The sequence below is a fragment of the Xylanibacter sp. genome, from assembly GCF_057607445.1.
Genome location: NZ_DBLZAX010000005.1, coordinates 57672 through 115342, shown reverse-complemented (window position 1 = coordinate 115342; position 57671 = coordinate 57672). Strand labels below are relative to the sequence as shown.

The 57671-nt window shown below is 48.9% G+C and carries 26 protein-coding genes (2 of these 26 cut by a window edge); 24 read left to right on the top strand and 2 right to left on the bottom strand.

All coding sequences use genetic code 11. From position 1 onward, the window contains the following. Both ACZMIG_RS05760 and ACZMIG_RS05755 read right to left on the bottom strand, forming a co-directional pair. Positions 1-1074, bottom strand: partial view of an MFS transporter gene (locus tag ACZMIG_RS05760; RefSeq protein ID WP_021853755.1) — the 5' portion only. 348 nt of this gene lie to the left of the window's left edge; the window shows 1074 of its 1422 coding nt (coding positions 1-1074); it begins with the start codon at positions 1072-1074; its stop codon lies off the left edge, out of view. A 46-nt stretch (positions 1075-1120) separates the two neighbouring features. Continuing rightward, positions 1121-2302, bottom strand: a complete 1182-nt coding sequence (locus tag ACZMIG_RS05755) for an SGNH/GDSL hydrolase family protein (protein ID WP_418874552.1) — start codon at positions 2300-2302, stop codon at positions 1121-1123. Between the two features lie 241 nt (positions 2303-2543). On the opposite strand from ACZMIG_RS05755, the gene ACZMIG_RS05750 reads away from it, so the two are divergent. From ACZMIG_RS05750 to ACZMIG_RS05635, 24 genes are all read left to right on the top strand, one after another. Beyond that, positions 2544-5057 (top strand): glycosyl hydrolase 115 family protein, encoded by a 2514-nt coding sequence (locus ACZMIG_RS05750; protein ID WP_418874551.1) that lies wholly within the window; start codon positions 2544-2546, stop codon positions 5055-5057. Positions 5058-5139: 82 nt separating this feature from the next. Beyond that, positions 5140-9051: a two-component regulator propeller domain-containing protein gene (locus tag ACZMIG_RS05745; protein ID WP_487889228.1), complete on the top strand. Its 3912-nt coding sequence runs from the start codon at positions 5140-5142 to the stop codon at positions 9049-9051. Next, positions 9048-10979, top strand: a complete 1932-nt coding sequence (locus tag ACZMIG_RS05740; protein WP_487889227.1) for an alpha-glucuronidase — start codon at positions 9048-9050, stop codon at positions 10977-10979. The genes ACZMIG_RS05745 and ACZMIG_RS05740 overlap by 4 nt, the downstream gene beginning before the upstream one ends. A gap of 57 nt (positions 10980-11036) precedes the next feature. Further along, positions 11037-12761: a GH35 family beta-galactosidase gene (locus ACZMIG_RS05735; RefSeq protein WP_487889272.1), complete on the top strand. Its 1725-nt coding sequence runs from the start codon at positions 11037-11039 to the stop codon at positions 12759-12761. A 1041-nt stretch (positions 12762-13802) separates the two neighbouring features. Further along, on the top strand, positions 13803-16967 hold the full coding sequence (locus ACZMIG_RS05730) for a SusC/RagA family TonB-linked outer membrane protein (RefSeq protein WP_298452116.1): 3165 nt from the start codon (positions 13803-13805) through the stop codon (positions 16965-16967). 55 nt (positions 16968-17022) lie between these two features. Then, positions 17023-18735 carry a RagB/SusD family nutrient uptake outer membrane protein gene (locus ACZMIG_RS05725; RefSeq protein ID WP_053397927.1) on the top strand — a complete coding sequence of 571 codons (1713 nt, stop codon included), beginning with the start codon at positions 17023-17025 and terminating at the stop codon, positions 18733-18735. A 37-nt stretch (positions 18736-18772) separates the two neighbouring features. Then, complete coding sequence (locus ACZMIG_RS05720) at positions 18773-20167, top strand: glycan-binding surface protein (protein ID WP_487889226.1); 1395 nt, start codon at positions 18773-18775, stop codon at positions 20165-20167. A gap of 78 nt (positions 20168-20245) precedes the next feature. Further along, positions 20246-22057, top strand: a complete 1812-nt coding sequence (locus tag ACZMIG_RS05715; RefSeq protein ID WP_021854992.1) for an endo-1,4-beta-xylanase — start codon at positions 20246-20248, stop codon at positions 22055-22057. A gap of 1037 nt (positions 22058-23094) precedes the next feature. Further along, positions 23095-23265, top strand: coding sequence for a hypothetical protein (locus ACZMIG_RS05710; protein ID WP_487889225.1), 171 nt, complete (start codon positions 23095-23097; stop codon positions 23263-23265). 894 nt (positions 23266-24159) lie between these two features. Continuing rightward, a complete protein-coding gene (locus ACZMIG_RS05705) occupies positions 24160-27177 on the top strand; it encodes a SusC/RagA family TonB-linked outer membrane protein (protein ID WP_288950190.1) in 3018 nt (1005 codons plus the stop codon). 13 nt (positions 27178-27190) lie between these two features. After that, positions 27191-29146: a RagB/SusD family nutrient uptake outer membrane protein gene (locus ACZMIG_RS05700; RefSeq protein ID WP_302697506.1), complete on the top strand. Its 1956-nt coding sequence runs from the start codon at positions 27191-27193 to the stop codon at positions 29144-29146. Between the two features lie 405 nt (positions 29147-29551). Continuing rightward, a complete protein-coding gene (locus ACZMIG_RS05695; protein ID WP_287602882.1) occupies positions 29552-30418 on the top strand; it encodes a sugar phosphate isomerase/epimerase family protein in 867 nt (288 codons plus the stop codon). Further along, on the top strand, positions 30415-31080 hold the full coding sequence (locus ACZMIG_RS05690) for a DUF3826 domain-containing protein (RefSeq protein WP_021854996.1): 666 nt from the start codon (positions 30415-30417) through the stop codon (positions 31078-31080). Before ACZMIG_RS05695 ends, ACZMIG_RS05690 begins: the two co-directional genes overlap by 4 nt. 36 nt (positions 31081-31116) lie before the next feature. After that, positions 31117-33198 (top strand): aceric acid hydrolase, encoded by a 2082-nt coding sequence (locus ACZMIG_RS05685; protein WP_418874801.1) that lies wholly within the window; start codon positions 31117-31119, stop codon positions 33196-33198. Beyond that, a complete protein-coding gene (locus ACZMIG_RS05680) occupies positions 33177-34937 on the top strand; it encodes a right-handed parallel beta-helix repeat-containing protein (RefSeq protein ID WP_125104642.1) in 1761 nt (586 codons plus the stop codon). Before ACZMIG_RS05685 ends, ACZMIG_RS05680 begins: the two co-directional genes overlap by 22 nt. A 70-nt stretch (positions 34938-35007) precedes the next feature. Continuing rightward, positions 35008-36384, top strand: coding sequence for an MFS transporter (locus ACZMIG_RS05675; protein ID WP_418874802.1), 1377 nt, complete (start codon positions 35008-35010; stop codon positions 36382-36384). Continuing rightward, positions 36368-38449: an alpha-L-rhamnosidase-related protein gene (locus ACZMIG_RS05670; protein ID WP_418874803.1), complete on the top strand. Its 2082-nt coding sequence runs from the start codon at positions 36368-36370 to the stop codon at positions 38447-38449. Before ACZMIG_RS05675 ends, ACZMIG_RS05670 begins: the two co-directional genes overlap by 17 nt. Further along, positions 38446-41088, top strand: coding sequence for an alpha-d-galacturonidase (locus tag ACZMIG_RS05665; RefSeq protein ID WP_487889224.1), 2643 nt, complete (start codon positions 38446-38448; stop codon positions 41086-41088). The genes ACZMIG_RS05670 and ACZMIG_RS05665 overlap by 4 nt, the downstream gene beginning before the upstream one ends. 18 nt (positions 41089-41106) lie before the next feature. Beyond that, positions 41107-45150: a beta-d-glucuronidase/beta-L-arabinofuranosidase gene (locus ACZMIG_RS05660; protein ID WP_418874804.1), complete on the top strand. Its 4044-nt coding sequence runs from the start codon at positions 41107-41109 to the stop codon at positions 45148-45150. Between the two features lie 323 nt (positions 45151-45473). Beyond that, positions 45474-48572: a glycoside hydrolase family 2 TIM barrel-domain containing protein gene (locus ACZMIG_RS05655; protein ID WP_487889223.1), complete on the top strand. Its 3099-nt coding sequence runs from the start codon at positions 45474-45476 to the stop codon at positions 48570-48572. Positions 48573-48582: 10 nt separating this feature from the next. Next, a complete protein-coding gene (locus tag ACZMIG_RS05650) occupies positions 48583-51393 on the top strand; it encodes a glycoside hydrolase family 2 TIM barrel-domain containing protein (protein ID WP_487889222.1) in 2811 nt (936 codons plus the stop codon). Then, complete coding sequence (locus ACZMIG_RS05645) at positions 51393-54539, top strand: glycosyl hydrolase (protein WP_487889221.1); 3147 nt, start codon at positions 51393-51395, stop codon at positions 54537-54539. Before ACZMIG_RS05650 ends, ACZMIG_RS05645 begins: the two co-directional genes overlap by 1 nt. Before the next feature lie 34 nt (positions 54540-54573). Beyond that, a complete protein-coding gene (locus tag ACZMIG_RS05640; RefSeq protein WP_487889220.1) occupies positions 54574-55983 on the top strand; it encodes a sialate O-acetylesterase in 1410 nt (469 codons plus the stop codon). 918 nt (positions 55984-56901) lie between these two features. Beyond that, positions 56902-57671, top strand: partial view of an ATP-binding protein gene (locus tag ACZMIG_RS05635; protein WP_487889219.1) — the 5' end (the start) only. Its footprint extends 796 nt past the window's final position; 770 of the gene's 1566 nt are visible here — the first part of the coding sequence; it begins with the start codon at positions 56902-56904; its stop codon lies off the right edge, out of view.

The window sequence follows — 57671 nt, the reverse complement described above, 5'->3', positions numbered from 1 at the left end:
GGCAACGATAACTCCGGTAGACTTGATAAACTGTGCAAGATATACCAGCCATATCTGTGAACGGAGCGACGGCACCATTGAGATAATATAAATAAGTATCATACCGAGAATGGCAACAGACAAGAAGATGTTGAACATGCCACGCTTGCCAACCTTGCGCTTGATGGCCGGAACCATAGGCATGAAAATAAATGCCGGTACTGAACCAAGAGCCATGAAGTAAGCCAGCTGGTCGGCTGAAGAGTGTATGTTGTAAATCATGTAATAAGAACCGGCAGAGTTGCCTATTGCCATCATGGCGAAAGCCGTTACAAAGAAGAAGGCAAGAATGCGCAACGGACGGTTGCGGCGGAACTCAACCCAAAGGTCGCTCACCTTAACATCGTCGGTCTCACTCTTATCCATAACCACACGTTCCTTTGTCTGAGTGAAGCAGAACAGCAGCAACACAAGACCGGCCACTGCATAGATGGCCATTGTTACGAACCAGGCATTGGCTGATTCAACGGTATTTATCTTGCCGTCGGGCGATAATGTTGCCACAATCATAGGTATGCCATATGCAACGGCAAGTCCGCCGACGTTGGCAAGAAACATTCTTACAGACGTAAGCACGGTTATCTCTTCCGTATCGCGGGTCAGCGACGCATTAAGCGCACCATAAGGCACATTTATCAGAGTGTAGAGCATAGACATGCCCACATAAGTGATGTATGCATAAAGCAAAGACCCGGAGAAGCCATCCCAGAAACATAATATGGCGAAGCCCGTAAGCGGCACGCCGGCCAGCAAAAGGTAAGACCTGTACTTGCCAAACCTTGGATTATGCTTATCGACATAGGTTCCTACAACAGGGTCCCAGATAACATCCACCACCCTGACAATCAGGAACATAAATGCAGCAGCAGAAGGGTCGAGGCCATATACGTTTGTATAAAACATAAGCAGATACATCGATATGGTCTGATAAATAAGGTTTTGGGCCAAATCACCTGATCCGAAACCTATTCGCTGAAGCCACGACAGCTTGTAAAAGCCTCTCGAGGCTGCGTTTTCCATCGTGTTTGAACTCATCTTTTTTAATTTAAATTTGTTTTGTAACTAAGGTAAACCAATTATGCTATTTTATTATTTTTGCGGCATACTCACCCATAACCTTATATCCTGCGGCATTAGGATGCAGCCAATCGTCCTGCAAATCTGCCTTTAACTTTGAAGGCTCTGAAGGATCGCGCATAAGCTTGTCAAAGTCTATCACGTCATCAAACGTTCCGCTCGTCCTTATCCACTCGTTCACTGCCTGTCGTGCAGCCTCACGGAAGAATGTAAAATAAGAATGTCCGGCAAAAGGAGTTATCGTTGCTCCATATACCTTATATCCACGTTCGCGTGCCTTCTTGGCAAGCTGCTGATAAGCCTCAATAAGCTTGGCTGCCATAGCCTCACTGTTGCCGTTGATAGAACCCAAGTCGTTGACACCCTCAAAAATCACCACAGCCGAAACGCCTCTCTGTGCCAGGATATCCCTGTCATAGCGCTGCATGGCAGGCGTACCGAGTCCGCCGTTCAACACACAGTTACCGCCAATTCCGAGGTTAAGCACAGCCAGGTTCTTTCCGCCGGCCTGCAGGTTTGTTGCCAGGATGTCTGTCCAACGGTTCTGCATATTTGTAGTACTTCCTCTACCGTCTGTTATCGAGTTACCCAACACGGCCACTGCACTATTTTCATTTCCGCAAATATCTATTGCTGAAATATTGTACCAGTGGTCTACCTTTATTCCTTTTGAGAAATCGCTGCCGGGCTTTGACACACCTTTAATAATATATGACGTTGTACGCGAACCGAGATGTGATGTGGCTTCTGAAGGCGTGCTGCCATAATTTATTGTTATGGCAAGGCGCTGCAGCGGTTTAAGGTCAAACTTAACGGCATCAGACATTACAGCCTTGCCGGCTTCAATGGTAACATTGCGTTTCTTGCCAAAAGTAAGATACTTTGCCGAACTCTTGTCGATAACACACGAATCTTCTGCATCTGCGATGTAAACCGACTTGATTTCAACAGGCGTCTTGCTGTATTCGTTTGAAAGTTGAAGCCTCAAGACATCTCCACCAACCGAAACACGCACAATCTGACGCAACGACATGCCCGACAAGTCGGTCTCGGCAGGCATATCCTTTCCGGCAGCAAGCTGAGGTGCCGCTGCCCATGTGCCGGTCCACCGGTTATCCTTAACATCATTACCGGCATTGGCACTCATTGCAATGCTCAACAGAGCAACAATAAAAAACTTTTTCATGTTATTAAATATTAAAGAAACAAGCCGTCGGTGTCACAGCCTTGATGAAAAAGCAGACATCAGTCAGGCTTATACAAAATCAAAATTATTTATCAATTGCAAAAATACTCCATTGTTTTCTAAATGGGGATTATTTTCGTTACCATTGCGTTTCAATTCGTATCATCGGCAACTATTTACAACAAATAAATTAGGTTTTTTATATTTACGTAAGTATTTTTGCATAAAAAACCTTAGTAATATGAAAAATAAAGTAGTTACAGCATTTGTATTCTTTATCTTTTTTGCATCATTAAAAGCTTTTAGTGCAAATAGCTTTATCAGTTTTTCGGCAGGCGACATGCTGCTGAACCAGAACAATGAAGTGACTATATTTGTTGACCAAAACGACTGTAAGGGTGTGATGACGGCTGTACGCAACATGTCAACTGACATCAACAAAGTTTGTGGAGCAGACGTAAAGATCAGCACAAACAGCAACAACGCAAAAATCATTGTAGGCACAATAGGCCACTCTGCTGCCATAGACAAAATAATGAAACAGCGCAAGAACGACATGAAGCAGCTGAAGGGAAAGAGAGAGATGTATGTCATCACCATCGACAACGGCCAGCTGGTGATTGCCGGCAGCGACAGAAGAGGTACGATATACGGGATTTATGAACTGTCAAAACAGATTGGCGTCTCGCCATGGTACTATTGGGCAGACACTCCTATCGAACAGCACAAACATATATATATAAAAAAAGGTGTCTATACGGACGGTGAACCGGCTGTAAGATACCGTGGAATTTTTCTCAACGATGAAGCTCCATGCCTCACAACATGGGTGAAGAACACCTTTGGCACAGAATACGGCAACCACGAGTTCTATGCAAAAGTGTTCGAACTTATACTCCGCCTGAAAGGTAACCTGCTATGGCCGGCCATGTGGGGATGGGCCTTCTACGCTGACGATGAACTTAACAGCAAGACTGCAGACGAGATGGGAGTGATTATAGGCACATCGCACCATGAGCCCATGGCACGCAACCATCAGGAATGGGCACGTAACCGTGACAAATACGGAAAGTGGAACTATAACACAAATCAGGAAGTACTTGACAAATTCTTTAAGGAAGGAATTGAAAGACGACAGGGTACAGAAGACATTGTAACCATCGGCATGAGAGGCGACGGTGACGAGGCAATGAGCGAGGAGTCTGACGTAGCACTGCTCGAAAAGATAATACGCAATCAAAGACAGATAATCAGTGACGTTACGAAGCAGCGGGCAGACAAGACCCCACAGATGTGGGCATTGTATAAAGAGGTTATGGACTATTACGACAAAGGCATGAAGGTGCCGGACGACGTTACCATACTGCTGTGTGACGACAACTGGGGCAACGTAAGACGCGTGCCAAACGCAAAAGAAGCAAAACGTGCCGGAGGCTGGGGTCTGTATTACCACGTTGATTACGTTGGCGCACCGAGAAATTCAAAATGGATAAACGTAACACCCACACAGAATATGTGGGAACAGCTCTCGCTGGCTTCTGAATACGGCATAGACCGCATCTGGATATTAAACGTAGGCGACTTGAAACCTATGGAATATCCTATAAGCCTGTTCCTCGACATGGCATGGAATCCAAAGAGATATAACGAAACCAACATAACCGACCACACCCTCGACTTCTGTAAACAGCAGTTTGGCGACGAACAGGCAGAAGAAGCCGCACGCCTGCTTAACCTCTGCTGCAAGTACAACGGAAGAATCACGGCAGAAATGCTTGACCGCAACACATATAACCTTGAAACCGGCGAATGGGAAAAGGTTGTCAACGACTATATGAAACTGGAAGCAGAAGCACTACGACAGTTTATCACACTGAAAGATGAATATAAGGACACATACCGCGAGATAATCCTGTTCCCCATACAGGCCATGGGCAACCTTTACCAGATGTATTTCGCACAGGCCATGAACCACAAGCTATACAAAAACAACGACCCTGATGCAAATAAATGGGCCGACAAAGTGGAAGAAGCCTTCAGACGCGACTCTGTATTGTGCGCGCAATATAATCATGAGATTGCCGGCGGAAAATGGAACGGCATGATGATCCAGAAGCACATTGGCTACACCAGCTGGAACGACGATTTTGAGAAAGACATGTTGCCCGAAGTGTTCAGAATAGCAAAAAATAACGCCGAAGGCGGCTTCATACACAAGGCAAGCAACGGCTATGCAGCCATAGAGGCAGAACATTTTTACAGCAAGGCTGATGCCAAAGATGCCAAGTGGATGGTAATTCCATTTATGGGCAGGACTCTGAGCGGAATATCATTAAGGCCATACAACAAGGAGGTTGAAGGCGCCGGACTGACATACAAATTCGTTACAGACGGTAAATACACTGGCGATGTTAAGGTATATGTCGTAGTGAAATCAACTCTCGACTTCCTCAATAAAGGCGGACTGACCTATAACATCAGTATTGACGGCAGCGAAGCCAAAACAATAAACTTCAACAAGGATCTGAACGAAAGTCCGGAGAACATCTATACGGTCTACTACCCCACTGTTGCCCGCAGAGTTGTTGAGAGCGTAATAACACTGCCGCTCGGAAAAACAAGCGACAACATGCATGAAATAAAGATAACGCCCAACGATCCGGGCATCGTATTTGAAAAAATCGTTATAGACATGGGCGGATACAAAAATTCATATCTGCACATGAAAGAATCTGAGAAGTTCAGGACGATGTAATCATAATAAAGGCAAATAAAACATAAAACAATTTGGCGGTTAAGATTTTTTCGTTATTTTTGTAGTTATACAACATACGGATATGAAAAACTTTAAACTTGCTATTTACTTTATTATATATTTGTGTGTATCGTTGTTGGCAATAGCCGACAGCGGTTCACACCTTTATACGTCTGAACGTCTAGCCAGTAACAAGACAACATGTATAATTCAGGATAAATATGGATTTATATGGATAGGAACAGAATATGGGCTTAACAAATTCGACGGTTACAGATTTACACATTACCTCACAGACATCAACGACAGTACGTCTATAATCAGCAATGACATAACATCTTTCTTAGTTGATAAAAAAGGGCAATTTTGGATTGGAAGCGAGAAAGGCTTGATGAAATACAACTACAAGACCAACGATTTTAAAAGATATCATTGTCCAGACGGCAACACACCAAGAATAGAAACAATTCTCGAAATGAGCAATGGCGACATTCTCATTGCCACTGCCGGATACGGATTATATAAAATATCCAAAGGCACAGATAAAATCATTAAGGATAATTCTTTTTGGAAAAGTCATAATGACGACTATAAAAGCAGAATATTCGAAGATGACATGGGTAACATATGGCAAAACAGTCATCTGCCAATAATAACAAGAATTATTCTGAACAAAGAAAAAGTTCCTGTACAATTCAAAGATTTTAAACTTAGCCATGGTCCTGCTATTAGCTTTATAAAGAATGGCGCTAAAAGTTTTTATATCGTATGCATGTATGGCATACTTGAATATCGATATAAAGACGGAACCATACATGATGCCGGTTTCGATATGAGTGAACTTAACAGGACTGTCTCTATCCGAAAAGCAATATTAGACAGCAATGGAAATATCCTGATCGGTACATCAGGCAAAGGTATGATGATAATACCCCGAAACAGCCGTAAACTTATTTCGTATAAAGATAAAAATTCGACATTTGACTTGTCTACAGCAAATGTAAACAACATGTATGAAGACAAAGACAAAAACATATGGATAAGCTGCTATAAGAAAGGTATTTACATGATTTCACAAAAGAAAGATGCCTTTAACAGCTGGACTTTCTCACAACACAACTACTTGTTAGGAAGCAGCGTATCGTCCATTGCCCCCGGACACAATGGCGACATCTTTGTAACAATACAGAAAACCGGTGTTTATAAATTTGATAAAAATGGCAACATAACATCTCATCCAACATCGCCGGCAGGAGCAAACACCATATACAAGGACAAGCAAGGAAACTATTGGCTATGCAGCGAAACCACACTTTACTCATATAACCCTTATACCGGAGAATATCATCAGAAAGCAAAATACGACGGATGGGGACTAAACTATATCACAGACGACGGAAAAGGCACCCTCTATATATGCAACTACAGTAAAGGTCTCTGTGTCTATAACACTCAAAACTGTTCGACAATACAATTCAGCATGAGAGATAAAGACAAGGGTAAAGGTGTGCTGTGCAACGACTGGATAAAAACGCTGTATATTGACAGAGATGGACTTCTATGGATTGGAACGACAAATGGAATATCCGTAATGGATACTAAATCGTTTAACTTTAATGTTATAAAAGACAAACGTTTCAAGAATATACAATGCCTGTCTGTCAACGAAACGGCAGACGGTAAAATTTTACTTGGCACAAATACTGGATTATATGTTTACAACAAGAAGAGACATACACTTTACACATTTCCAAACTCGCCAAAACAGCTCCAAAACAATTTTATATACAGCATAGTGTTCGACCATAACAACGACATATGGATGAGCACCGCCATGGGCATTTGGCAGTATAACCATAAACAAAAGACATTTATCAGCCATATACGCGGAAACGGACTTGCCACAAAGGAATACATCGGTGGAGCCGCAGCACATTTCAGCGATGACAGAATTGTATTCGGCATCGACGACGGCATAACCGTATTTTACCCGAAAGACATCAAGAACACAAAGATGGAGCTTGGACAGATTTATCTGACAAACTTTATCCTCGACGGCAAGGAGATGAGCTGTTTTTCTGATAAATTTGTTGTGCCGTATGATGAAAATACATTTTCTTTGGAGTTCTCATTGCTCAATTTCAAATATACTGATGAAATTACATTCCAATATAAGATTAACGACAATGAGAACTGGATTTCCATACCGGAAGGCACAAACGCAATATCATTCAACAAACTAAAACCAGGCAAATACGAGATTGAGGTAAGGGCTACAGCCAACGGTGCTGTATCTAAGAGCACTAAGAAAGTAACCATAAAAGTGCTGTCGCCCTGGTATGCGTCAACGCTGGCATGGATTATATACATAATGGTAATAGCCACAGGCATCTACCTATACGCAAGAAACTACAAGCGCCGCAAGAACGAAGAATTAGAAGAGACCAAGATGCGGTTCCTCATCAATGCGACCCACGACATCAGGTCGCCGCTGACACTTATCCTCGGCCCTCTCAACAAGCTGAAGTCGAGACTGACCGATGCCGAAAGCCTGAACGACATAAAGACCATCGACCGCAACGCACAGCGGCTTCTGCTGCTTGTCAACCAGATTCTTGACATCAGAAAGATTGACAAGAAACAGATGCACCTGCACTGCGAAAAGACGGAAATGGCAACATATATAAATGATGTTTGCGCAAGGTTCAGATATAATGCCGACCAGCACAACATCATATTCAACTTCGAACATGAGGCAGGCTCATGCTATGCGTGGATAGACAAGATAAACTTCGACAAGATTATATCTAACCTGTTGTCGAACGCCTTCAAGTTCACGCCCGACAGCGGAAGCATAACCATACGTCTGAAAGAAGACGAACAGCATGTAACAATAGACGTGCTCGACACAGGCATGGGTTTCAAGAACAAGAACACCGACAAGCTGTTTGAGCGTTTCTATCAGGAACCAAACAGCCGCGGCATCAGCCTTGAAGGCACCGGCATAGGACTCAACCTGAGCCGCACGCTAACCGAAATGCACGGAGGCACGATTAAGGCAGCCAACCGCACAGACAACGTGCAGGGCGCACAGATAACGATAAGTATACCCAAAGGCAACAGCCATCTGAAACCCGAAGAGATAATTTCGCCTGAAGACGACAACTCAAACAGCATGCTGTCTAAAAAGCCCACATACACCAACTGCAGGATGATGGTGGTGGACGACGATGCGGAAATGAGGCAGTACATAAAGAATGAGATGAGCGAATGGTACAAGGTAGACACGTTCCCCAACGGCGTGGAAGCCCTTGACGCCCTGCTGAAAGAACATTACGACATCGTTGTCTCAGACATCATGATGCCGGAGATGGACGGAGTAACGCTGCTGAAGAAGATAAAGACCAACAGCCGCATAAACGACATCCCCGTGATATTGCTAACTTCAAAATCTGACGTTGCCGACAGGCTCGAAAGCTTCAAGAAAGGCGCAGACGCCTTCTTGGCAAAGCCGTTCAACATGTCTGAGCTGCACATACTTACAGACAATCTTATCAGCAACGTAAGAAGGCTGCGCGGAAAATATTCGGGCGCACAGGAACAGAAGGACAAGATTGAACAGATAGAGGTGAAGGGCAACAACGACCAGCTGATGAACCGCATCATGAAGTCGATAAACGAGCATATATCCGACCCCGACTTCAACGTTGAGAGTCTTGCTGAAGACGTTGGCATAAGCCGCGCACAGCTGCACCGCAAGATGAAGGAAATAACCGGAATATCAACCGGCGAGTTTATCCGTAATCTGAGACTGGAACAGGCTGCAAGACTGATAAGGGAGCAGAAGATAAACGTCACTCAGGTGGCCTATGCCGTAGGCTTCAACAACCAGACCCACTTCTCTACCGTGTTCAGGAAACGCTACGGCATGTCGCCTACTGAATACGCTAAAAAAGAGCATAACGAAAATACAGAGCAAAAACAGGAATCATGAAAAAGACATTTTTAACCGCCCTGCTAATGGCGGCAATCACATGCGTTGCATATGCAGAAGACGGCTCACGCCTCTGGCTGAGAAGCCAACGCAACAGCGACCTGTGTGAAATCACGACTAAAGACAAGTCGAACACGGCTAAAATAGCCACAAGAGAACTTGCCACATACTGGCACGGAAAACCGGTAAGCCTGATAAAAGACAAGACGGCAACCGGCGAAGAAGGCTTCGAGATAACAACAGACAAGAGCAACGGCCACATAACAATAAAGGCGAAAAACAGCTGCGGACTGCTCTACGGAGCCTACGAACTGCTGCGCCTGCAGGACAGCGGTATGCCTGTTGACAACATCAACATAAAGGAAAATCCTGCCGTAAAATACCGCATACTCAACCATTGGGACAATCTTGACAGGTCTGTAGAGCGAGGATATGCGGGCCTGAGCATATGGAAGTGGGACGAAATCAACGGCGACAAAGGCACGATGAGCCTTGCCCTGAAAGAACGCCTCACTACCTATTGCCGCGCAAACGCGTCGATAGGCATCAACGGCTCGGTGATAAACAACGTGAACGCTTCGCCCAAGATGCTCAACACCTTATATATAAAAAAGGTAAAGGTGCTGGCAGATATGTTCCGCGACTACGGAATAAAGGTTTATCTCTCGGTGAACTTTGCGTCGCCAATGGCTGAGGGCGGACTGAAGACAGCCGACCCGCTAAACGAAGGCGTGCGCACATGGTGGAAAAACAAGGTAAACGAAATATATAAGGAGATACCCGACTTCGGAGGTTTCCTCGTAAAGGCAAACTCAGAAGGACAGCCCGGCCCCGGCGATTATCACCGCACACATGCCGAGGGAGCCAACATGCTTGCAGAAGCTCTTGCCCCGCACGGCGGACTAGTCATATGGCGCAGCTTCGTTTACGGTAATCATGAGGGCGAAGACCGCGTAATGCAGGCTGTTACAGAGTTTAAAGACCTCGACGGAAAGTTCAGCAGCAACGTTATTCTGCAAACAAAGAACGGTCCGCTCGACTTCCAGCCGCGCGAGCCTTATGCTCCTCTGTTCGACCAGATTAAGCATACACCGATGATGGCAGAGCTGCAGATTACGCAGGAATATCTCGGACAGAGCCGCCACCTTGTGTACCTGGCACCGATGTGGAAAGAGTTTTTCAGCTTTGTAAGCCCCAAACAGCTTATCGGCATTGCAGGAGTGGCCAACACGGGCGATGACGCCAACTGGTGCGGCCACCATTTCTCACAGGCCAACTGGTATGCCTTTGGCCGACTGGCATGGGACCCTACCCTGTCGTCAGAACAGATTGCAGACGAATGGCTCAAACAGACTTTCACACACGACACAGCTTTCATCAACCCGATGAAGGAAGTTATGATGAGCAGCCGCGAAGCCTGTGTAGACTATATGATGCCGCTCGGACTGCACCACATATTCAAGGCCGACCACCACTATGGTCCTGAGCCACAGGGCTTCTATCCAAAATATCCGATAGAATGGTGCCCCGTATACTATCATAAGGCCGACAGCACCGGCATCGGCTTCGACCGCACAATGAACGGCACAAAGGCCGTAAGCCAGTATCGCCATCCGTTCGACAGCATATACAACGACATCAACACCTGTCCCGAGGAATATCTGCTGTGGTTCCACCACGTAAGCTGGAATCACAAGATGAAAGACGGCACGACGCTATGGCAGAGCCTCTGCGCCCACTACAACCGCGGCGTGGCCGAGGCAAAGAGATTTGCCGAGACTTGGAGCAAGATGGAGCCGTATGTAGACAGACAGCGCTTTATGGAAGTAAGCAAAAAAATGGCCGAACAGGTAGAGAACGCCGAAGAATGGCGCGACACGTGCCTTAAATATTTTCAGACATTCTCAAAACAGGAAATAACAAAATAGCAAGCACATACAATGAACAAAATAACTTATCTGGCAGGCACCGCAGCCCTGTCGGCCATGATGGTCATGTTCTGCGGCAGCGAAGCCCATGCACAGGCAAAGCTGCAGAAACAGGGCACTGCCACACAAATAACAGTAGGCGGAAAGCCCATGCTCCTGCTGTGCGGAGAGCTGAGCAACTCGGCCGCTACATGCGAGGCAGACATAATAAGCGTGATGCGCACATGCAAGGAACGCGGACTCAACACGGTGCTTGTGCCGGCACAATGGGACCTCATCGAACCGGAGGAAGGCAAGTTTGACTTCTCGCTGCCGAAAACTGTCATAGAACAGGCACGCAAAAACGACCTGAAAGTAATATTCCTTTGGTTTGGAGCATGGAAAAACTCCATGAGCTGCTATGCACCGCTATGGTTCAAGGAAAACACCAGGAAATATCCGCGCGCAATGACACGCCGCGGAAAGCCTCTTGAAATTGCCAGCGCATTCTCAGACAACATACTGCAGGCAGACAAAAACGCCTTCAGCAAATTGATGAAATTCATATCTGAGGCCGACAGCAGCCGAAACACGGTGATAATGATGCAGATTGAAAACGAAATCGGCATGCTCGAGGACGCACGCGACTACTCGGACAAGGCACAAAAGGCTTTCAGCTCTGCCGTGCCCGAAGACCTTATAAAATATATAAGGAGCAACGGGAAAAAGCTGCACCCTCACCTGCTGAAAATGCTCACAGGCTCAGAGAAATGGACAAAAGACAGCCACAACGCTATAAACAACAGGCTGAAGAAGGGCGCCACATGGGCACAGGTGTTTGGCACAGACATATATGCCGACGAAGTGTTCATGGCCTACTATCATGCAAAATATGTTGAACAGCTGGCTCTCGAGGGCCGCCGCATCTGCGACATGCCCCTCTATGTAAACGCTGCGCTCAACAGCCGCGGACGCAAGCCGGGCGAATATCCGTCGGCTGGGCCGCTTGCACACCTTGTAGACCTGTGGCACTGCGCCGCACCCAGCATAGACATCCTTGCTCCTGACATCTACGACACAGGCTTCAAGAGCTGGGCCGACCAGTACAAGCAGCCTGAAAATCCGCTGTTTATACCAGAGTCGCGCTTCTGCCGCAACAGTGGTGTGCGTGCGCTGTACGCCTTTGGCGAGCACGACGCCATAGGCTTCTCACCGTTCGACATAGACCACGGCTCTGCCGACGACCATAAGAGCATAAAGGAGAGCTACGCCATGCTGGAAGAGCTGTCGCCGCTGCTGCTGAAATATCAGGGCAAGGGCCAGACACACGGACTGCTCTTTGACGGCAACGACCGCGAACGCGTCATCGTAGACGGCGACATCACGCTGACATGCCGCCACAACTTCACACTGCCATGGGACCCTCGCGCCACCGACGGCTCTGAATGGCCCGAAGGCGGAGGCATTATAATAAAGCTGGCAGACATGGACTACATCATAGCCGGCAACGGCATCGTTGTAGAATTTGCGACCAACAGCGAGAAGGAACAAGAAGAAAAAAAGATACTTGGCGAAGACGGATTTGCCCAGAATGGCCAAAACACGGGCACGCAGAACGAAGCGCAGCCTAAATTTAAAGGAATGCGTGCAGGCATAGGCTACGTGGATGAGGTGGCAATAAACAAAGACGGAACGCTGAAATATCTGAGAAGAGAAAACGGAGACCAAAGCCATCAGGGACGCCACGCCCGCATATCTGTAGGCGAATATAAGATTCTGCACGTCAAGCTGTATAAGTATTGACAAGGGGAACAGCCAAGCAAATTTAAAAAAGGCTGCAGAGTCTGCCGTCAGACAAAGATGGTTAAGGCTTCACAATAAAAATAAGGCCTGCAAGCGGCCGACAGAAAAATACTCTATATACGCCATAAGGACATCCTGAAGGGCGAATATAGAGTATTTTTTATGCCCTATCGGTCATGCCCCGTCAGACGATTGCCCCGTACACCTTATTATATTATACCCCTTACTTTCAACTCTAACCTGACTGATGCAGCAATTCAATTCTGTTGCGTAATCACTGCACAGGCGGATAAAAGGCTTTTTCGGGCGGCACCTAAAAACAGGCGTAAAAATTATAACCATTTACACCTATTTCTGTTACATTTTAAATATCCAGCGTTATTCTGCAAGAAAATTATTAACCAAACAACAGCTGTTATATTTCGAACTGTTAGTGGCCGGTTTACGTGTCGTAAACGGGCCACTTTTGATGCAAAAGTGACCGCTTTTTTACGCAAAAGCCATAGAGTTTTGTCATTCAAAATAAAGAGTGGTCATTATTGCATGCAGGAATAAGCATGAACAAAACGTAAAAATACAACCACGCAGGCACGGACATGAGCCTGACAACGGCAGGCGTAAAAGCATAAAAGGCATGCGGTTTTTACTCAAAAAAAGGCAACTGAAAAACGTGCGTCCCTACATATTTCATGTTGCAAAGCACAGCATAGACAGAACACACGATAACCGGAAACGGCAAAAAAGCATGGCTGCCGCAAAGAATATTTTTAACATATAGAAACAATCAGCATGCGTAAACAACGGTCAAAATCATATAACTATAAAATATGACCAGCCTACATGAAAAATAGATAAAAAATCATATTATTAACAAGAAAACACAAAAAAGAGAGTAAAAAGCCGCTAAAACGACACAAATCAGCACGTCTGCAACATTAAGAAACGTTGCTGAAACATTAATTAATACACTTTTAAACATAAATTCATACTTTTGTGGCGTTGAAAACTTTACCAAATTCAAACAATTTTAAACAATTAATCATGAAACGCGCAAAAGAAGCATGTAAGACTCTGGGCTTACTGATTCTGATGAGCATTTTCCCTATTTGGGCATTTGCACAGAACACAGTAACCATCACGGGTCTTGTTACCGATGACGACGGCCCTATCATCGGAGCAACAGTAAAGGTTAAGGGGTCGACCACAGGTGCAATAACTGACCTTGACGGAAAATACACATTAAAGGTAAGTCCCGGATCAGTTGTAACGTTCACCTACCTCGGATATTCCGACAAGGAGGTAAAGGTTACAAATCAGAAAGAAGTAAACGTAAAGCTCGAACCAGACTCAAAGATGCTTGACGAGGTTGTGGCCATCGGTTACGGAACGATGAAGAGATCAGACGTAACAGGTTCAATGGTGTCAATCAACGACAAGGCCATAGAGCAGACCGTGTCTACAAGTATCGACCAGGTGCTGCAGGGACGTGCTGCAGGTGTGCAGATTCAGGCAAACTCAGGTACTCCTGGTGCCAATACAAGTATCCGCATACGTGGTGTCAACTCTCTTAATGCAACCAACCAGCCTATATTCGTCATCGACGGTGTTGTGGTTGACGCACAGGGAGCAGACAGCAACGACCCCTTGTCAAGTAACAACCCGCTTGCCAGCATCAACCCGAGCGACATCGTGTCAATGGATGTGCTCAAGGATGCCTCTGCAACAGCCATCTATGGTGCAAGAGCGTCTAACGGTGTCATCATGATTACCACAAAGAGAGGTAAGTCTGGCGAAGCCACTATAACCTACGACGGCTACATCGGCTGGCAGGAAATGGCAAAGAAGCTCGACATGATGAACCTGCGTGAGTATGCCATACACCACAACGCACGCGCCGAAGAGGGCATCGTTGAATATAACGACGCATTCGTAAATCCCGACGCTCTTGGCGAAGGAACCGACTGGCAGGACGCCCTGTTCCGCAACGCTCTGATGACAAGCCACAACATATCTGTTACGGGCGGAACACAGAATGCGACATACGCAATAAGCGGAGGATACATGAACCAGGACGGTATAGCCATAGGTTCAGGCTTCAAGCGTCTTACTCTGCGCGGCAACACTGACGCACAGGTGAAGAAATGGCTCAAAGCCAGCCTGAGCTTCTCACTGACTGACTCAAAGCAGGAAGTAGGTGCCGACAACAACGTCATCATGAATGCCCTGCTCCAGCAGCCTTCAGTAGCTGTTACCAGCCCTGACGGAAGCTTCGACGGTCCGGACGACGTTTACATGCCTGTAAATGCCGTGGCCATAGCATCTATCAGAGAGAACTACAACAAGAAGATGAATTTCCGTATAAACGGAAGCCTCGAGGCAACCCTGATGAAGGGCCTCACCTTCAAGACAGAGCTTTCAACAGACTATAATCTCAACAAGTTCTATTATTATGAGCCCGACTATGAGTTCGGTGCCCTGACAAACTCTACACGTACCGGTAAATGGACAAAGACAGACACCAAATACTGGTCATGGAGAAACATCCTTACCTATCAGAACACTTTCAACAAGGTTCACAGCATCAACGTTATGCTCGGTCAGGAAATGAGCAACTCTCACTGGGAGACACAGGTGAGCACGGCTACAGGCTTCCTGACAAACAGCGCCCACGACCCGTCGGCAGGTGACATAACAGCCTCAACAGGTACAGGTACACAGAACGACAACTCTCTGTTCTCTTACTTCGGACGTGCATTCTATTCATACGACGACCGCTACCTCATCACAGCGACACTGCGTCGCGACGGTAGTTCTCACTTCGCAAAGAACAACCGCTGGGGATGGTTCCCGTCAGCAGCACTTGCATGGCGAGTTTCTAACGAGAAGTTCATGGCCGGCACAAGCGACGTTATCAACAACCTCAAACTCCGCCTCGGATGGGGTTCTACAGGTAACCAGAACGTATCAGACTGGGCTTACATGGCTCTGCTGTCTTCAAAGACCACGCCATGGGGAACTGGTGTGCTTACAGCCAACACAGCTAACCCAGACCTGAAATGGGAGACTACAACATCATACAACGTAGGACTCGACCTCAACCTCTTTGACAACCGCATCGAGTTTATCTTCGACTGGTACTACAAGAAGACCAAGGACCTGCTGCTGCAGATTCCTCTGCCTGAGTACCTCGGATCATACGGACAGGGCGCAGCTTCTAACCCATGGAAGAACGTAGGTTCTCTGCGCAACACCGGTATCGAAATGACATTGAACACTGTAAACATTGACAAAGGCGGATTCCAGTGGCGCAGCAACTTCGTGTTCTCACTCAACCGCAACAAGGTGCTCAAGCTCGACACAGAAAGTGCAACCATCGACAAGACCTTCATGACAGGAAGCGAGAACAACACTGTTACAAGAACTGTTGAAGGCAAGCCTGTAGGACAGTTCTGGGGCTACAAGGTTATCGGACGCTTCGAGAAGGCAGAAGACTTCTACTATAAAGACAAGGACGGCAACGTCAAGCCGGTGGCACTGCCCGAAGGAAGCTCTATCGGAGAAGACAAGACATGGATTGGCGACTATATATTTGAAGACATCAACGGCGACGGCGTGATAAACAACAGCGACTGTACGTTCATCGGCGACCCGCAGCCTGACTTCACTTACGGTATCGGCAACACATTCTCTTACAAAGGCTTCGACCTCACCATATTCTTCAGCGGCAGCTACGGCAACGACATTCTGAACTATACACGCCGCGACATCGAGGACGTAAGAGTAAACAGCAACCTGCTGAAGAGCGCAGCCGACTACGCACAGATTGGCGTCATCGACCCCAACCTGCCCGACGACGACTTCCGCAACCTCTACGTCACCAACCCAAGCTCACGCCTGCCGCGTCTGAGCGCATCAACAACAAATGCCAACAACCGTGTAAGCGACCTCTATGTTGAGGACGGCTCTTACATTCGTCTGCAGAACATTTCGCTGGGCTACACGCTTCCGAAGTCATTCGTAAGAAAGCTCAAGCTCGAAAATGTCAAGGTATACATGAACCTGCAGAATGTTTACACATGGACCAACTACAGCGGCTACGACCCTGAAGTAGGATCAATGTACGGCGATGCACTTCTGACCGGCCTCGACTACGGCCGCTATCCTTCACCGCGCATCTACACCTTCGGTCTGAACATCTCATTCTGATAATCACAAATGTATTTGCGAAAGAAAGTAACAATTTTAACAAGAAAGAAAGAAAATGAAAACAAAAATATTCTTAGTAGGCTCGCTCCTGACAGCCGGAATAGCACTGACATCATGCAGCGACGACTTCCTTGACCAGAAAAATACAACGAGCCCTAACCAGGAAACATTCTTCGACAGCGACGAAGCTATCGACAAGGCCATGTATCCGCTTTACAACTATGTATGGCAGAGCTTCAACGACAAGGCCTACTACGGCATGGGCGACGGACGTGCCAACAACCTTACGGCTCAGTATTCAGACTATATCTACCCGTACACCAACTTCAACGAGACATCGTTAAGCCCGGGATTGTCTGACGCATGGGGCTCTCTTTACTCTGTAGTTGCACAGTCAAACAACACAATAAACAACATCCTCACCTACTCTACCTCTGCTGTAAGCGAGGAAGCCAAGACAAGAGGCGTGGCTGAGGCAAGATTCATGAGAGGCGTGGCCTATTGGTATATCGCATCTCTTTGGGGAAATGCCATAATATACACCAGGACAAGCGACCTCGTAAACAACTATGTTGTACCGGCAAACCCGAGAGCTGACGTTATGGAGTTTGCAATACGCGACCTCGAATATGCAGCTGCCTACCTGCCCGCAACATCTCCTGAGAGCGGACGTATCAACAAATACAGCGCATACGGCATGCTGTCAAGAGTATATCTGTCAATGGCCGGTCTGACCACAGAAGGACAGTATGACGGCAACAACGTGGCTACCGACTTCAACCGCGGAACACGCAACACCTATTATCTTGAACTTGCGCGCAAGGCCGCAATGAAGGTTATCAACGAGTCTGACTTCAAGCTGATGACAAACTACGGCGACTTGTTCAAGATCGAGAACAACAACTGCCAGGAAGACATGTTCCAGCTGCAGTGGAACCAAGGCTCAACCGACGCTATCGGATGGGGATGCAACCAGACAATCACCGCTTACTTCGGATGGTCAACAATGGTTACAGACGGAACCAACTGGGGAGGTGCCACATACGCTTCTTACGACCTCTTCACCGAATATGAGAACAACGACCTGCGCAAGCATGAGAGCGTTGCATGGTACGGCGAATATTATCCCGACATGTACACAAAGGGCGGCGGCTACACCTACGGAGTAACAGAGAATGCCGGTTCTCAGGGTGCAAACATCAAGAAGTATGTTGTAGGCACACACGACGACAACGGCGTAAGCTACAAGCAGAGCTCAGGCATCAACACCCACATGCTGCGCCTGGCTGAGGTATACCTCAACCTTGCCGAAGCTATTCTGGGCAACAACGCATCTACAACAGACGCAACAGCGCTCTATTACTTCAACGAAGTGCGCAAGCGTGCCGGACTCAACGCCAAGACTTCGCTCACATATGAAGACCTGCGCCACGAGCGCCGCATGGAGCTGGCCTTTGAAGGACAGTACTGGTACGACCTCGTAAGACGTGCATACTACAAGCAGCAGGAGGTTGTAAACTACGTGAACAACCAGAACCGCAACGCATCTTATTACGACAGTTCTACTCATGAATACAAACTCAGCGAAGACTATGTAGCTCCGGGCAAGGGTGTTGCAACAGCAACAGAGAAGAACCTGCTGCTGCCCTACTCTGACACCGACCAGAACCGCAACCCGTATCTCAAGAGCGACGCCAACGGCAACATACAGACCGTTCCTTATGAGTTCGGAGAGCGTGAGGTTTCAGAAGAAAGCCTGTTCAACTAAAATTATCAGCAAAACAAAATAAAAACGGAATTTCATTATGAAAATGTTTAAAAATATATGGCTTTTATGCCTCGCATTCGTTACAGCCGGACTGGTATCATGCAACGATGACGACGATGCGATAGACAGCGCACCTATAAGCGTGCTGCAAGTATATCTTGAAGATGCCGAAGCCACGGTAAAAGACCGCCCCGTAGAATTTGCCCGCCTTGGCCAGACCATACGCATATCAGGTTCTGGATTCAGAGGCATGCAGAAGGTATACATCAACGGCTTTGACACTTACTTCAACAATGCCTACGTTACAGACAACAACCTGATACTGAGCATCGACACGGACACTCCCGTATCAGACGCTCCAGACAGCGTGCGCAACACGATACGCTTCGTGAAGAGAGGCACTGAATATGTCTACACCTTCACAATACGTGCCGCATCTCCCTCGATAACCAGCATCGACAACACGCTGCCTATGCCGGGCGAGACGGTTACAGTGTACGGAGCCAACCTTCAGGAGACTTCAAAGGTTACACTGCCCGACGGAACAGAGATAACAGGAAACGCAATAACCAATGCTCCTGAAGATGAAGACGGCGAATGGTTCTCGTTCGTAATGCCTCACAGCATTCAGGGATACGGCGCCATAACAATAGAGTGTGCCAACGGAACAGCCAAGTCGGCAGAATACTTCAACAACGACAAGTGTATGGTGCTCAACTTCGACGGCGAAGGCAGTCAGGGCTTCTGGAGCTGGAGCGAGACAGGCAGCATGCTCGGAAGCGAAGACGTGGTTGACGACCCGCTCAACAGCGGCCGCGGCAAGGTGATCGACTTTGTGCCCTCACGTCTGCTGAGCAACGGCATCGCAGCCGGCAAGAGCCGCGCAACAGAATGCTGGACAGCCGGCAACGACGACCCGAGGGACGACTGGAGCCGCATGTACTCTGTAATACCCGACACAACACTGCTCACCGACGTAGCCTTCCAGTTTGACATCTACGTTCCTGAAGCATGGGTAGGCACAGGCCACATACAGCTCTGCCTCATGAACAACTTCAACTTCGGCGGTATAGGTTCTGACGATGATGCCGACGGCAAGCAGACTGCCTTCTACTGCCCCTGGATACAGGACGGCAAGGCCATTCCGTTCAAGACAGCCGGATGGCAGACTGTTACAATACCGTTCAGCGAGTTCAAGAAATATGCAAGCGAGATTGAAGAAGGCAAGTCGCCCACATTCAGAGAAGTTGTTGAAGACCGCAATGCAGCCACATACCGCAACTTCGGAATGGGCTTCATCAACACCGACTTCGTGTTCGACGGTCTTAGCGTAACAGCCACAATCTTCAAGCAGCACATCTACATCGACAACTGGCGTGTAGTGCCCTGCAAGAGCGAAGTAATATCAGACTTCCCCGACGAAGAAGAATAAACAATACACCGCCTGCTCCGGTGCGAACAAACACACCGGAGCAGAATAAAAAAAACAAAACAACAAAAAAGTAATATCATGAAACTGAATAAAATAATCATACCGGTGCTGGCAGCCCCGTTACTCCTCACAGGATGCTACGACGAGAAGATGGACTGGCACACGCCGGACGGACATTATCCGGTTGTATCAGACGAGATTCCACTCTCACTCCAGGAGAAGATTGCCAACTACGACAACATCAAGGCCTACATGGCACAGTATATGCCTAACGTAAAGCTCGGTCTGGGACTCGGAGCAGACAAATATATCTCTGACGACACAGCCTATGTGAACAGATGTAACGACAACTTCCAGCAGTTTGTTACAGGCAACGCCATGAAGCACGGCTCAGTTGTTCAGAACGATGGTAGCCTGAAGTTCACCACGATTGACGCATTCCTGGCAAAGGTGCCTTCAGACATTGACATATACGGCCACAACTTTATATGGCACACTCAGCAGAACCAGACATATCTGAAATCGCTCATCGCACCTACGGTGGAGGTTACTCCGGGAAGCGACATCGCCAACGTCATTCAGAACGGCGACTTCGAGAGCGGCACAAAAGACCACTGGAGCAGCTGGGGCAACAGCTCTACAACAGAGGTGCAGGAAGGTGCTGGATATGACGGAAGCTACGGACTCGTAATGGTTAACCCAAGCGATGCCGACGACTATTCGGCACAGCTGGCTTACGACCTGACCGACCCGCTCGTAGCAGGAAAGAAATACATCATAAGATTTAAGGCTAAGGCCAGCACACCTGCCGGCACACTGCAGTTTGCCACACAGAACAGCAGCGACTACTCTGGCGAGGGATACCACTCATTCAGCGTAGGCACAGAATGGACAACATGTGAGTATGACTATACCTGCACAAAGGACAACCTGAACCGAGTGCTCATCAACTTCGGCAAGGTGGCAGGAACCTACTACATCGACGACGTTGAGTTCGGCGAGGAAATAGGCGGATCGGCATCAGCTAAGCGCGGCCCTGCAAAGGCTTCGTCTGTAACCTACAAGTTCAAGACACCTGAAGAGAAGAAGGCAGCCCTGCTCGGAGCTATGGAGAGCTGGATTAAGGGCATGGCAGAACATCTGGGCAACAGAATAAGCGGATGGGACGTGATAAACGAACCTATAACCGACGGCACACCTAAATGGCGCGGCATAGATGGCAACTTCAGCGAAGGCGACAGCGAGCCTGTTGAAGATCCTGAAAGCGGCTTCAACCTCAACTGGGAGTCAGGCCACTTCTACTGGGGCTACTACATCGGCAAGGAATATGCTACAAAGGCATTCGAACTTGCACGCAAATACGCTCCAAACGCCAAACTCTATGTAAACGACTATAACCTGGAGACAAGTCCGGCAAAACTGGCAGAGCTCATCAACTTCGTAAAATACATCGACGAGAACGGAAGCGTAAAGGTTGACGGTATCGGCACACAGATGCACGTAGACGGCAAGTCGATAACCAAGGAGCAGATTGACGCAATGTTCCAGACGCTTGCTGCTACAGGCAAACTGATAAGGATAAGCGAGCTCGACGTAAGAATCGGCACGACATCGCCTACAGCCGACGACCTGCAGACACAGTCGGACGTATATCAGATGATCATCGAATCATACAAGGCAAACATACCTGAGGCACAGCAGGGCGGAATAACACTGTGGACTCTCTCTGATGCTGCCGACGAGCACACTTACTGGTATCCTGACGACGCGCCAAACATCTTTGACAAGAACTATGCCCGCAAGACAGCCTACAAGGGTGTATGCGACGGTATAGCAGGCAAGGACATAAGCGAGGACTTTACAGGAGACATGTGGATGAACGGAAAATAATAATTCTGATACAGCGATTTATCTTATCAATAAGGTGCATAGGCTATCGGCCGTGCACCTTATTATTTTTATATACACTGCCGCCAACCGTGCAAAGATATACTGCCTTAGGCTTTCTGCAAGCCGGCATCATGACCGTATGACCATTTGCCATAGACAAGAGAAAGGGCTAAATCAGGCTCTCAACAGGAGCACTACGCCCTATCTGCCACCAGTCTTCATTCTGCCGGCCATGTAGCCACATCATGACACGGCACAGTCTTTTTGCCTTGCGCCAGCATCACGCCACCTGGCATTCTTAACAATGCCCGCCTTCCCCCATCCGTTCATCATGATTCACTGGTAAGAAGCCTGCAACAATCAAAGCAACACAAGGCAAAACATGGATAGATCATGACGTCAGGACAAGAATAAAAACCAGCGTTGAAGGCGGTAAAAAATCAGGACATTATATTTTTTCATTACAGAAAGCCAACATATAATATAAGTTAAACGGGAACAATAAAATCCACCAGTCTATTAACTATTGTTCACAATATGCACACATAAAACATGCAAAAACAATGGTTTTGCCACGCTAAAAGCACCGGTTTTGAAGCAAAAAAGCATCACTTTCAAGTAGAAAACATGCCACTTTTGACCCGTAAACGGCATAGTAATATTATTTAACACATACATTGTAAAGTCCAAATAGCACTAAAGCACATAATATCAACCACTTACACAAAACGCCAAATTTTGCGCCATCTATGGTCAAAAATCCGGTTTCATGATGAGCACCGCCATTCTGAAAGCGTTAACCGTTCGGATTTTGCGAAAAATCCTTACAACGTGTCTGTATGTCATCCATTATTTTCAAGACCAAAATATATGCAGCCAGACAATACAGCAAACAGCAAAGCAAGAATAAGCATACACGCCCTTAATAAGCCACAGCCGCAAGGCATTAAATATAAAATGCATGACAACGCTTCTATCTGCCGTCAGGATTCATCAAAAGATTGTCTTATACTGAGCTGACTACCATTTGCCTTCTCATGAAATTAGCTGACTTGTCAAAAAAAGCAGGCAGCAAGACGGCAACAGAAAGACAATATGACGGCAGAAAAATTAAGTCTACTTTAAGATTAAAAACATACGCAGCAGCATCACCTATTGGTGATAAATACAACATGAAAACATGTACAAGGCAAACCGGCAAAGACTGACCGATATACCGTATGCCCATAACCCAACTGATGTAAATAAAAATCTGTTTTCACTAAAAACATTCCGACAGCAAAAGCATGCCGCAAAAACATGAAAGAAGTATGCCGTTGAGAAAACGGCAACGGCAAAAATCAGAAATAGAGCGCTCAAATATTTTAAAAAAATATGTTACAATTTCAGAAAAAACATGACAGACTTAGAACAAAATATAAAACTAAGGATAAAAACTCATTAAATATTTTTCACTAAAAACTTAATTCGCACGAAAATCAGGCAGAAACATCAAAACATACACACCGAAAAACCTTGCATGCATCAAAAACCTTTGTACTATGATTTTTGATACAAAAAACCATAAAATATAAATATTCAGACCATTTTAACAGAAGAAACGTGCCTTAAACCATGTAAAACGTCTAAATATAAGCTCTTTTTGCTTATATGAGACGTAGAAAAACGCGGATGAAACATTAAGAAATACATTTATAAATATTAATTTATATTTTTGCGACGTAGAAAACTTTATAAAAAATACTATAAAAAAACTTACATCACCACGTAACAAAAATACCATAAAAAACAAAGCAAAAATACTTGAAACAAATATTAATGAGACACAAATGTCATGGCACAAGGCATACAGCCGGCCATAAAGACAAAGAAAAGAAAGCCAATATATAATAATGTAGAATAAGCATAATTCTGAAAACTTAAAAAAAAATAATACTTTAAATTAATGTTTAACTTTGATAACTCAAAAGACTATGGATTACTTTAAATCTAGACAAAATCTAAGAGGAATCGTGCTGGCACTCGGAATAGCCTGCACAGCTTCCAATGCTTTTGCGGTATCACTTGCAACACCTCCAGAGAATGCCGGGGCTAACACAGCCATGGCCGTACAACAGAAAATTACTGTAACAGGTAACGTAAGCGATGCTACAGGTCCGTTGGTTGGAGCAACCATCAAGATTAAGGGCACGTCAACAGGTGTTGTAGCCGACATTGACGGTAACTTCAAGATTTCTGCCGGTCCAAACGACGTTCTTGAAGTGTCATACATCGGATATATCACACAGGACGTAAAAATCAACAACAAGTCGAAACTGACCATCGTACTCGAAGAAGAGAAACACTCGCTCAACGAGGTTGTGGTTATCGGTTACGGTACACAGAGACGTGAGGCCGTAACAGGTTCTGTTGCCAACGTAAGCGGCGACGAGCTCAACCAGATTGCAGCCACCAACGCCGCACAGGCCCTGCAGGGACGTGTTGCCGGTGTGCTCATGACACAGACATCTTCAAAGCCTGGTGCTGAAATGCAGATCCGTATCCGCGGTCAGCGCTCGCTCAACGCCAGCAACGACCCGCTGATTGTGCTCGACGGTATTCCGTTCATGGGTCAGCTATCTGATATCAACCCTGGCGACATCAAGTCGATGGATATTCTGAAGGACGCTTCGGCAACAGCCATCTATGGTAGCCGCGGTGCCAACGGTGTTATCCTCATCACAACCGTAAAGGGTATGCAGGGCTCACCTGCCAAGGTAAGCTACAACGCATACATCGGTTTCAAGACCGTGTTCCACAAATATCCTATGATGAACGGAAAGAAATATGCCGAGATGCGTAAGTATGCCGGCCTGTATACAAACTCTCTCGACGAGAGCGACGACACGGACACCGACTGGCAGGATCTGTTCTACCGCACAGGTATCACCCACAGCCACGACGTAAGCATACAGGGCGGAACTCAGGGCGGAAGCTACAGCTTCGGCGCAGGCTACTATCACGACGAGGCTGTCATCCCGACACAGGGCTACGACCGTATATCTATCAGAGGTAACTTCGACCAGAGCGTGGGCAAGTATTTCCGCTTCGGTCTTTCTACCAACACCAGCTACCGCGAGACAAAGGGCAGCAACATCAGCATCTACAACGTGCTGTCTATGAGCCCTCTTGCATCTCCTTATGATGAGAACGGCAACCTGAAGCGCACGGTGCGCATGCCTCTCGACGAGACATTCGTGCTGACAAAGAGCGTAGCTGAAGACCTTAAGGACGTATGGCTCAACGAGGACAAGGGTCTTGGTTCATACAACACCATGTTCGCTGAAGTTAAATGTCCGTGGATCGAGGGCCTGAGCTATCGTGTAAACGTAGGTTTGAACTACCGTACAGCAAAGAACGGTGTGTTCACAGGCACAGGTGTAAACAACACCAACCCCGACGCCATCAACAGTGCTTCTGTACAGCAGGACGTAACAAGAAACTGGGTTGTAGAAAACCTCTTGACTTACGACCGCACATTTGCTGAGAAGCACCACGTTAACTTCACAGGCCTCTACTCTGCCGAGCAGACTACATTCGAGCGTACATACATGTCAGGCCGCGGCATCCCGGCTGAATACTTCCAGTATTACAATATCGGTTCTGCAACAGACGAGGTTTCTGTCAATCCCAACAACCAGAACTACTGGCAGAGCGGACTTATGTCATGGATGGGCCGTATCATGTATACATACGACAACAAGTATATGATTTCTGCCGCAGTACGTGCCGACGCTTCTTCACGTCTGGCCAAAGGTCATCAGTGGCACACATATCCTGCCGTATCAGTAGGTTGGAACATCTCACGCGAGAAGTTCATGCAGAAGTTCGACTGGCTCGACAACCTGAAGCTGCGCGTTGGTTATGGTGAAACATCTAACCAGAGTATCGACCCGTATTCTACACTCGGCGCACTCAGCACACGTCCTTACAACTTCGGTCCTGCAAGCACAGGATTCCTCCGCGGATACTATGTTTCTACACTGCCTAACGAGGAACTCGGATGGGAGTATTCATCTACATGGAACTTCGGTCTTGACTTCTCACTCTTCGGCGGCCGACTCAGCGGTACGATGGAGTACTACGTACAGAACACCAACGACCTTCTGCTGAGCGTATCTCTGCCGGCTACATCAGGTGTGGGCAGCTATATGGCCAACATCGGTAAGACACGCAACAAGGGATTCGAAATGAGCTTGAACGGTGTCATCATCGACAACAAGAACGGATGGACATGGGATGCAGGCGTAAACTTCTACGTAAACCACAACGAACTTGTTGAACTTGCTTCAGGTGCAACTGAAGATGTAGGCAACCGCTGGTTCGTAGGTCATCCTATCGACGTTATCTACGACTACAAGAAAATTGGCTTGTGGCAGGAAGGCGACCCGTATCTCAACATTCTTGAACCGGGCGGAAACGTAGGTATGATCAAGGTTGAATATACAGGCGACTACAACGAGGACGGAACTCCTACACGTCAGATCAACCAGGAAGACATGCAGGTTATCGACATGGAACCTGACCTCATCGGTGGTTTCAACACAACAGTAGGCTACAAGGGCTTCGACTTCACTGTAATCGGCGCATTCCAGATTGGCGGTACACTCATCAGTACACTCCACTCTTCTAACGGTTACCTCAACATGTTGTCAGGACGTCGCGGACAGATCGACGTTGACTACTGGACAGAGGACAACACTGACGCAAAATACCCGAAACCGGGCGGCATAATGTCAAGCGACAATCCTAAGTACGGAAGCACACTCGGATACTTCGATGCAGGCTATCTGAAAGTACGTGCCATCACTCTCGGCTACGACTTCGCCAAACTGAAGGCTGTCAAGAACTTCGGCATCAGCAAGCTGCGTGCTTACTTCACAGTGCAGAATCCGTTCGTACTGTTCTCTCCGTTCACAAACGAGTGCGGTCTTGACCCGGAGACGAATACCATGAGTAACGATAACAGCACTATGGCTGTAACAATGGAAGGCTACACAGGCTCACACAAACTTCCGGTTGTCGGCTATAACACTCCTGCCACACGTAATTTCTTATTTGGTATAAATCTGACTTTCTAAAAAACAAATAACCATGAATACGCTTTTAATAAAAATAAGGAACCTCGGAATAGCATCGTTAGGATTACTGATGCTCGGTTCATGCTCTGATATCCTTGACGAGCAGCCTCGTACTAAGTACGATCCAAGTTTCTTCGGAACAGAAGAAGGAATAGAAGGCGGTCTGACCGCACTCTATTCACATCTGAGAGACACATACGGATACGCTTACTACTACAACATCTGCGAAACAGGTACCGACGAATACACCTACGGCCACGACGCTGACGGCAACTTCAAGGATGCCGACCTCTCAGGAGTGGGCTCACTGACATCACAGTCATGCCGCGCAGACGCTTTGTGGAACAACGTGTTCACATACATCAACTCTGCCAGCGGCATCATCGAGAACGGTATGGCTTCAGGCATGGACGAAAGCCTTATCAGCGAGGCAAGATTCTTCCGTGCATTCGACTACTTCCGCCTCGTTCAGACATTCGGCGGTGTGCCACTCGACCTCGGAGCAGGCGAACTTAAGTTCAACACATCTCCTTCTCGCGTTTCAAAGCGCAACACTGTGCCTGAGGTTTACACAAAGGCCATATTCCCCGACCTCATCACTGCAGTAACCAATCTGCCGGAAACAGGACGCGTAACTGGCGGACTTACAAAGACTGCTGCACGTCTGGTGCTGGCTCAGGCTTATCTTACATACGGATGGTGGCTTGAGAATCCTAACAACATCCCGACATACCCAGTATGCGACCGCGTTGACCCGGACGGCCACGACGCACAGTGGTATTTCCAGAAGGCTTACGACATTGCACTCGAGGGAATACAGAACCCTGGCCCGTTTGCACTGCAGCCTACATTCTATGACGTAAACGTAGGTTCAAACGACCGCAACAACGAAATGGTGCTCTATGCTGACCACACTGAAAACAGCGAAGAGTTCAACGGCGGTTCGCTCAGCTACGGAAGCGGAAGCGCTCCTGACAACTTTGCAGGCTGGATGGTTACATGGAACTATCCTAACATGACAGCCACAAGAGCTGACAATGATGCCAAGTTCACTCCGGTGCTCCGTGCTGCAACTCAGAATCTCGGACGTCCTTGGACACGTATGGCTCCTCCGCAGGAAGTATTCTATAATACATTTGCCGACAAGACTCACGACTCTCGCTACGACGGTACATTTACAACCGTATTGCGCGCTAACTGGAATCTCGACCAGGCAAACTACGGAACACTGACACATGCAAAGAACGCCAACGGTATGCTTATCGGCGTAGGCGATGCCGTACTCTCATTCCTCGACAGCGATGTTGCAGATCAATCTAAGATTAAATATGTAACAGACAACTCTGTTGGCGGAGGCGTTATGGAAGGACGCGCTGACTATGTGGTTGAACCTAAAGCCATAAGCCGTCTGAAATATCCTATTCTGTGGAAACTTGGTCCGTATCGTACAGACAACAACGGAACAGTTGGTCAGCCTAATGCAGCCAGCACACGTCCGTTCCCGATTCTGAAGTTCTCTGAGCTCTACTTCGCAGCAGCAGAGGCAGCAGTTAAGGGTGCAGCAACACAGCCGGGCTATTCAGCACGCGACCTGATAAACGTTATCCGTGCACGTGCAGGTAAATGGAGCTTCAGCAATGCAAAGAACGACTATTATGTAGCCGACTTCAGCAAAGAGATGACAGATGCCACTCCGCAGGAAATCACAATCGACTACATTCTCGATGAGCTGAGCCGCGAATACTTCGGCGAAGGTCACCGCTGGTTCGACCTCGTTCGTACACAGACATGGGCTGAGCGCGCTGGCACTTATACAATCGCCGGCATGAACGCTACAGACGTTACACCACAGACATATACAAGAACCATCAATAAGGAGCACTATCTTCGTCCTATTCCACAGAGCCAGCTCGACGCTATGGAAATGACAGAAGAAGAGAAGGCTGAATTCCAGAATCCTGGATATTGATGAGTCTTTATCCCCAAATCTGCATGTAAGCACTACATAACAGGTAAAGTGTTTCTACAGGTTTTTATTTATGGTAAAGTTAGGAAGGAGATATGCCGTGTTGGCATATCTCCTTTTATTTTTTCATTTCATCAGCAATATGCCGGCGCCCACGTTTACTGAAAGCTACAGATTAACCTATGGTAGGAAAAGCTGCCTGCAACAAACAAAACACAACAATCCATTCCGCCACAATGTAAACACAAAAGCTTTATTCCACACCCAATATATAATGGAACCTTCAATGGCACTTTGCCTTGTTTATCAAAAAATGAAGTAGAAAAACATTATTAACGGCTAACACAATCACAAATAGGTCTCAAATAAATAGTACAAAACAGGCCATGGCACGTCTGTAAAATAATTATGAAACGTTTATTTATTACATTATTAATATTAACGGCAGGAATTATTGTTCCTGAATCGGTTTTAGCGCAACAGCGCTATCAAATCGGAGTGTGTGACTGGATGGTGCTGAAGCGCCAGAAACTGGGCGAGTTTAAGCTGGCCAAAGAACTGGGATGCGACGGCATAGAAATGGACATGGGAGGCCTGGGCGTGCGCAACTCGTTCGACAACAAGATGCGCGACCCCAAGATGGTGAAGCTCTTTAACCACACGGCAGACAGTTTCGGCATAAAGGTTGGAGCCGTGGCCATGTCTGGCTTCTACGGACAAAGTTTTGCAAAGAAAGAGAGCTGGCGCTGGCTGATACAAGACTGTCTCAACACGATGGACGCCATGGGAGCCAACGTGGCATTTCTGCCCCTTGGAGGATGCGGCAACAACTGGACCGACTCACTGCCGCTGCGCCAGCAGATAGTGTGGCGTCTGCACGAAATAGGCGAGATGGCCAAAGCTCGCGGCAAAGTGATCGGAATAGACACCCCGCTCGATGCAGAAGGCAACATAAAGCTGCTTGATGAGATAAATTCAGAAGGAATTAAGATATTCTACAAATTCCAAACAGCTATAGAAAACAAAAGAAACATAGCAAAAGAAATAGAAAAACTCGGCAAGGACCGCATCTGTGCCATACACGCAAGCAACACGGACGGTGTGTGGCTCAGAAACGACAAGGCTGTGAACATGAAAAAGATAAAAAAGGCCCTCGACAAGGCAGGATGGTCTGGCTGGCTCTTTGTTGAGCGCAGCCGCGACGTAAATCAGGTTCGCAACGTAAAGAAAAACTATGGCGAAAATGTTAAATACTTAAAAGAGATAATGCAATGAAAAAAATTTTAACTATTTTTGTATCGCTTATAACATTCGGAACAAATTACGCTCAAACAATCCAGTTAAACTCTAACGGCCGCGACCAGAACTATGTTAACACCATTCTGGGAAGAGCGCAGAAAGTAACTGACGCACTGAACATAACCGGAACAGACAAGGGCGAACAAGTCAGAAACATTGTTGCAAACAGATATTTTATTCTTAATGACATTTACGAAGAAAGAGACAGCCTGAAGAAAGTTGCTTCTTCACTTGCCGGCGACGACAAGAAACTCGCACAGAACTTCGCAGAAAGTCAGAAAGACCAGAAACTTTACCGTTCACATGCAGGATTTATTGCCGACTTGTCTTTGTTCCTTGACGATGCTCAGATCGAGACAGTTAAGGACGTGATGACCTACAACGTCGTAAAGGTTACATACGACGCTCAGTGTGACATGATTCCTACTCTGAAAGATGAAGAGAAGAAGCAGATTCTGGCATGGCTTAAAGAGGCACGCGAATATGCCATCGATGCAGAAAGCTCTAAGAAGAAGCACGAAACCTTCGGAAAATACAAAGGAAGAATCAACAACTACCTAAGCAAGCGCGGATATAATCTGCAGAAAGAGCGTGAGGAATGGGCTAAACGCGTTAAGGCACGCGGAGGCACACTGTAACGCATCTAAAAAACATTTATACCTCGAAGATATATAATGAAAAAATCTATTCTGATAAATATTCTGATTTCTGCAGCCGCAGCCACACCGGTCATGGCACAGCAGAATGGCATAACAGACACACGCAACAGCAAGTATGCCATAATAAACTCCACCCCTATAAGCGCCGTAAAATGGACAGGCGGTTTCTGGGGTGAGCGCTTTGGCGTGTTCAGCAGCACTTCGCTGCAGAGCATGTGGGAGACATGGAAGTCAGACAAAGGCCACAGTTACAACAACTTCATGATTGCAGCCGGCGAGAAGAAAGGCAAGCGTCATGGACCTCCGTTCCACGACGGCGACATGTATAAGTGGCTCGAGGCCGTAGCTGCAGTATATGCAGTCAACAAAGACCCTGAACTTGAAAAGATAATGGACCGCGTGATAGAGCTTATAGCAAAAGCCCAGCGTCCAGACGGCTATCTGCACACACCGGTGGTAATAGCTGAAATCAACAAGAAGGCACTTCAGGACGAAGAGAAAGAGAACGAGACCATTGGCACAAAAGTAGGCACAAGCAAGGACGGCCGCTTCGGCAATCCGCTCAACTTTGAGGCCTACAATCTGGGACATCTCATCACTGCCGGAATTATCCACCACCGCGCAACAGGCAAGACCACTCTGCTCGACTGCGCGATAAAGGCTGCCGACTGCCTGTATGACTTCTACATGAATCCGTCAGCCGACGCACTCGAGAAAGGAGTAATCTGCCCCTCACACTATATGGCCATAACCGAAATTTACCGTGAGACAGGCAATCCGAAATATCTCGAGCTGTCGAAACAGCTGATAAACATACGCGACAGCGTAAAGAACGGCACAGACGACAACCAGGACCGCATACCGTTCCGCCAGCAGTACAACGCCATGGGACATTCGGTCAGAGCCAACTATCTGTATGCCGGCGTTGCCGACCTTTATGTTGAGGACGGCGAGGCACAGCTGAAGAAAAACCTCGACTCAATATGGAACGACATCGTCTACCGCAAGATGTATATCAACGGAGCCTGCGGCGCACTGTATGACGGCACTTCGCCCGACGGTACTGAATATAAACCAGACCTTATACAAAAAGTACACCAGAGCTACGGCCGCCCATATCAGCTGCCCCACTCTACCGCACACAACGAAACCTGCGCCAACATTGGCAACATGCTGCTCAACTGGCGTCTGTTCCAGAACACAGCAGACGCAAAATACACCGACCTGGTGGAAAACTGCCTGTTCAACAGCATTTTGTGCGGCATAAGTCTCGACGGCAAGAAATATTTCTACACCAACCCGCTGAGAATGTCAGACGAGCTGCCGTATAAGCTGCGCTGGCCCAAAGAGCGTACAGAATACATCAGTTGCTTCTGCTGTCCGCCGAACACGCTGCGCACACTCTGCGAGGCTCAGGACTATGCTTACAGCGTAGGCAAAAAAGAGATTTACGTTAATCTATATGGCGCAAACACTCTCACGACAAAGCTTGACGGAATAGGCGAAATAACTCTAACACAGGAAACCGACTATCCGTGGAACGGAAGCATCGCCCTCAACGTGACAAAGCTGAAAAGCAAAAAAGATTTCACGCTGAAGCTGAGAATTCCGGCATGGTGCTCTGACGCCAAGATAACAGTAAACGGCGAGCCTGTCAACACTGACATCAAGAGCGAATCGTATGCAGCTGTTACACGCACATGGAAAAAGGGCGACGTTGTAAGACTCGAAATGCCTATGGAGACAAAACTCGTTGAGGCAAATCCGCTGGTTGAAGAATGCCGCGGCCAGGTGGCTGTACAGCGCGGACCTATTATATACTGTCTCGAGAGCAACGACCTCAACGGCGTTGACATTGATAACATAGCCATACCGGTAGACGCAAAGTTTGTGCCCGTAGAGACAAACATAGAAGGAAGCCGCATCATGGCGCTTGAGACAGAAGCCGTAAACCGCAGCGAGAAGTCATGGAACAACACTCTTTACAGAGAAGTGAGCAAAGACAAGAATAAAGTGAAAATACGCCTTATACCCTATTATGCATGGGGCAACAGAGGCAAGAGCGAAATGACAGTATGGATACCCGCAGAATATTAATAACACTAATATCCGCAGCTTTTGCCGGAATAAACATCTATGCGACCGACTTGATTGTCAAGCCGGGCGCATATGCTATAGAGAAAGCCTTGCAGCAGGCCAGAGAAGAAAGACGCCTGAACAACGCAAAGGACATAACCATACGCCTGGCGGAAGGCACATACAGCCTTAATCAGCCCATCGTTGTAAGACCCGAAGACAACGGCACACGCATTGTTGCCGACGGCAATGTGACGATAAGCGGTGGCGTAAGGATAACCAACTGGCACAAGCAAGGCAAGATGTACGTGGCCGACGTGCCCGACTTCAACGGCCGTCCGCTTGAGTTCAGGCAGATGTGGGTAAACGGCAAGAAAGCCATACGCGCACGTGATGTTGAAGACTTCAGCGACATGTTCAGAATAAGAAGTCTCGACAAGGCAAAAGAAACAATATACGTACCGGCAAAGGCCGTGAAGAAAATAGTGAACGCCAAGTATGCAGAAATGGTGCTTCATGAGATGTGGTGTGTTGCCAACTTGCGCATAAAGTCGGTTAAGATAGCCGGCGACAGCGCTGCAGTGACATTCCATCAGCCCGAAAGTCACATCCACTTCATGCACCCTTGGCCGTCGCCAATGGTTACATCAGACGGACACAACTCAGCCTTCTATCTCACTAATGCAAAAGAGTTGCTCGACAGCGAAGGCGAATGGTATCTCGATGCTAAAGCATCTAAACTGTATTACATTCCCCGCAAAGGCGAAAACATGAACACGGCCGAGGTGATTGTGCCTGCAGTGGAAACTCTGCTGAAAGTGGAAGGCACGCCCGACAATCCCGTAAAAGACGTAACTTTTGAAGGCATAACATTTAGCTATGCAACATGGATGCGCCCGTCTATAAGCGGACACGCCCCACTTCAGGCCGGTATGTACATGACTGAGGCCTACAAGCTCAGACCGAAGATGATACGTCCCAACGGCGACCACAAGCTCGACAACCAGGGATGGGTGGGACGTCCGGCAGCGGCAGTAAGCCTCAACTGTGCCGAAAACGTGTCATTCACAAAGTGCAGCTTTGAGCACAATGCATCAACAGGTCTCGACTATCATACATATATAAAAGGTGGAACCGTTGACCGCTGCAAGTTCAGCGACATGGGAGGCAACGGCATTTTGGCAGGAAGCTTCGGTCCGGAAGCTCACGAGGCCCATCTTCCTTATGATCCGTCAGACCGCAGGATTATATGCACAGACCTGAACATAACCAATAACCTCATAACAGACGTGTCGAACGAAGACTGGGGATGCGTGGGCATAGGTGCTGGTTTTGTGAAAGACATAAAGATATGCCACAACGAAATCAGCGAAGTGTCATACACAGGCATCAGCATGGGATGGGGCTGGAATCAGCAAGTATGCTCTATGTCCAACAACCTGATTAAAGGCAACCTCATCCATCATTATGCCAAGCACATGTATGATACAGCCGGAATCTACACTCTCGGCTCTCAACCCCACTCGTTTATCGAAGAAAATGTAGTGAGAGACATCTACTCGCCGAGCTATGCACACGACCCGAACCACTGGTTCTATCTGTATACTGACGAAGGCTCTTCTTACATAACCGTAAGAAACAACTGGACTCCGAGCGAAAAATATCTGAAAAACGCCAACGGACCCGGCAACACATGGGAGAACAACGGCCCGAACGTGGCCGACAGCATAAAGGCAAATGCAGGTATTATGGCTGAATAACAGGCCATAATACCTTTAAACGAATTAATCAGTAAAACAAATAAACGAATCTATTTACAAATCTAATAATATGGGAAAAAGTAAAGGAAGCTTAAAAAGCACCATAGCCGTGTCGCTGACAAACTATCTCGACGCGGGAGCAATAGTGGCCGGAGCCAGCGGCCTGACGCTTTGGCAGAATTATCTCGACCTCAGCGAAGCTCATTTAGGATGGCTCAATGCCATAAGCGCCAACTGCCTCGGTGCAGCAATAGGAGCAATTATTGGAGGATTTCTCGCAGACAAATACGGACGCAAAGCCATCTACACATATAACATGCTAGTGTATATGCTCGGCGTGGCAATAATCATGTTGGCCGTCAACTTCCCCATTCTGCTTTTAGGCTTTCTCATAACAGGTATATCTGTCGGCGTAGGCGTACCGGCATCATGGACTTATATTTCAGAAAGTTCTGAGACGGCAAACCGCGGACGCAACATCTGCATATCACAGATGGCATGGGGCATCGGCCCTCTTATCATTCTTATCATCGGAACATTGCTGGCACCGGCAACAGGAGGAGCAGGCGACACCGGAGGAGTGCTGTTTCCTTTTGTTGAATACGTGGCCAACCTCATAACAGGCGGCGAGGCACAGGGCGCAGCACTAAACGTGTTCAGTTCACGCATCGTGTTCGCATCTCTCTTCATCGTTGCCTTCATAGCATGGCAGCTGCAACGCCGCCTCGACGAAAGTGCAGAATGGAAAGCTGCAAAGGCTGCTGAAGCAAAGGACGACACAAAGAAACACGGAGTGTTCTCTTCATTTGGCGAACTCTTCTCAAACAAGGTTTGCGTGCGTTCTATGCTGTTCTTGGCAGGAATGTATCTCACATGGAACCTTGTATGTTCTGTCATGGGTTTCTTCCAGCCGCACATATATGAGACAGCAGGCGGCCTCAGCAACGAGATGGCAAACATGTTTGCTGCCGGACAGTGGGTGGTCATCATCATCATGACATTTGTCTGCTCGCTGATTATCGACCGTGTCAACCAGCGCATGCTCTTTGCCATAGGCGTAAGCATGGGTGTTTTGGCTTGGTTGATTATTGTAACTATAGGCATCACCAGCATGACAGGTCTCGTTGTGTTCACACTTTTGTGGGCAATCCAGGCCGGAATATCCGTACAGACATTCTATGCTCTATGGGCATCAGAGCTGTTCCCTGCCAAATACAGGGCAGCAGCACAGGGCATCATGTTCTTCATCGTAAGAGGCGTATCAGCCGTATGGGGACTCTACTTTGTTCACATCTACGGCAAAAACGGCGAAGGCTTCACCATCGCAGGATATATAATGATGGCATTCTTCATAATATCCCTCATCATAGGCACTGTATGGGCACCTAAGACACAGGGCAAAACACTTGAACAAATAACAAAAGAAAGATATGGCGACAACATATAAAGCAACATGGATATGGTATCCGGGCGACTATGAGATATGGCTCGGCAACAAGATGAACAACCGCCGCACAGACCGCGGTGCGTATTTTCCGCCGTTCTGGAAACAGGACAGCCACTATGTAACCGTAGAGTTCAGCAAGGCCGTTGACCTTACAGAAGACGAAGAACTGAAGATCGAGGCCGAAGGCTCTTACAACATAAAGATTGACGGAAAGATGCTTTTCGGCATGCCCAAGAAAATTACTTTGGCTGCAGGAAAGCACCGCATAAACATCAAAGTGCACAACCAATGCACCCCGCCGGCACTTTATGTTGACGGAAAGACGGTGAAGACAGACGGCACATGGAACGTAACATTTGAGGACAAAGAGTGGATTGACGAGAGCGGCAAGGCCAGCGACACGTCATCTACAGTATATATGCCGGCAGGATTCTATAACTTTGACAACATAGAACAGCGCCCGTCACAGTTTAAACTTGAACGCGAACGCCATGAAGCCGTGGCTGCCGAAGGCAACGTATACGACTTCGGAAAAGAGACTTTCGGCTATGCCATACTGAAAGGCATAAGAGGCAACGGCACGATAAATATCTACTACGGCGAGAGCAAGGAAGAAGCCACGGACAAAGACCACTGCGAAACACTCGACAAACTTGAAGTATGCAATGGCATAGTAACTGATTTGGCTACAAACCAGACAACAGAACTCGCTGACGAATACGTGCTCGGTAACAGCAAGGCATTCAGGTTTATCTGCGTTGAGACAGAAGGATGCTCTCTAAGCGGCGTAAGCATGGACTATGAATTTATGCCCGAAGAAGAGAAAGGAACGTTCAGATGCAACGATGAAGAACTTAACAGAATATGGGAAATCGGCGCATACACAATGCAGCTAACCACACGCGAGTTTTTCATTGACGGCATAAAGCGCGACAGATGGGTGTGGAGCGGCGACGCAACACAGAGCTATCTGATGAACTACTATCTGTTCAACGACAACGACATGGTGAAACGAACCACATGGCTGCTTGCAGGCAAGGCTCCTATAACTAGCCACATAAACACCATAATGGACTACACCTTCTTCTGGTTTAACTCTGTATACGACTATTATCTGTACAGTGGCGACCGCCATTTCCTAACGCAGATATATCCTACGATGAAGACCTACATGGACTACGTGCTCGGCAGAACAGACGAAGACGGTATGGTTGAGGGCATGGACGGCGACTGGGTGTTCGTCGATTGGGCAGACAAACCCATGGACAAGCACGGACAACTCGCCTTTGAGCAGATTCTTTTCAGAAAGTCTCTTGAGGCTATTGCTGCCGTGGCCAAACTTACCGGCAACGACGAGGAAGGAAACGCATATCAGGAAAAAGCCGACGAACTTGGCAACAAACTGATGCAGTTCTTCTGGAACGACGATAAACAGGCACTCGTACACAACCGTCTTAACGGAAAGCAGAGCGAAGACGTGTTCCGCTACCCCAACATGTTCGCCATAATATTCGGCTATCTTGACGAGGAAAGACAGCAGACCGTGAAGAATTCTGTAATCCTCAACGAGGACGTTCTCAGAATAACAACACCCTACATGCGCTTCTACGAACTTGAAGCCCTGTGCATGCTGAACGAGCAGGACAAGGTTATGAAAGAGATAAAAGACTATTGGGGAGGCATGCTCAAGGAAGGTGCAACATCATTCTGGGAGAAATACAACCCTGACGAACACGGAACCGAGAAACTGGCAATGTATGGCCGTCCATACGGCAAGAGTCTCTGCCACGCATGGGGAGCAAGCCCGATATATCTGCTCGGCAAATATTATCTCGGCGTGAAGCCCACAAAGCCCGGCTATGAGGAATATACCGTCGAACCGGCTCTCGGCGGACTCGAATGGATGGAAGGCACCGTGCCGGCTCCGTTCGGCTCCATCTACGTGAAAATGGACGGCAATTCGGTTACCGTAAAGAGTGACGGCGGCCATGGAACGCTTATATTGGAAAACGGAAAAAGAAACATAGAAATACCATCAGGAAAAGAAATTACAATTAAATTATGAGAAACATTCGAAGCATAATTGCATCAGGACTGGTGATAGCATTATCGAGTTGTGGAACCTCTGTAACGAAAGTAGAACATAACCCGGCAGTGCCGCAGACAGAGTATGCGGCATCTCTGATCAACAGTTATGTGCCTTCAATGCAAAAGGGATACAAGATTAAAATCGGTGTGGCCGAAAATCCGGCCGACCTGCCGCAGGAAGGATTCACAATAAAGAGAAAAGGTAAGACAATAAACATCATCGGCAACGACGCGTCGGGTGCCATATATGGCGCTAACCGACTGCTCGAGTATTATAAGCTCAACGGCAACCTGGAAATACCCACAATCATTGTTGACGCACCCGAAATGAAAATACGCGGAGCATGCGTGGGCCTTCAGAAGACAGTATACCTGCCAGGGCACAAAGTTTACGAATATCCTTACACACCAGAGAACTTCCCTTGGTTCTACGACAAGGAGCTGTGGATAAAATATCTCGACATGCTCGCAGCAGACAACATGAACGCCGTGTTCCTGTGGAACGGCCATCCGTTTGCTTCACTTGTAAAACTTGAAGACTATCCTTTTGCCGCCGAAGTTGACGATGCCACAATGGCTAAGAACCAGGAGATGTTCTCCTTCCTTACAACAGAGGCTGCAAAGCGCGGTATACGTGTAATACAGATGTTCTACAACATCATCCTGTCGAAACCATTTGCCGACCATTACGGCATCGCCACACAAGACCGCAACCGCCCCATCACTCCGCTTATCAGCGATTACACACGCAAGAGCATTTCGGCATTTATCCAGAAATACCCAAATGTAGGCTTCCTTGTATGCCTCGGCGAAGCTATGGCTACGATAGAAGACGACGTTGAATGGATGAAAAATACCATCATACCGGGCATTAAGGACGGTCTGAAAGCGTCTGGCAGAACAGATGAGCCGCCTATCATCCTGCGTTCACACGATACAGACGGTCCACGCGTGCTGCGTGAGTCGCTTCCGCTCTACAAGAACATTTACACAATGACAAAATATACGGGCGAATCGCTCACCACATATGAGCCGGGAGGTCCATGGGGCGAGACTCAGAGACAGCTCAGCAGCGTGGCTCCGATACACATAAGCAACGTGCATATTCTTGCCAACCTCGAGCCGTGGAGATGGAGCTCGCCAGCCTTTGTAGACAAGGCGGTGAAAGCCATGCACAGAGTTCATGGCGCAAACGGTCTGCACCTTTATCCTCAGGCTAACTACTGGGACTGGCCTTACACAGCCGACAAGCTCCCCAACGGTGAGCGTCAGCTGCAGATAGACCGCGACTGGATGTGGTATTCGGCATGGGGACGCTACGCATGGAAGAGCCAGAGAGACAATGACAACGTGTATTGGCAGAAGGTTCTGGCAGACCATTACGGCACAGACACACTCACAGCAAGACATATTCTCAAGGCTTATGACGAAAGCGGCGAGATTGCACCTAAACTCATACGCCGCTTCGGCATCACAGAGGGCAACCGCCAGTGTCTGTTGCTCGGCATGAAAGCCAGCCAGCTCGTAAATCCTTATAAGTATACGGTTTATGAGGAGTTCTACCAGAGCTGTGGCCCTGCCGGCGAGAAGCTCATTGAATATGTTGAGAAAGAATGGAAGCACGAAAAGCACGTGGGTGAACTTCCGCTCGACATAGTAGACCAGTGTGTTGAACACGGCGACAAAGCTGTTGCAGCAATAAGCAATCTCAGCGACAAGATTACAAAGAACAAGGACGAGTTTGAGCGTCTTGTGAACGACATGGAGTGCTACAAAGAGTTTGCATATTCGTTTAAATACAAGGTTCTCGGCGCACAACAGGTGCTCAACTACAAGTGGAGCAAGGATGTAGAATACCTGAAAAAGGCCGTTCCACTGCTCGAGAAGAGTAACGAATACTACAAGAAGCTGGCCGAGAGGACAAAGGACACATATCTCTATGCCAACAGCATGCAGACCTCACAGCGCCGTATACCTGTAGGCGGTGACGGAGGCAAGTTCAAGACATGGGAAGAGATGATTCCTGTTTATGAGGACGAACTTAACAGCCTGAAGAGCAACATCGTGAAGCTTACTTCTCCGGATGATGCTAACAGCAAGAACGAGAAATACCCCAAGGCCGTAAACGCTGATGTAAAACTGATAAGCAACTACAAGACCGTTACGCTGACCAAGGGCGCCAAGCTGTTTGAAAACCGCGACGAGGCTATCGATTCGCTTGCTCCTGAACTTGAAGGACTCAAGGCTCTTGTGCTCAACCGCGACACAACGCGCATCGTGGGAGGCAAGGTTGAGTTTGAGACCAGCAAACCCGTCAAGATGCTTGTAGGCTTCTTCATCGACGACCAGAACAAGTTTGCCAGTCCTCCAAAACTCGAGACCGACGCTACCGGCAACGAGTTTGGACAGGCTGAGGCGCTGATAACCAACGCCATAAGCATGTCTAACATGCCTATAGTAAACATTCATGCATATCATCTTAACCCCGGACGCCACGTGATAAACCTGCCCAAGGGCATTATAATGGTTGCCGGATTTACAGCCACAGACCTCAAGATAAGAGACGCCAAACTCAACGGCGGCAGCAACGAGGTAGACTGGCTATTCATGAAATAACACTGCTGAAGAATAATAATGGTAAAGAACATCCTGTTAGTTTTGATGCTGCTGATATGCACCGACGCAAGCGCACAGAGCCGCAGCAGACGACGCGCAAAGGCAAAGCCCGTTGTGCAGACTGTCGTGAGCCAGAAAGAGATGCAGAAGGTGTATGAGGCCGCACGAACTCCGTATAAATATGGTCTGGTCGTTGCTCCCGAAAGCAACGACCGGAAAATAGACTGCCCCACCGTGTTCAGGGAAGGCAACAGCTGGTATATGACCTATGTGTGCTACAACGGCTCTAACGGCACAAACGGAAGAGGCTACGAGACGTGGCTTGCCAAGAGCGACGACCTGCTCCACTGGACCACTCTCGGACGCATACTGGCATTCGGCAGCGAGGGCTGGGACATGAACCAGCGCGGCGGTTTTCCGGCACTTATCGACTATGAATGGGGCGGCAGCTACAACATTGAGAAATTCAAGGACCGCTATTGGATGACTTACATCGGCGGACAGGGCACCGGCTACGAGGCCGTGAACGCTCCGCTGAGCATCGGTCTGGCCTCAACTAAAGAGGACATCACCAAGGCGCACCTGTGGGAAACCTACAAGAAGCCCATACTGTCGTATGACGACAAGAATGCCCAATGGTGGGAGCAGCTGACTCAATACAAGAGTACGGTGTACAGAGTAGACAAAAAGAAGTTTGGCTACCAGTTCATGATGTTCTACAATGCCGGCGGAAAAGACGCCACTCATCCAAAAGGCGAACGCATAGGCATTGCCTTCTCGAACGACATGAGAAAGTGGCACAGATACAAGGACAACCCCATATTCGCACACGACAGCGACGGAACAATAACCGGCGACGCGCAGATAGTGAAGATGGGCAACCTGTATGTAATGTTCTACTTCTCGGCCTTCAACCCTACACGCGAATATAATGCGTTCAATACCTTTGCCGCCAGCTACGACATGATTCACTGGACCGACTGGAAGGGTGAAGATCTCATTGTGCCGTCGAAGTCTTACGACGAGATGTTCGCTCACAAGAGCTCCGTGATCTACCATAACGGCGTGGTATATCACTTCTATTGTGCCGTAAACAACTCTGAACAGCGAGGCATCGCCCTGGCAACAAGCAAGCCCATGGGACAGAGCGAAGTCAGCTTCCCCAAGCCCAACGCAACGGGCAAGCGCTTTATAACGTCGCTCAACGACAACTGGGAAGTTAGCTACGGCCGCAACAAGTTCAGAACCGACATACCCTACAATCTTGACGACTATTACGGCGCGCTGCAGAAAGAACACGGCAACCTGCACGGCAGAGCCGACTTCAAGAAGTTTTTCCTTGCGCCCAACATGGAGGGCAAAGAATACTTCCTGCGCTTTGAGGGCGTAGGAACATACGCCGAAGTGACGCTCAACGGCAAGAAAATAGGTACCTACGACATTGGCCGCACGACCAAGACCATTGATATAACAAAATATGTACGCAAGGGCGACGAAAACCAGCTTGAAGTAAGGGTGAACCATCCGAAGGGCATAACCGACATGCCGTGGGTGTGCGGCGGATGCAGCTCTGAATGGGGCTTCAGCGAAGGTTCACAGCCGTTCGGCATTTACCGCCCCGTGGTACTTGAGATAACAGACAAGGTGAGGATAGAACCCTTCGGCGTGCACGTATGGAACAATGCCACGGCCGACAGCATATTCGTAGACACAGAAGTGCGCAACTACGGCACTGACACCGCTTCTGTAAGCCTGACTAGCAAGATATGCGAGCAGAACGGCAAGCAGGTGATACGCCTCACAGAGAACATAACGCTGAAACCGGGCGAGACCAAGATCATAAGACAGTCGGCTCCGATAAGCAATCCTAATCTTTGGAGCATAGAGAAGCCTTATCTCTACAAGCTCAGCAGCATTATAAAGCGCAACAACAAGGCCACCGACGACCTCGTAACTCCGTTCGGTGTAAGGACGGCAAGCTGGCCGCTGACACGCAACGACGGCGATCAGCGCTTCTATCTGAATGGCAAGCCCGTGTTTATCAACGGCGTATGCGAATACGAACACATGTTCGGACAGAGCCACGCTTTCTCCGACAGGCAGATAGACGCACGCATAAAGGAGGTGAAGAGCGCCGGATTCAACGCCTTCAGAGACGCCCACCAGCCGCACAACCTCAGATATCAGGAGCTTATCGACAAGGAGGGACTGCTGTGGTGGCCGCAGTTCTCAGCCCATATATGGTATGACACGCCACAGTTCAGGGAGAGCTTCAAGCGCCATCTTATCCAGTGGGTGAAGGAGCGCCGCAACTCGCCGTCGATAATACTGTGGGGACTGCAGAACGAAAGCACCCTGCCGGCCGACTTTGCCAAGGAATGTTCTGACATAATACGCAAGCTCGACCCGACATGCGGCACCATGCGCCTGATAACGACATGCAACGGAGGCGAAGGTACAGACTGGAACGTGGTGCAGAACTGGAGCGGAACCTACGGAGGAAAGATTGAAAACTACGGCAACGAGCTGAAACAGCCCGACCAGCTGCTCAACGGCGAATATGGCGCATGGCGCACCGTGGGCAACCATACGGGCGAAAGATACACCGAGGAGAAATTCTGCGACATACTGGAGCGCAAGGCACAGCTGGCCGAGAGCGTAAAAGACAGCGTATGCGGACAGTTCCTCTGGGTGCTGCAGAGCCACGACAACCCCGGCCGCCGCCAGCCCGACGAGGGCCTGCGACGCATCGACAAGGTTGGTCCGTTTAACCACAAAGGACTCTTCACCACATGGGAGCAGCCTACAGACGCCTTCTATATGTATAAGTCGCGCTATGTCAAGGCCGACGACGAACAGACAGTGTATATCGTGCCTAACATCTCTGAAGACAGCGTGCGCGTCTACAGCAACTGCGACTCTGTAAGACTGAGCTGCGGCAAGTGGGCCGAAACTAGGGTGAAGGCCGACACGACGTCGCTCTTCAGATGGACAGGCATAAGCCTCGACGGCGACATCATCAAGGCTACGGCATATCACAACGGCAAGGCCGTGGCCGAAGACTCGATAGCCCTGCCGTCATACAAGGGCTGGGACGAAAGCATGCTGAAACCCCTGAAAGGCTACAACTATCTTTACAACATCAACTGCGGCGGCGACTCTTACACCGACAAGTTCGGCACGGTGTGGATGCAGGACAACACAAAATGGTCTAAATCATGGGGCAGCAAGTTCCCCAAGGAAGCCAGTCCGTATCAAGCCAGCCAGACATGCAACAACGGCCTTGCCGTGTCGCCTCTGTTCCGCACGTCGCGCTTCGGCCGCCACGAGCTGTCATACAGCTTCCCCGCCAAGCCGGGCAACTACCGCATAGAGCTCTATTTCATTGAGCCGTGGTATGGAGCAGGCGCAAGCGAGACAACCGACTGCGAAGGTCTGCGCCTGTTTGACGTGGGCATCAACGACAGCACGTATATCAGGAACCTCGATCTCTGGGCACAGGCAAGATATGCCAAGCCATACAAGCGCGTGGTGAACATACACAACTCTGACTACCGCATAAACATCAACTTCCCCAAGGTGAACGCCGGACAGGCCATAATATCGGCCATAGCCATAGCCACAACAGACTCTACTGCGGCTGCCGACTATCCCGAGGAGAACGAGCCGGAGATGTGGAAAAACTTTGACAGCGACATACTTACCAACACGCCCGACAGCCTGCTGCCACCGCGCAGCAACAGCTCGATAAGCGTGGAGGGAATGATAAACAACGGAGTGATGACATGGAACTACAACGTAGGTGTGGCAAAGGTTTATGCCCTGCGCTTCCGCTACTACAACCCCGAGGCAGAGCGCACGCTGCACGTGAAGATAACCGACCTCAACGGCGTGGTGTATAAGGAAGACGACATAACGTTCGTAAAGACGCCTGAAAAGAAAACCAAGAGGCGCAACACCAGCATCACCACCGGCTCGCAGACCAACGCCGGCAGCTACATAGTGACACTGAGCGGCGAAGGCATTGAGAAAATGTTGTTTGACAAACTGACTATCGAATAAAGACCGGCTCTGCCGGCTGCCAACTCAAGCCGCCACGGCATACGGCCCTACTGCTGTTGAAGGGCTGTTTTGCCGTTGCGGCAGCAACGTTTTTAATCGGATGCACAACGCGCTGATTTTCAACACGTTGCAAAAGGCCGTCTTTTAGACTGCAAAAGATGCCCTTTTAGACGGTAAAAGCATACCTTTTAGGATGCAAAAGGACGCCTTTTACAAAACGGCTGACATGTATCGCAAAACTTAAAAGAAAAGATACATGACAAGGACGCATGACAACGATGCACCGAAACTCGGAAAAATAACATAAAAGAAGATACAGACAAATGAGAAACATCCTGATGACAGCCACACTTGCCTTATGCTCGTGCATGGCAATGGCACAAGGCCACGACTGGGAAAACCAGTATGTGCTCTCTATAAACCGCGAACCGGCAAGGGCGGCGTTTACGCCATATCTTACTGCTCCGGGCGACATGACCATGACGCTCGACGGACAGTGGAAGTTCAACTGGACCAAGACACCCGACATGCAGCCGGAGAATTTTTATCAGACCGACTTCAACGACAGCGGCTGGACAACGTTTCCCGTGCCGGGCGACTGGGAGATGAACGGCTACGGCACGCCGATTTATTGCAGCTCCGGCTACGTGTTCAAGATTAATCCGCCCTACGTTATGGGCGAACCCAAACAGAAATACACTTCGTTCATAGAGCGCAACCCCACAGGCTGCTACCGCCGCACGTTCACCGTTCCGGCATCATGGAGCGGCAAGGAAGTGTATGTCCACTTCGGCTCAGTGTCGAGCGCGTTCTACATTTATGTCAACGGCAAGCAGGTGGGCTACTCGCAGGGCAGCATGGAGCCGGCAGAATTCAGGCTCACGCCCTACCTCAACAGCGGCACTAACCTCATAGCGCTTAAGGTTCTGAAATATTCAGACGGCAGCTATCTCGAAGATCAGGACATGTGGCGCATCGGAGGCATACACCGCAGCGTGTATCTATATGCCACGCCGCAGATACGCATACGCGACTTTGGCGTGCGCACCATTCTCGACGACACATACACCGACGCCACACTCGTGGTTCATCCCGAACTTGAAGTCGTTGGCAGCCAGCGCGGCGAGGGCTATCACATCGAGGCGCAGCTGTATGACGCCGAGGGCAAGGCAGTGCTCGACAGCACTCTGAAAGAAGATGCCGCCACGATGCTCAACCTCGACAACAAGGCAAAGATAATGAATGCACGCAACCCGCAGCGCGGATATGCCGCCTACGGATGGCTCAAGGCAGAGGTGAAGAATCCGCATAAGTGGTCGGCAGAGACGCCTTATCTGTACACGCTCAAGCTGGCTTTGGTAGACAAGGCAGGCAACACCATAGAGCGTGCAGAGACAAAAGTGGGCTTCCGCAAGCTCGAAATTAAGGACGGCCGCTTCCTCGTCAACGGCAAGCAGGTGCGCCTGCGCGGCGTAAACCGCCACGAGATGGACCCCATAACGGGCAAGGTGATGACAGAAGAGCGCATGCTGCAGGATATAATGCTGCTGAAGCAGTGCAACATTAATGCCGTGCGCACATGCCATTATCCCAACGACACGCGCTGGTATGAACTGTGCGACAAATACGGAATATACGTCATGGACGAGGCCGACATAGAGGAACACGGACTGCGCGGCAAGCTGGCAAGCGAGCCTTCGTGGGCAGCGGCCTTCATAGACCGCACACAGCGCCTCGTAATCCGCGACCGCAACTACCCCTGCGTGGTGTTCTGGTCGCTCGGCAACGAGTCGGGCTGGGGCCCCAACTTCGCGGCTACCGGCGCATGGATAAAGGAATACGACCCCACACGCTTCATTCATTACGAAGGAGCGCAGGGCCCCGACAGCAACGACCCGGCAACGGTAGACGTGATAAGCCGCTTCTATCCGCGCGTGCAGGAGGAATATCTTAACCCCGGTGTGAAGGACAACAACATGGAGCGCCCTGAGAACGCGCGCTGGGAACGCCTGCTGAGCATTGCCGAGAAGAAAGGCGACAACCGCCCCGTAGTGACGAGCGAATACGCCCACGCTATGGGTAACGCCCTCGGAAACTTCAAGGAATACTGGGACGAGATATACAGCAATCCGCGCATGCTCGGCGGTTTTATATGGGAATGGGCCGACGAAGGCATATTCAAGAAGCGCGATGACGGCAAGACTATGGTGGCATACGGCGGCGACTTCGGCGACGCGCCTAACCTCGGTGCATTCTGCGTGAAGGGCATCGTGTCGTCCGACAGACAGACAACGCCTAAATATTATGAGGTAAAGCAGGTTTATGCGCCTCTTAAACTGACGCTCGACGGCAACCGCATTAACGTTATAAAGCGCGACGAACACGTTGATATAAACAATTACCGCTTTACATGGAATATCACAGAGAACGGCAAGATAAAGAAGAAAGGCGAGCTGAAAGACTTCACGTTGCCTCAACTTAAATATTCTGACGATGCCGACGTGCGCCTCAACATAAGCGTAACGCTGAAGAACGACGCAAGCTGGGCAAAGGCAGGACATGAGATCATGCACAGCCAGTTTGTGCTCAACGACAAGCTCGCGACAGCCTTCAAGGCCGCTGAACTCAAGAAGAACAAGGATGCCGACATAGAGGCTGCAAAGCAGTGGATAGAGAACGTAAAGCCAAGATTCTTCCGTGCGCCGACCGACAACGACAAAGGCTTCGGCAACTGGATTGCAAAAGACTGGAAAAGAAACCGTCTCGACTCAGCCGAAATTGTTGAGAACGAGCCGGTGAAGGCAACGAGAAATACAGACGGAACTGTGAGCGTCAAGGCTTCTTACACCTGCAAGTACATCAAAGGTTCTATACGTACCGACTACAGCTATACCGTAGACGCAAACGGTTCGGTAGACTTTAAGGCAACATACACACCGAGCGGAGAACTGCCGCCGCTGCCGTGCGTGGGCAACACATTCGTGATGCCGGCGTCATACACTAACATCAGCTGGTATGGCATGGGCATGCTGGACACTTACCCCGACCGTCTTGAGGCAGCATGCATCGGTCGCTGGAACTCAACTGTCGACAAACAGTATGTCCACTATCCGCGTCCGCAGGACAGCGGCAACCACGAACAGGTGGCAGAACTTACGCTGACAGACAGCAAGGGCAACGGATGGAAGGTTACGACAGAGAGCGGCAAGCCATTCTCTTTCTCTGCCCTGCCCTACTCTGACATGCAACTCTACAACACGGCGCACGACTGCGACCTGAAGGTTGAAGACCATGTTTACCTCAACATCAACGCCGCCGTGATGGGACTTGGCAACAGCAGTTGCGGTCCCGGCGTGCTCACGAAGTATGCCATCAAGCAGCAGCCCTACTCGCTGCACCTCCGTTTCACCAAGATTAAATAAAAATACAGATATGAAAAAAATTTTAATTTCAGCACTCTCGCTCTTTGCGGCCATGACATCAATGGCCCAAAGCAGCGTCTACACGCAACGCCAGTATCTGAGCGGACGCGGAAGCGACGACATGGTGCAGTGGGACTTCTTCTGCACCGGTGGTAACAACTCGGGCAAGTGGACCAAGATTGGTGTCCCCTCTTGCTGGGAGCTTCAGGGCTTCGGCAACTATCAGTATGGCATGAAGTTCTATGGAAAGGCTTTTCCCGACGGCATTGCCGATGAGAAAGGCATGTATAAGTATGAGTTCACCTTGCCCGAAGAATGGGCAAACCATCACATCGAGCTCGTGTTCGAAGCCTCGATGACTGACACAGAGGTGAAGATAAACAAGCGTAAGGCCGGCTCTATGCACCAGGGAGCATTCTATCGCATCACCTACGACGTGAGCGACCGCGTGTTCTTCGGCAAAAAGAAGAACCTGCTTGAAGTTACCGTGAGCAAGGAGAGCACCAACGCCGGTGTGAATCTTGCCGAGCGCCGTGCCGACTACTGGAACTTCGGCGGCATCTTCCGCCCTGTGTTCATCGTCTGCAAGCCTGCCATCAACATCGAGCGCACAGCCATTGACGCCAAGGCCGACGGCACATTCAACGCCTATGTGCTGCTTAACCACACGCTCGAAGGCGCAAAGGTGAAGACCACTATCAGCGACATGAGCGGCAAGAAGGTGGCAGAAAACACCACAGACGTGAGGACAGGCGGCAACGAAGCCAACGTTTCGTTCAGCGTGAAGAGTCCTAAACTGTGGACAGCAGAAACGCCTAACCGCTATAAAGTGAGCTTCGCACTCATCGACAAGAACGGAAAGACGCTGCACATTGAGCAGGACAAATTCGGCTTCCGCACAATAGAAACGAGAGCAGGCGACGGACTTTACATCAACGGAAAGAAGGTGAACATACGCGGCGTGAACCGTCACAGCTTCTGGCCGGAAACAGGACGCACGCTAACTCCGCAGAGAAACATCGACGACGTGAAACTGATGAAGGCCATGAACATGAACGCCGTGCGCCTTTCTCACTATCCTGCCGACCCGGAGTTTTATGATGCCTGCGACAGCCTCGGCCTCTATGTGATGGACGAACTAAGCGGATGGCATGGTCATCACGAAACTATCAACGGACAAAAACTTATCCGTGAGATGGTTACACGCGACGTTAATCATCCTTCTATAATATGGTGGAGCAACGGTAACGAGAAGGGATGGAACACCGAACTTGACGGCGAGTTCCACAAATGGGACATTCAGAAGCGCCCGGTGCTGCATCCGCAGGGCAACTTCAGCGGCTATGAGACAATGCACTACCGCTCTTACGGCGAGAGCGAGGAGTATATGCGCAAGCCTGAAATATTCATGCCTACAGAGTTTCTGCATGCTCTTTATGACGGCGGAGCAGGTGCCGGACTGTATGACTATTGGGAGCTGATGCGCTCATGGCCGAGATGTGCCGGAGGATTTATCTGGGCATTGGTCGATGAAGGCGTTGTAAGAACCGACATGAACGGCATGATTGACAACGTGGGCAACTACGGAGCAGACGGCATCGTTGGTCCTCACCGCGAGAAGGAAGGCAGCTACTACACCGTAAAACAGATATGGAGCCCTGTGCAGATATCAATGCCGGACAACTTCAACGGCACACTCAACGTTGAAAACAGATATAACTTCCTGTCGCTCAAGGGCTGCAAGTTTGACTATTCTTACGTAAAATACGACGGAGCAGAAACCAAGACAGTAAAGCAGGGCACTGTAAACGGTGCCGACATAGCTGCCGACAGCAAGGGAGAAATAAAGATTCCTGCTGCCCCCGACAATGCTGACGCACTCAGCATAAAGGCGACAGACCAGTATGGTGAAGAGCTTTACACATGGGTGTTCAAGCTGAAAGACGCAGACAAACTGCAGGTTAAGGCTGCAAAGGCCGGCAAACCTGTTATGAACGGCAACACTGTGAAGGCAGGAAACGTTACCTACACATTCTCAGAGACAGACGGAACACTGAGCAGCGTAACCACCGGCAAGGGCGAATATAAGTTCAACGGCGGCCCGAAATTCTTTGCTTATCGCCGCGCCGACCGCTCATTCGACCAGTTCTATAACCACGACGACCCTGAAGCAGAGAAGAAGAAGACCACCTACACTGCCTATGAAGACCAGGGAACATTTGCCGGACTGAGCTGCAAAGACGGACAGAACGACACTCTTATAGTAACAGCCGACTACAAGCTCGGCTCACTTCAGAAGGCAGAATGGCGCATCGCACCCGACGGAGGAGCACGTCTTGTCTATACATACAACTTCAACGGCGTTGTCGACCTCATGGGCGTAATGTTCAATTTGCCTGAGTCTGACGTACTGAGCAAGCAATGGCTCGGCCACGGTCCTTACCGTGTATGGAAGAACAGACTGCATGGTCCGCAGCTTGGAGTATGGAGCAACGAATACAACGACCCCGTTCCGGGCGAAAGCTTCACTTATCCTGAGTTCAAGGGTTACTTTGCCGGCGTGCAGTGGATGAAGCTGAAGACCAAGAACGGCACAATAACCCTGCAGCCTGGCACCGACAAGGAATATGTAGGAGTTTATCAGCCGCGCGACGGACGCGACCAACTGCTCTACACACTGCCTGAAACAGGCATAAGCATGATGCAGGTGATACCGGCAGTAAGAAACAAGGTGAACACCACAGACCTCAACGGTCCTTCGGCACAGCCTGTATGGGCACGCGGAAGCTACACCGGAGAAGTAACCTTACACTTTGAATAATGATGAAAAAACTCTTTTCGATAATACTTGCGTTCGCCACTTGCGCAAACGCATTCTCACATAAAGCCATTCAGGAGTCCGCTCCTGAATGGTATAAACGTTTCATGGCCCCTGCCCCAGAGACTTATCCCTGGACCTTCTGGTACTGGATGTACGGATGCGTTACCGACGAAGGCATCAAGTTAGACCTTGAGGCTATGCACGACGCAGGCATAGCCGGCTTCTACCTTATGCCGATAAAGGACACGACGGACGGCAAGGGATATAACGGCACAGCACGCCAGCTCTCGCCCGAATGGTGGAAGCGCATGGACACTGTATTCCGCATGGCAGACAGTCTGAAACTGCAGATGGGCATACACTTCTCTGACGGTTTCGCCCTCGGCGGCGGCCCTTGGATTACTCCGGCAGAGTCGATGCAGCGCATTGTATGGTCAGACACCATTGTGTCGGGCGGCAAGCAGAGCCTCACTTTGTCGCAGCCTAAGGCATACAAAGACTATTATGAAGACATTGCCGTTTACGCATATCCGGCCGAATACGCCGACGACCGCAAGCCAAAGGCTTCAGTAACATTCCCGTTCCGCTCGTCAGAGCCGTGTGACATCATCATGTCTTACGACAAGCCCTACACCCTGCGCAGCGTTGAAATAGTTACCGGAGGCAACAACTATCAGGCTCACCGCTTCAAGGTGTATGCCTCTGACAACGGAAAAGACTATAAATTCGTAAGAGAAATAAGTCCGGCAAGACAAGGATGGCAGAACACCGACGCCTATGCCACTTATGCAATACCTGCCACAACGGCACGTTTCTTTAAGTTTCACTGGACTCCCGAAGGCAGCGACCCTGGTTCGGAAGACATGGATGCGGCAAAATGGAAGCCCAACCTTAAGATTGCAGGCATCGTTCTTGGCTCAGAACCCGTAGTTGACGGATATGAAGGCAAGTCGGGCAAGGTGTGGCGCGTGTCAAAGAAGTTCCCCGTTGCCGACAACGAGTGCGTGTCTTTAAGCGAAATGATAAACCTTTCTGACAAGTTTATCTCATCTAATCAAACAGGCAAAGATGTAACCGTAAACCTTCCGAAAGGCAAGTGGCACATACTCAGAATAGGCCATACATCGACAGGACACACCAACGCCACCGGCGGCGGAGGACGCGGACTGGAGTGCGACAAGTTCTCGCGCGAAGCCATAAACAAGCAGTTTGACAACTGGTTTGGCGCCATATACAACCATGCTCCCAAAGATGTAGTAAAACGTGTGTTGACACGTCTGCACGTTGACAGTTGGGAGTGCGGCAGCCAAAACTGGAGCAGCAACTTCGCTGATGAATTTAAGCGCCGCCGCGGCTACGACCTAATGCCATGGCTTCCGCTCTATGCCGGAGTGCCTATGGAGTCTTCTGAGAAGTCAGACGCTGTACTGCGCGACATACGCCTTACCATCGCCGAACTTATCAACGACGTGTTCTTTGACGAAGTGGAGAAGCTCGGAAAGAAATACGGATGCACCCTTTCAGCCGAATGTGTTTCGCCTACAATGGTGAGCGACGGCCTGCTGCACTATCAGCACACCGACTATCCAATGGGCGAGTTCTGGCTCAACAGTCCTACTCACGACAAGCCCAACGACATGCTTGACGCCGTAAGCGGAGCGCATATATACGGAAAGAACATCATACAGGCCGAAGGTTTCACAGAAGTAAGGGGCACATGGGACGAGGATTTCGCCCTGCTGAAACCGCTGCTCGACCGCAACTACTGTCTCGGAATAAACAGCATTGTGTTCCATGTGAACACTCATAATCCATGGACCGACCGCGCACCGGGCATGACGCTCGACGGCATAGGCACATTCTTTCAGCGCGACAACACATGGTGGCGCGAGATGCCTGCCTTCACCGACTACATAAAGCGCTGTCAGGCGTTGCTGCAATATGGCAGCAATGTGGCCGATCTCGCAGTATACACAGGCAACGAGACACCAAGAAGAGCATTGCTGCCCGAACGCCTTGTAAGTTCGCTGCCCGGACTATTCAGCGAAAAGGACATTCTGCGCGAAAAAGCCAGACTGGCAAACATTGGTCAGCCGCTAGAAGTTAGTCCCGTAGGAGTTACACATACAGCCAACATGACCAAGGCTGACGCATGGACTAATCCGCTGAGAGGCTACCGTTATGACTCGTTCAACCACGACGTGCTGACAAAAGCCCGCGTTGAGAACGGCATGATTGTAACAGAAGGCGGCACAAAATACGGCGCACTCGTTATTCCGCAGGCACGCCCGATGAACCCCGACCGCATCGTTACATGCTGGAACGTGATAGACTCGCTCGAGGCTAAAGGCGCACGCGTGATACGCAAGCCATGGACACAGAGCGACCTTTCGTCAATAGGCATAAAGCGCGACATCACGCTGCCTGAAGGTATCGACTATGTTCATCGCCATGCCGACGATGCCGACATCTACTTCATGAGCAACCAGACCGACAATACAATCAGTTTTGTACCTGAGTTCAGAGCCGTAAGGGCCAACAAATATATTGCTGACCCGATGACAGGCAAAGTGTATAATGCACAAAACCAGCTTACGCTGACTGCCGGAGCATCGCTCTTTGTTGTGCTGACCGACCAAAATATTGATGCCGAAGACATGCCCGACATGAGCAAATATGACACGGCTATCAGCCTTGACGGCAACAAATGGACTGTGAAGTTTGAGAAAACCGGCAAACAGGCAACAACGAAAAAGCTCTTCGACTGGAGCAAGGCCGACGACCAAAGCGTAAAATTCTACTCGGGACACGCCACATACGAAACAACGTTCAAGTATAAGGGCAAGCCTGAGGGCCGCGTATTCATCGACCTTGGCGAAGTAGCCGACATTGCCACAGTGTATGTAAACGGCAAGATGTGCGGCACGGCATGGATGCCGCCGTACAACGTTGACATAACACAGGCTGTGAAGAAGGGCAAGAACGAGCTGAAAATAGTTGTAGTGAACACATGGGCAAACGCCCTGCAAGGCAACGACCAGGGCACTCCGCCGTTTGAAGGCATTTGGACTAACGGCAAATACCGCCGCGCAAGCAAGGAACTGCTGCCGGCAGGACTGCTGGGACCGGTGGTGATTAAAAATTGAGAATTAAAAAGTAAAAATTAAACATATATACTACATGAAAAGACTTGCATTAATCCTTGGCGCCGTGTTTGCCGCTACTGGCATCAGCGCGAAGGTTACGCTACCAAAGATGTTCGCAGACGGAATGGTGATGCAGCGCGAGACTAACGCCAACCTGTGGGGAAAGGCAAAGGCATCAGCCACTGTGAAAATCACTACATCGTGGAACAAGAAGACATATTCAGTGAAAGCCGACAGCAACGGAAAATGGAAGGCATCGGTAAGCACGCCCGAGGCAGGCGGCCCCTACTCTATCACACTGAGCGACGGCGAGAAGACCGTTCTAAACAACATTCTTATAGGAGAAGTATGGATATGCTCGGGACAGAGCAACATGGAGATGCCGATGAAAGGCTTTAAGAACCAGCCCGTTGAAAACGCCGTTGAGGACATACTGCACAGCAGCGACAGCAACCTGCGCCTGTTTACAGTGAAGCGCAACAGCAAATTCAGTCCTGTAGACACCGTAAGCGGTTCATGGAAAGAGGCTTGTCCGGCATCAGTACGTGAGTTCAGCGCAACGGCCTACTACTTCGGACGCGAACTGCGCCAGGCTCTCAACGTACCCGTAGGACTTATCGTTGCTGCATGGGGCGGCTCGGCTTGCGAGGCATGGATGACAGCCGACTGGCTGAAGGCTTTTCCAGACGCCAAGATTCCGGCATCGCCTGAAGACATAAAGTCGAAAAACCGCACACCGACAGTGCTCTACAACGGCATGCTTCATCCGCTCATCGGCTACACAATGCGCGGAGTGATATGGTATCAGGGCGAAGACAACGTTACGCGCTATCAGACTTATGCCGACATGATGACGACAATGATTAAAGGCTGGCGCTCACAATGGGGACAGGGCGACTTCCCGTTCTACTACTGCCAGATTGCTCCTTACGACTATAAGCTGATCAACTATACGATAAACAGCGCCCTGCTGCGCGAACAGCAGGCAAAGGCCGAACTGATGAACACCAACTGCGGCATGGCTGTGCTTATGGATGCAGGACTTGAATACGGCATACATCCACGCAAGAAGAACCTTGCCGGCATGCGCCTTGCACTGCTCGCACTGAGCAAGACCTACGGTGTTGAGGGTCTGACAGCCGAAAGTGCATACTATAAGGACGTAACGTTCAAGAACGACACGGCCGTGGTTACGTTCAACCGCGCCAACATGTGGATATACGGACGCAACGGACTGAAGAGCGACCTATTTGAAGTGGCAGGCGAAGACCGCGTGTTCCACCCCGCCAAGGCATGGATAGAGCGCAGCAAGATGTACGTAAAGAGCGACTCGGTGAAGAAGCCTGTGGCCGTAAGATATGCCTTCAAAGACTGGGCCGACGGCGACCTGTTCTGCGACGGCCTGCCCGTAAGCTCGTTCCGCACAGACAACTGGGACGAATAATCCTGCCGTAACAACGTTACAGACATCATTCATTATAAGCAAAATCGTTACACTTATGACTGCCGGATGTAAGGCAACTCATAAATGTAACGATTTTGCTTTTCTGTCAACCATGTTTTCTGAGTATGATTTTTTCATGCAGACAATATTGATATGCCCCGAAATTACGATATCATATTTAGGTAAAAAGTCATGACAAAAATATTTTTCAATCTAGAAAGCGGATATTAAATTTATGTTAATGCAGCAACATTACAGAAGGCACATCATTAACATTTATTTGGATATCAGACAAAATAATAGGCCAAAAGCATGGATTTTTTGATGCAAAAGCATGACTAACGAGTGAAAAACAGGCATGTAATGCAGCGTAAAAAGCCCACTTTTGCACCGTAAACGGCAGAGTAATATTTTTTAACGGTCAAAGTTTTAAGTCTAAAATCACATAAGAAGCTGTAAGTCAACAACTTAACAAAAACACACGATTTTGAGCCTTTTTCGCATAAAATCACACTGATGCGCAGAGCATCGCTATTCTGGAAGCGTCAAACGTATCTCAAATGATAATTTTTTATTACATTATCAAGCCTCATAACATGTAAAATTCAACGTCATTTTTCTGCCATCTTAGCCAATTTTTTCATCTTGACGCCTGTCCTCATTGCTATTCTTTCACTGACGCTTATAACTCAGTTCACACACAGCCATTATTTTTTGTTTTTCGCATGCCCTATAATGTCTGTATTCAAACAAAATTGCGTATATTTGCATTAAAATATATAGGATGCGGCTCGGCAATGCTAATACCAGAAACGCATTTTTGTTTTTGCGTTGCTCTCGCCTTTCACTATATTGGCATATCAGACGAGCCACAAGCCGTTCATTCAGAGAACTATCATATAAAGGAGAAACGCAAAGATGAAATACCCAATAGGAATACAGAGCTTCGATCAAATAATAGAAGACGGATACGTTTATGTAGACAAGACGGACATGATTTATGACCTCACGCATGAAGGAAAAATCTACTTTCTGAGCCGTCCGCGCCGCTTCGGAAAGAGCCTGCTTGTGTCTACGCTGAAGAACTACTACCTTGGCCGCAAGGACCTTTTCAAGGGTCTTGCCATCGACGGCATGGAGAAAGAGTGGAACGTTTATCCTGTGTTCCATGTTGACTTCAACGGCTCCGACTTCACGCAGGCCGGAGTTCTGGAGAAACGTATAAACGGTTATGTTTCCGACTGGGAGAAAGAATACGGCGTGGTGTCTGACGGCGACACGCTCGACCTTGGCGGAAGGTTCATAAAGATTCTGGAGGCTGCGCATGCCAAGACAGGCCGCCGTGCTGTGGTATTGATAGACGAGTATGACAAGCCGATACTCGACGTGCTCGACATGAGCCGCGAGCTTGAAGACCGCCACCGCAACGTTCTCAAGGCCTTCTACTCCGTGTTCAAGGGAGCCGATGCCCATCTGCAGTTTGTCCTGCTAACGGGCGTAACCAAGTTCTCGCAGGTCAGCGTGTTCAGCGGCTTCAACCAGCCCAAGGACATCAGCATGGATGCACGCTACGAGACGCTCTGCGGCATAACGCAGGATGAACTTGAGCATTATTTCAGCAGTCCTATATCCGACCTTGCCGTTGAATACCAATGCACTCCGCATGAGATGCGCCAGCGGCTCAGACG

What these genes read in the sequence shown, in the direction of transcription:
- ACZMIG_RS05755 (WP_418874552.1), bottom strand. Translation starts at nt 2,302, where the DNA reads ATGAAAAAGTTTTTTATTGTTGCTCTGTTGAGCATTGCAATGAGTGCC.
- ACZMIG_RS05750 (WP_418874551.1), top strand. Translation starts at nt 2,544, where the DNA reads ATGAAAAATAAAGTAGTTACAGCATTTGTATTCTTTATCTTTTTTGCA.
- ACZMIG_RS05745 (WP_487889228.1), top strand. Translation starts at nt 5,140, where the DNA reads ATGAAAAACTTTAAACTTGCTATTTACTTTATTATATATTTGTGTGTA.
- ACZMIG_RS05740 (WP_487889227.1), top strand. Translation starts at nt 9,048, where the DNA reads ATGAAAAAGACATTTTTAACCGCCCTGCTAATGGCGGCAATCACATGC.
- ACZMIG_RS05735 (WP_487889272.1), top strand. Translation starts at nt 11,037, where the DNA reads ATGATGGTCATGTTCTGCGGCAGCGAAGCCCATGCACAGGCAAAGCTG.
- ACZMIG_RS05730 (WP_298452116.1), top strand. Translation starts at nt 13,803, where the DNA reads ATGAAACGCGCAAAAGAAGCATGTAAGACTCTGGGCTTACTGATTCTG.
- ACZMIG_RS05725 (WP_053397927.1), top strand. Translation starts at nt 17,023, where the DNA reads ATGAAAACAAAAATATTCTTAGTAGGCTCGCTCCTGACAGCCGGAATA.
- ACZMIG_RS05720 (WP_487889226.1), top strand. Translation starts at nt 18,773, where the DNA reads ATGAAAATGTTTAAAAATATATGGCTTTTATGCCTCGCATTCGTTACA.
- ACZMIG_RS05715 (WP_021854992.1), top strand. Translation starts at nt 20,246, where the DNA reads ATGAAACTGAATAAAATAATCATACCGGTGCTGGCAGCCCCGTTACTC.
- ACZMIG_RS05710 (WP_487889225.1), top strand. Translation starts at nt 23,095, where the DNA reads ATGAAATTAGCTGACTTGTCAAAAAAAGCAGGCAGCAAGACGGCAACA.
- ACZMIG_RS05705 (WP_288950190.1), top strand. Translation starts at nt 24,160, where the DNA reads ATGGCCGTACAACAGAAAATTACTGTAACAGGTAACGTAAGCGATGCT.
- ACZMIG_RS05700 (WP_302697506.1), top strand. Translation starts at nt 27,191, where the DNA reads ATGAATACGCTTTTAATAAAAATAAGGAACCTCGGAATAGCATCGTTA.
- ACZMIG_RS05695 (WP_287602882.1), top strand. Translation starts at nt 29,552, where the DNA reads ATGAAACGTTTATTTATTACATTATTAATATTAACGGCAGGAATTATT.
- ACZMIG_RS05690 (WP_021854996.1), top strand. Translation starts at nt 30,415, where the DNA reads ATGAAAAAAATTTTAACTATTTTTGTATCGCTTATAACATTCGGAACA.
- ACZMIG_RS05685 (WP_418874801.1), top strand. Translation starts at nt 31,117, where the DNA reads ATGAAAAAATCTATTCTGATAAATATTCTGATTTCTGCAGCCGCAGCC.
- ACZMIG_RS05680 (WP_125104642.1), top strand. Translation starts at nt 33,177, where the DNA reads ATGGATACCCGCAGAATATTAATAACACTAATATCCGCAGCTTTTGCC.
- ACZMIG_RS05675 (WP_418874802.1), top strand. Translation starts at nt 35,008, where the DNA reads ATGGGAAAAAGTAAAGGAAGCTTAAAAAGCACCATAGCCGTGTCGCTG.
- ACZMIG_RS05670 (WP_418874803.1), top strand. Translation starts at nt 36,368, where the DNA reads ATGGCGACAACATATAAAGCAACATGGATATGGTATCCGGGCGACTAT.
- ACZMIG_RS05665 (WP_487889224.1), top strand. Translation starts at nt 38,446, where the DNA reads ATGAGAAACATTCGAAGCATAATTGCATCAGGACTGGTGATAGCATTA.
- ACZMIG_RS05660 (WP_418874804.1), top strand. Translation starts at nt 41,107, where the DNA reads ATGGTAAAGAACATCCTGTTAGTTTTGATGCTGCTGATATGCACCGAC.
- ACZMIG_RS05655 (WP_487889223.1), top strand. Translation starts at nt 45,474, where the DNA reads ATGAGAAACATCCTGATGACAGCCACACTTGCCTTATGCTCGTGCATG.
- ACZMIG_RS05650 (WP_487889222.1), top strand. Translation starts at nt 48,583, where the DNA reads ATGAAAAAAATTTTAATTTCAGCACTCTCGCTCTTTGCGGCCATGACA.
- ACZMIG_RS05645 (WP_487889221.1), top strand. Translation starts at nt 51,393, where the DNA reads ATGATGAAAAAACTCTTTTCGATAATACTTGCGTTCGCCACTTGCGCA.
- ACZMIG_RS05640 (WP_487889220.1), top strand. Translation starts at nt 54,574, where the DNA reads ATGAAAAGACTTGCATTAATCCTTGGCGCCGTGTTTGCCGCTACTGGC.